This is a genomic window from Natrinema sp. LJW11 (genome assembly GCF_056135975.1).
The window spans coordinates 113,490-168,211 of record NZ_JBWBDM010000008.1 but is presented as its reverse complement, the minus strand read 5'-3'; the positions used below and the strand labels follow the sequence as shown (position 1 = coordinate 168,211).

Genomic DNA, 54,722 nt, shown 5'->3' with positions numbered 1-54,722 from the left:
TGTCGTGGAACCACTCGAGATCTTCATATTCTCGCTCGTACTCGCGCAGTTCGGCCGCCGAGGCGGGGAGCACGGCGGCCAACCGGTCGGCCCGCTCGCGGGTCTCCCGGCCGTAGTCGAGTCGCCGGCGCTCGAGGCCCAGTCGGGCCTTCCGAACGGCGTAGATCGCATCTCTGAGCGTGCTCGAGACCATTACCGGTAGCCCAGCGCCTCGAGTCGCGATTCGATCTCCGCACTCTCCCCGCCGTCCGCATCGTCCACACTGCTCGTCCCGCCCTCGCGGATTCCCTCGGGAAGTGCGGGATCGCAGGTCTCCCGGTCCCGCCCGTCGCGGACCACCCAGGGAACCCGTCGGAGCGCGGGGACCGGCGTCCCGGGCGGGTGCGACCAGACGCCGAACTCGCCGAGCCCGTTCCCGTGGTCGCTGGTCATCGCGACCCGCCCGTCGCAGTTCGCGAGCAGTCGAGCGACGTCGTCGAGGACCCACTCGAGGTTGTCCCGGTAGGCCGTCCAGACCGCCTCGAACGAAAAGTCGCCGTCGCGCAGGCGCATCCAGGGATCGTTCATCGAATCCGCCTCGTCGTCGCTCTCGGCCTCGGCTTCGGCGAGCGCCTCGAGGGCCTCGCGTTCCGCGGGCGAGAGCTCGTCGGGATCGAAGTCGTCGTCCGCCGCGGACGAGTCGCCGTCGGCGAACTGCCCCCAGTGCTCGATGTCGGCCGAGCCGAAGAACCACCCCGGCTCCGACCGGAAGGGCGCGTGGGGCTGCATGTAGTGGACGAGCACGCGGTCGATATCCAACTCCTCGCGGCGCCGCCAGATCGCGATCGCGGCGTCCGTGAGGGGGGCGGGCGGGATCGTCGAGATGTCGTCGTCGACCCACTCGTCGCGCCAGGCCTCGTGGAAGACGCCGAAATCGTCGGCGTCGAGCGGCAGGACGTCGCCGGACGTGACGAGAATGTGCTCGCAGGACTGCGACGAAAAGGGGTTGCCGGTGACGTAGGCGGTCCGGGCCATCTCCTCGCGGTACCGCGGCGCGAAGGTTCGGTCCATCCACTCCGCGGACTGGGAGCCGACCGACCACAGCGAGTCCACCGCCTCGGGGCCCGGAAGCGCGTCGTGGCCGGCCGCGGACAGTTCTCGCATGAGATCGAGACGGCAGCCGTCGAGCACGCAGCAGACGTCCCACTCGCGCTCCCAGATGGGGGTCGCGGGGACCAGTCGCGAGACCGCGTGGCCGATGCGACCGGTCGCGATTCGCTCGGAAACCGTCTCGAGATCCATCAACGCTGCACCTGTCTCTGCTCTGGATGCGGTTCTGTTAGTAGCTTTTGATCGGGAAACGGACCGTTCGCCTCGATTGGACGAAACCCCGACCCCGTCGCAACTATGGCATGCGGTAACAAGGCTTATTACATCCCTGTTCGTAGCCACGTCTGAGGACCACCGAAACAGGTCCCGTCTGACGATATGAGCTCCTCACCACCGGAAACCGAGACGTACGAAGTCACGCTCACCCGAGACGAGCAATGGGTCGCCCACTACGCCCTCTCGAAGCGCCTCGACGAGGCCCTCGAGATCGACGAGTTGCCCCCCGAGTGGACCCTCGAGCTACTCGAGACGCTCGAGGCCGACGGCGACACGGAGCGACTCACCGGCCCACAGGCCGACCGCCTCTACGATGAACTGGCGACGTACGTCGACCGCGAGGAGACGCCGGCCCGGGACGTGAGCGACGGCTCGACCGTCCTCGACCGGCTCGAGGTCGTCCGCGAAGCCGAGGTCTAAGCCCGTTCTTTTCTGTAGTCACGCGATTCGTCGTCGAACAGCCCACGGGCAGCCGTGCTCAGGGCCGCGTCGTCGCCCAGACGGCCGTAATCGCGAGCAAAATAGCGGGTGCCAGCGGGACGATCAACAGCGCGAAGCGGTAGCCCTCCGCCCCGGGCGGGACGAGGTAAATCGCAATCGGGGCGACGAGAAACGCGAAGACGATGACGGCGACGAGGGTCCAACCGCGCCAGTCGAACTCCCGGTCGGCCGTCGCGGGGTGGACCGGTTCGTGGTCCCGCCCGCTATCGGACGGTCCATCGGCTCCCCGTTCGCGGTCCGTATCGGCGTCGACCGCCGCCGGATCGTGGACGTAGCCGCCGTCGTCGCTCGAGCTCACTACCGATTCGTTGCGAGCGCGCAGTGAAAGCACTCACGGTTCCCCCGCCGCCGGTCTCCGAACGCGTTCGGTGTCGATTCGGCGGGCCTCGATCGCTCCCGGCTAGAGTTCGCTGTCCGGCCGGACGACGACCTTGCCGAACCCTTCGCGGTTCTCGATGATCTCGTGGGCGCGTGCGGTCTCGCTCATCGGCAGTTCCTCGCGGATGGCGGGCTCGAACGTGCCGTCCCAGACGAGTTCCAGCACGTCGTCGACCTGATCTGGCGTGGCCATCGTCGAGCCGATGATCTGCAGCTGGTTCCAGAAGATGCGCGGAATGTCCGTCTCGGGGTTGCCGCCGCCGGTGCCCCCGCAGGTGACGAGTCGCCCGCCCTTGGTCAGACTCTTGAGCGAGTTCTGCCAGGTGGGTGCGCCGACGTGCTCGACGACGACGTCGACGCCGCGACCGCCCGTCTCCTCGAGGACCCAGTCCGCGAAGTCATCCTCCTCGTAGTTACAGACGTGATCCGCGCCGTGTTCCTCGGCGTAGTCGAGCTTCTCCTCGGTGCTGCCGGTCGCGTACACCTCCGCGCCCGCGTAGTCGGCGATCTGAAGGGCAGCGTGGCCGACTCCGCCGCTGGCACCCAATACGAGCACCGACTCGCCGGCCTCGAGGTCGGCGCGCTCGATGAGCATCCGCCAGGCGGTCTGGAAGACCAGCGAGCTCGAGCCGGCGACCGCCCAGTCGACGTGGTCGGGGACGGGAATCAGGTTATCTTCGGGGATCGCGGCGTACTCGGAGTGGACGCCGGTGACGTGCTCGCCGATGATGTGAAAGCGCGGATCGAGCGTCGGATCGTCCATCCGCAGATCGCCGACGCCGGCCGAGAGCGCGACGTGATCGCCCGCCTCGAAGCGGGTCACGTCCTCGCCGACTTCGTCGACGACGCCTGCACCGTCGCTGCCCGGAATGTGTGGCATCTCGAGATCGATCCCTGGCATCCCCCGTCGCGTCCAGATGTCCAGATGGTTGAGCGCGGCCGCCTTGATGTCGACCAGCACCTCGTCCCGATCGACCTCGGGATCGGGATACTCGCCGTACTCGATGACGTCCCTGTCGCCGTGCTCCGCGAATTGGACTGCCTGCATGTACGGTGGGCAACGGAAACGCCGGCCATAACAGTTGGGCTACCAGCATGCCGTATTCGCCGCAATCGGTTCGTACTGAAAGCGACGTTGCACTATAAACCGTTATCTGTCAGGGGCGTGTCGAGATAACGGAAAACCGATGGCAACTGAAACGGAGGCGGCGTCCGAGATCGAACGGGAGGCGGGCGTGGGGTGGCGCGTCTGGCTCGAGCAGGCCGGCGCGTTCACCCGCCGGAATCTGCAGGAGGTGCGAAACAGCGGGATCATGCTGCTGTGGGTACTCGCATTCCCCGCGTTTATGTACTCGCTTCAGACGGTGCAGGGGGACGGAACGACTGCCACGGCCGATGCGAGCGCGTCCATCGGAATCGGTGTCCTCGGGTCGATGTTCGTCTGTCTCTTTATCTTCGGAAACCAGCTCGCGACCGACCTCGAGGACCGGCGCTACGTCGCCTATCGATCGATGCCCATCTCGCCGTCGGCCGAACTGACCGGCCGAATGACCGCCGGACTCGTCCTCGCGGCGGGCGCGTTCGCCGCGACGATCGTCGCCGGGCTGGCCACCGGCGCGTCCTACGGCCTCCGCGGCCCCGAATCGGTGCCGATCGTCCTGGTCGCCGGCGTGCTGAGCTGTCTGTTCTGGATGGTCGTCGCGATCCCGTTCGTGATCGCCGCGGGGAACAAACAGGTCGCGACGGTGGCGACCACGTTCGTCGCCGTCACGACGTTCATCCTGACCGGGATCAACGGTGCCGTTCCGGCGCAATCGGTGATCGACGGCCCGGTGTTGAACTATCTCCCGAACACGCTCCCGACTCGACTGCTTATCGCTCACCTCGTCCCGGCCGAGAGCTGGACGGGGCTCGGCATCGCACCGCCTGCGATGCCGATCGGGCCGAGATTCCTCGCGTTGCTGGCCATCTATGCGGTCCTCGCAGTCGTCGCCGGAACGGTGCTCGTGAATCGAATGCTCTACGACCAGGGGTGGTGGCCGTGACCGATCCGGTCGCGACCGTCGACGGCGTCCGCAAGTCCTTCGGCGAGGAGGGCGTCCTCGAGGACGTCGATCTCACGATCGAGGACAGCGAACTCCTCGTTCTGATGGGGCCGAACGGGGCCGGCAAATCGGTGTTACTCTCCTGTCTCGCCGGCAGCGAGCGTCCCTCCGCAGGCAGCGTCGACGTCTTCGGCGAGCCAGCGACGGCCCGCGCGGACACGACGAGTTTTCTCCTGCAGGACGCGCTCGCCCTCGAGAAGCTCACCGGTCGGGAAACCGTCCACTTCTATCGCCGGCTCCATCCGGCGTTCACGGACGACTGGCGCACGCACGTCGAACGGCTCGGGCTCGCCGGCGACCTCGACAAGACCGTCGTGGACTACTCCGGCGGAATGGTGCGGAAACTCGAGCTCGCCATCGCCGCCAGCATCGACGTCCCGCTGTACCTGTTCGACGAGCCGACCGCGGCACTCGATCTCGCGACGATCCCGGCGGTCCACGAGCTGTTCCGCGAGAAACAGGCCGCGGGAAAGACGATCGTCGTCGCCAGCCACCGACCGATGACCGCTGACATCGCCGACCGAATCGCCTTCCTCGCGGACGGTCGGATCGTCGCGACCGGAACGCCTGACGAACTGCTGGCGTCGGTGCCGCCCGTCCTCGAGACGGGTGCATCGAACGCGAGCGCGCTCGCGGCGGTCGTCGACGGCGAGCCGTTCGCGGTGGCCGGGAACATCCGCGGGTTCGTCCCATCACAGTACGAGGACGCGGTTGCAGATAATTCGGGAGAGGTACTCGACGAACTCGCGGCCACATCGGGGATCGATCGAACGGCGCTCGCGATCGCCGAACCGACCTACACCGACCTCTTCACGTACTACACGAACGGCCCGTCGACATCGACTACCGCCGATCACCGATGACCGGAGACGGACGTTTTTACCCGCCGGCTTTCGAAGACGCGGTATGAACGAGACGGACTCGGACGCCACCGAACCCGACGACGCGACGCTCTGTACCGGCGTCGTCACGATCGCCTCGGACCGCAGTCTCGAGGCCGACGCCGCCGGCGACGTCATCAGCGAGGCGCTCGAGGACGACGGCAGCGAGATCGCGGTGCGAGAACACGTCGGGACGGACTACGACACGGTGCAATCGATCGTCTCGCGGCTGATCGACCGCGACGACGTCGAGATTGTGATCACTGCCGGCGCGACCGGCGTCGAACCGGACGATATCACCATCGAGGCCGTCGATCCGCTCCTGGAGAAGGAACTGACCACGTTCAGCGAGCTATTCACCGTGTTGGCCTACGAGCGGACCGGCACGCAAGCCGTCACCGCACGGACTCTCGCCGGCATCGCCGAGGGGACCCCGGTCTTCTGTCTCCCCGGCCACCCCGACGCGGCCCGCCTCGCGCTCGAGGAGATCATCCTCTCGGAAGCGCCCAGGATCGTCGACCTCGCGCGCGAGGTCGAGCCGGATTCCGAGGCCGATACCGAGGGCGAGACGGACGCCGAGGATGATCCGGACACCGCGGACGAACCGGCGGAAACCGCTTCGCCGAGCGAAGCGACGAACGGGGGTGCCTGACGTGGCATCCGACGGTAACGGTGCCGGAGGCGACGCCATCGACAAGGCGTCCGTCCGCGAGCGGATCTGGGACGACCTCGAGGAGAGCGGCGAGGCGCGGTTTCCGTTCCCGCCCCACGGCCGAATTCCGAACTTCGCCGGGGCGAAGGAGGCCGCCGATCGGCTGGCCGAGCAACCGGAGTGGACCGAGGCGACGTCGATCAAGGCCAATCCCGACGCGCCGCAGTTGCCCGTCCGGCGGCGGGCGCTACGCGAGGGAAAGACGGTCTACATGGCCGTGCCGAGACTTCGGGACGAGGAGTGCTTCCTGAAACTCGATCCCGACGACCTCGAGGACTACGACGCGGCGACCACCGTCTCCGGGTCGTCGGAACACGGCGAGCAGGTCGGGCCGGAGGCGGTCGACCGCGTCGATCTGATCGTCTCCGGCAGCGTTGCTGTAACCGAGGAGGGTGGCCGAATCGGCAAAGGAGAGGGCTACAGCGACCTCGAGTACGCCGTCCTCCGAGAGCTCGGTCTGGTCGACGAGTCGACGCCGGTAGCGACGACGGTCCACGAACGGCAGGTGATCGACGACGCCGTCGCGATCGAGGCTCACGACGTCGCGATGGATCTCGTCGTCACGCCCGAGCGGGCGGTGCGTCCCGAGGGCGGGAGCGAGCAACCCGAGGGGATCGACTGGGCCCTGCTCCCGGACGAGCGGCTCGCGGAGATTCCGGTCCTCGAGTCGCTTCGAGGGCGATAACTGCGTCTCTCGGTGACGGGTGTGTCGTCTCAGTGCCGGTGTCAGCGTTCCTCGTCGCTACCGAGGACGAGAGCGACGGCGAACGGGTTCGGAAACGAGAGGGTCCATCCCCGGAGCGCGGCGACGAACGCCGCGCCCCGAGTGCCAGAATCGCAGGGTGTAACGCGAGCCGGTGGGTGGGCCCGCGTCAACGAGAATCGGTTGGCAGTGGTGGGGAAGGGTGCTGTGGTGGGGTTGCTGGAAGTCGCGGGTATAGGTGGTGGGTGCCATCGGTGGGGTCTGCCCGTCGACCTCCACTCGCCACTACTGGCGATTGCTACTTGAACGGGAGTGATGGTATACCACCCTTACGCCGAGTTCTCCCGAATTCAATGCGAATTTACACCGGCGAAACCCGCCTCGAGACGGTTTATACGGCGGCTGTAGCGAGGCGGAGTTCGCACGACGAAATTACCCGTCGATTCCCCCTCCGTAAGCGATTCGGCGGCGCGACTCGGAATCGGTCAGGAGTTCGATACGAAATCGATCGGGAGGACGGGGTGACGATGATCGCGGTCGGCGGGCACGGCGTTAGACGGTCTGGTGTACCGATGTACCGGCGCAACCGCAGGACGGTTCGCGGTTGCGCCGGAACTGACGGACAACGGTCCGTATCAGGCGACCAGTTCGTCGGCGACGATGCTCGCGTCCATCAGTTGCGGGTCGATCGCGAGATCGAGTTGGCCCCTAACGAACTCGGGGACGGAGTCGCGAGCGTAGACGACGGTTCGAAGCCCCTCGTTCAGGTCGCAGGCGATCGGGATCGTCGTCGCTTGCTCAGTGTCGGTCAGGACGTACAGATCGGCCGCGACGATACCGGCCTCCTCGAGGTGCGGACGGGAGATGACGCCGTTGAGTCGGGTGACGTCGACGCCCTCGCGCTCGAGCGCGTCGCCGATACCGTCGTCGTCGGGGCCGGCGACGATGGCGGTCGTAGGTTTGGTACTCATTCGTACTCGATTGTCGCGGGCGGCTTGTGGGTCACGTCGTAGACGACGCGAGCGACGTTATCGTTCTGCCCGGTGATCCGGGACTGGATGCGCTGGAGGGTCTCCCAGTCGATCTCCTGGGCCCGGGCGGTCATCCCGTCTCGCGAGTCGACCGAGCGCACGGAGACGACCCAGCCGTGAACTCTGTTGTCTCCCTTGACTCCCGTGGCCTTGCCGATGACGGCTGCGAGGGCTTGCCAGGGCTCGTACTCCTCGAGTTCCTCCTCGACGACGTGACACGAGTGACGGGCGACCTCGAGTTTCTCTTCGGTGACCTCGCCGATGACGCGCACGGCGAGTCCGGGACCGGGGAACGGCATCCGCTCGGCGACGATCTCGTCGAGGCCGAGGTGGCGGGCGACCTCGCGAACTTCGTCCTTGTAGAGGTCGCGGACCGGTTCGACGATGCCCTCGAAGTCGACGACCTCGGGGAGGCCGCCGACGTTGTGGTGGGACTTGATCCCGCCCTCGCTCTCGATGCGGTCGGGGTAGATCGTCCCCTGGACGAGGTAGTCGGCGTCGGTGTCCGTCGCCTCGCGCTCGAACTCCCGGATGAACTGCTCACCGATGACCTCGCGCTTTTCCTCGGGATCGGTGACGCCCGACAGGGCCTCGAGGAAGCGGTCTTTCGCGTCGACGATTCGCAGCGACTCCATGTAGTCGAACGTCTCGCGGAGCTGGTCGGTTTCACCCTTCCGCATCAGGCCGGTGTCGACGTAGACCGGTGTGAGTCGGTCGCCGATAGCCTCGTAGGCCAGCGCGGCGGCGACCGACGAGTCGACGCCGCCCGACAGGGCGATGACGGCGTTCGCATCGCCGATTTCGTCGCCGATCTCTGCAACTGCTTCTGGAACGAACGTCTCGGTGTCTACCATCAGTGGGTTACCTCGGTTTCGGCATCGGTGTCCGCGTCGTCGGGTTCGCTCTCCTCTTCGGCCGCATCGTCGGTCCGCTCGAGGACCGCCTCGACCAGTCCCAGAAACGGCGGGCTCGGCTGTCCGGGGCGGGACGTGTACTCGGGGTGGAACTGCGTCCCGACGAAGAACGGGTGGTCCTCGAGTTCGAGGATCTCCATCCGGTTGCCCGCGGTGCCCGAGAAGACCAGCGGTTCGTCCTCGAAGCGGTCGAAGTACTCGGGGTTGACCTCGTAGCGGTGGCGGTGCCGCTCGGAACAGGACGTGTCACCGTAGAGCTCGTAGGCCAGCGTCTGGGGTTCGATCACCGTCGTGTGCTCGCCCAGCCGCATCGTCCCGCCCATGTCCTCGACCTCGTATTGCTCGGGCAGAATGTCGATGACCGGATGGGGCGTGTCTTCTTCCATTTCGGCGGAGTGAGCGCCCTCGAGGCCCAGCACGTTCCGGGCGTACTCGACGACGGCCATCTGGAAGCCCAGACAGAGCCCGAGGAAGGGAACGCCGTTCTCGCGGGCGTACTGGACCGCGCGGATCTTCCCTTCGGAGCCCCGCATCCCGAACCCGCCGGGGACGATGACCCCGTCCATCCCCTCGAGTTGGCCGTCGTGGCCCTCGCTCAGTTCGTCGGCCGCGACCCAGTGGACGGTCACGTCGCTGCCGACCTCGAAGCCGGCGTGTTTCAGCGACTCGTGGATCGACATGTACGCGTCCTCGAGGTCGTACTTGCCGACCAGCGCGATATCGATCTCGCCCTCCTTCTCGGTGGTGACGATCTCGCGCCAGTCGTTAGTTCGCTCCTCGGGTGGCAGCGCCTCGTCGGCGAGGCCGAAGCGCTCGAGGACGTACTGGTCGAGCCCCTCGTCTTCGACCATCAGCGGGACGTGATAGACGTCCTCGACGTCGGGGTTCGAGAACACCGCCTCGGTGGGGATGTCGCAGAACAGCGCGATCTTCTCCTTGGTCTCCGGGTCGAGTCGGTCCTCGCAGCGGCCGACGATCACGTCGGGCTGGAGGCCGATCGAACGGACCTCCTTGACCGAGTGCTGGGTCGGCTTGGTCTTTTGCTCGCCGTTTTTCGAGTACGGCACGAGCGTGACGTGGGTGAAGAGGACGTTCTCCTCGGGTTCCTCGTGGGCGAACTGGCGTAAGGCCTCGAGGTAGGGCATCCCCTCGATGTCCCCGACGGTGCCGCCGACTTCGATGATGCAGACGTCGGTGCCTTCGGCGGCCTCCCGAATGCGCCGCTTGATGTCGTCGGTGATGTGGGGGATGATCTGGACCGTCTTGCCCAGGTAGTCGCCGGCGCGCTCCTTCTCGATGACGTGCTGGTAGGTCTTGCCCGTCGTGATGTTGTGGTCCGAGGTCATGTCGATGTCGAGGAACCGCTCGTAGTTCCCGAGATCGAGGTCGACCTCGCCGCCGTCCTCGAGGACGTAGACCTCCCCGTGCTGGTAGGGGTTCATCGTCCCCGCGTCGACGTTCAGGTACGGATCGATCTTGACCGCGGTGACGTCGAACCCGGCGTTTTTGAGGAGCCGGCCGGTGCTCGCGGCCGTAATCCCCTTGCCGAGCCCCGACATGACGCCGCCGGTGACGAAGATGAACTTGTTCCCCAGCGAGGGGTCATAATGAGTGTCCGATTCCGTCGGCATACCGAGTGTGCGCGCGACCGCTTGAAAACGATTTCGGGACCACACCGCCACCGACAGAGGTTGTCACCCCTTGGCCGGTGCGGTCGCCGCGCGATGCATCCGCCTCGAGTCCGCCTTCATCCCCGCGTTTGTCCGAAACGGGACGGCAGCGGGAAAATACGCTGCTTAGGGCTCGTCGTCCATGGACGCCTTCCCGTGGGGTTCGTCCTCCTTCGAAACCTTTCCCTCGGCCGGGTCCTCGACTTCCAGATCCTGCACTTCGACGATCTCGGCCTGCGGGATGTTCTCGATGCCACCGCCCATGCGCAACTGGATCGTCTGCCCGGGGAGGTCGGGATCGTCTTCCTCGGTCGGTTGCTTCGGGACGGAGACGGCGGTGACTCCATCGATCGTGAGCGAGCGGCGCTGGATCGGATCGCCCTCGTGTTCGACGGTATCCCACGTTTCGACGTCGAGATCCTCCATCTCTTCGCCGAAGTAGTCCTCCGCATCCGGGTTAACCGTGTCTTCGGTCTGGGACTCACCGGTCGTCCTGTTATCGTCGAACTGCACTTCCTCGTGTTTGTACTGACGAAGCTGTACGAGCATAGCGAACTCCACCACGAGCAGTGTGTTAATGCTTACAGGGCACCTGGCACGCTCCCCGTCTCGAGCCGACACCGAGTGTCTGAAGAGCAACACGACCGCGGTTATTTCATACGCCGAGACCGAAATCGCGAACACCGTGGCATCTCACGAGCGACACGCCTTCGTCGATGTCGGCGAACCCGATATCGGTTTTCAGGCCGGCTTCGGCTTCTACGTCGGGATCGTCCCACAAGGCCGGCCTCGTCGTCGACCGATCGTTCTGGAAGGGGCTCGTCCCGTGGGAGACGATCCTGAATCGGTCTACGAGGAACTCGAGCGCGCTCGCGGCCGGGCCGAACGTCGCGACTCGAGGACTGTCGAGGCCGCAAACTGAGACGCGACTCCCCTCGGTCGTCACCGAGAAGTACCCCTGCTTCGTGACGGGTTCGTATGAGCGAGCTCCGCGTTACCGTCGACGACCGTACCCTCGAGGCCGAGTGGACCGACGACGCACCCGAAACGAGGGCCGCGCTCGAGGACGCGCTCCCCGTCGCGGGCGAGGCGACGCGCTGGGGCGACGAACTCTATTTCGATCTCGAACTGGATGTGTCGCCGGAAAGCGCACGGGAAGCGGTGCCCGAGGGTGCGATTGCCTACTGGCCAGCGGGCGGGAAGCTGTGTCTGTTCTGGGGCCCGACCCCGGCCAGCGACGACGACGAGCCCCGCGCCGCCGCGCCCGTAACCGTCGTCGGGCGGGTTACTGATACGGGGCTGCTCACGGACCTCGAGGGCGGGGCACGGGTTCGGCTCGAGGCGCTGAACGACTGACGACATGTCGGCACCAGAAGAGCAGCGAAGCGCGGTTCGAACAGTCACAGTCGTCTTCTCATACGGACACGCGGGATCGTAAGCAGAGAGAACCGTTCTGCTATCGTGGCAACAGTGAATCGCCACGCCCTCCCCAGCCGATTCGCTCACTCACTGTGTTCGCTCACTCATCCCTCGCACAGTGTCGTCAGCTGGCCTCGCTAGCACTCAGCCAGCCGACAGCGCGCGCCACCGCAGCGGATCGAAGAATCGAGAGCGAGAACGCTATCTCTCGAGCCGACTCACTTGCCCCAGAACGGGTCCCGGCTGCGCTGCTTGTCGAGGTACATGTTCAGCGCCTCGAGTTCGTCGCCGGGGATATCGCTCGCGAGTTCCTGCTCTAAGATCTTCGCGTGTTTTTCCGGGATCTCGATCCAGAGTTCGTCGTCCTCCTCGATCTGGCGACCGACGGTGGGACCGTCGATGGCGACGGAGACGCGATTGCCCGCGCGGGCTTCGTCGACGTCCTCGCCTTGCTCCTGGATCCCTTTGACCTGGCCGACGCGGTCGGCCTCGTTGCCCTCGAACTTGACGACGTTCGCGTTGTTCTGGACCGTTCCGGAGTTCACCTCGACGCCGACGACCGCGGGGTCGTTCTGGCGGAAGGTGTGGTCCGGGAGGATCCGGAATCGGGCGGGGCGCGTGATGTTGTCGAGGATGGTGTCCTGCTGGGCCTTCTCGATCCCCTCGACGTACTCCTCGTACTCCTCGATGAGCTGGTAGATGACCTCGTCCGTGAAGATTTCGACGTCCTCGATCTCCGCGCGGTCCTCGGCGTCGTCGAGCACGTCGACGTTGAAGCCGAGGATGGCCTTCTGTTTCCCGTCCTCGGCCGTCGAGGCGACCGAGACATCCCGCGGCGCGACGTCGCCGACCTCCGCGCGGACGATCGGCACCTCCGCGTCGCCTAAGGCGTCGGCCATCGCCTCGAGGCTGCCGAGCGTGTCGGCTTTGACGACGACGCCTTCTTCGGCGGTGTCGACGGCGATGTCCGCGAGTTCGGCCTGGACTTCGGCGACGACTTCCTCGAGGTCGCGATCGCGGACGACCCGGACCGGCGCGCCGGCCATCGCGTCCGCGAGTTCGGGCGCGGCGACTTTGATCCCGGACGCGGCCGAGACCTCGTCGACTTTCTCGAACCGGCTCTCGGTTCGGATCTCGGCCAGCGGCCGCGGCTGGAGCAGCGCGCGCACCTCGGTGACGATCGGCTCGTTCTGGCCGCCGACGACGATCGTGTCGTCCGACCGGATCGTCCCGTCGTACAGCACCGTGTCGACCGTCGTCCCGAACCCTTTCTCCTCTTTGACCTCGAGGACGGTGCCGACGCCGGGGCCGGCGACGTCGATCTCCATCTCCTCTTTCATGTAGCGCTGGGAGAGGCCCATCATGACGGTCAGGAGGTCCGGAACGCCCTCGCCGGTCATCGCCGAGACGGGGACGACGCCGACGTTGCGCTGGAAGTTCTGGACCCGCCAGTAGAGGTCGGCCGAAAAGCCCTCGTCCGAGAGGTTCCCGATGATCTCGTAGAGGCTCTCGTCGAGGCGCTGGCGCACCCGCTCGGACTGGGACTCGTAGGTGTCGTTGATCGGCGAGTCCTCGTTGGGGTTCCAGCCGGGAACCGTGTCGATCTTGTTCGCCGCGACGATGAACGGCGTTTCGGAGCGCTTGAGGATATCGAGGGCCTCGAGCGTCTGGGGCTGGAAGCCGTCGTTGACGTCGACGACGAGGATGGCGATATCGGCCAGCGCGCCGCCGCGGGATCGCAGCGTGGTAAAGGAGTGGTGACCCGGCGTGTCGATGAAGAGGAGGCCGGGGAGGTCGAAGTCGTCCGGGTCGACGAGTTCGCCCGCGATCGTGGAGATGATGTCCAGCGGGACGGCGGTCGCGCCGATGTGCTGGGTGATCGCGCCTGCTTCGCCCTCGATGACCGCGGAGCCGCGGATCTTATCGAGGAGACTTGTCTTGCCGTGATCGACGTGTCCGAGGACGGCGACGATCGGCGTTCTGAGGGATGTGGGGTCGCGTGTATCCGTGTCCGACATGGTGAACCACCCGAGGAAGGTCTTGTCTAAATCGTCCGTATCGCCGCAGTTAAACCCATCGTCATCGGCGTTCCGGTGATCAGGGCTGCGATCGCAGCCTGTCCGACGACCGCGGACCGGTTCGACGGGTGGGTCAGGCCCCACCGTTCGCGTGCTCGCCCGTGCTCGAACGGGCCAGATCGCGTTCGAGCGGATCCGCTCGCGTCCGAACGGGTTCGATCGGGCGGGCGTTCCCTGTCTGCCCGGCGTCAGACGCCGAACCGCGTTCACCCCGTGGTTTTTAATACCGATTAGTAAGTACGGGTATGCATGAGCGATATACTCGCTGAAAACCTCTCGGGGAAGTCCGTCATGGGTTCCGACGGCACCGAGCTCGGATTGCTCTACAACATCACGATGGATCTCAAATCGGGGAAACTCAACGATCTCGTTATCGAGCCGGACGAGGAACTGTCCCGGCGCGCCGTCGATTTCGATCTCGACGACGCCGGCCACTTCCTCGTTCCCGTCAACCGCGTCCAAGCGGTAAAAGACTACATCGTCGTCCAGCGCTAACGGTATGTACGTTCTCGACTCCTCGGCTTTTATCCACGACTTCCACACGACAGAACAGACTGCAACTATCCCGCTCGTCCGCGAGGAACTGGAAGACGAGAGCGCCTATCGCTACGACGCGATGGAGGGATCGGGCATGCACATCCACATTCCCAACGACGACACCACCGAAAAGGTCGAGCGCGCGGCCCGGGAGTCCGGCGACCTCGAGGTCCTCTCCGACACCGACGTTCGCCTGGTCGCGGCGAGTTTCGAACTCGACGCCGTCCTCGTGACCGACGATTACGCGATGCAAAACGTCGCGGAGAAACTCAACGTCGACGTCGAAGTGATCGCCCGCGAGGGGATCGACGAACAGCGCCAGTGGCGCTACCAGTGTCAGGGCTGCGGTCGCGAGTTCGACGAAGAGAAAGAGCGGTGCCCGATCTGCGGGTCGGAACTGGCCAGAAAGAACCCCTCGTAGCGGGACGGGGCGCTGGACGCAGTTTAGCCGTAGAGGGAGTAGAGGTTCGCGAACAGCACGGCGTTATAGAGCCCGTGGACCAGCGCGGGGATCACGAGGTTCTCGGTTCGCTCGTAGATCGTCCCCAGGACGAGCGAGAGCCCGAAGACGGTGCCGAGACTGGCGATGACCGCGCCGAGACCGGCGGTGGCGTACGCGGAGACGTGGACGGCCGCGAAGATGACGCTCCCCGTGACGACGGCACCGGCCCGCGAGAACGTGTCGTAAAGCGATTTCTGGATGACGTTCCGGTACAGCAACTCCTCGAAGGGACCGATGATCAGGATCGCGATCGGGATCATCACGAGCATCAGTTCGGGACGCTCCTGGGCTTGCTGGGTCGTCGCGTGATCCGAGCCCTCGACGCCGACCGCCTGCATGACGAGATCGATCGCGAAGACGGCCCCGAAGAGGACGATCAGTCCGGCGACGGTCCAGCCGACCTCCCGCGCCGTGGGCAATCGGAGATCCAGAAAGGAGCGGTCGCGATCGGTCAGTCGGAGATAACCCACCACGATGATCGCCGTTCCCAGCGCCATGCCGAGATTGCCGACGACCTGACTGACCACGAGGAGTTCGGTCTCCGAGAGCGACTCGACGAAGGGGATGACCGGAATCACGAGTACGGGCGTCGTGACTTCGGGGGCGAAGAGACCCGCGAACCCGACGCCGGTAAGAACGGCCAGTTGCTGCGTCCGGCGTTTGAATCCGACGAGTCCGATGCCGAGGGACTCCGCGACGCCCACGCCGGCGGTCAGTCCAGCAGTGACGAAAGCGACGAAAACGAGCGGGATCGACAGCGAGACCGACGGCAGCGATGTCGATGCCGTAATCCCCTGGTTCAGGGCGTAGCCGGCGAGCAAGACGACCGCGACGCTCGAGACGGCGGCGATCGGCCCGGCGATCGTTCGCTCGATGCCGCCGTGGCGACGGACGAAAAACGCGAGGACGGCGACGAGGGCGAACCCCACTCCCGCCCAGACGGCGGGGTCGTCGATGCCCTGGCGGACGGGAACGAGCATGGCGACCATCGTAATCCCCGCGAGGGCCGTCCCGATCCCGGGAATCACGTCTGAGGCGATCGGGCCGGCGTCGTCGGCCCGTGCAGTCTCGGTCATACGTAGGTGTTCGTGCGAGGGCTGATAGGCGCACCGCAAACGGACGATGTGACGGGGAAGCTTTGGTCGCACTCCGCAACGGCACTGTGTCTACTCCCCCTCCGATTAGTATCGGAGAGCAACGTGTCACTCCTGACCGACCAGCCGGCTGCGGTGGCGCGCGCTTGCAGCCGACCGAACGAGAGTGAGGGCGGCTGACGACATTGCGCGAGGGATGAGCGAGCGCCGTTAGGCGTGAGCGAATCGGCTGGGGAGGGCGTGGCGATCCCCTGGTGTCACAATAGCAGGACGCTTCGTCTCCAATAATCCCATCAAAACCACCGTTTCAGTCACTACGAGGAGTGAGCGATGATTCACGCTGAAGGACTCGAGAACAGAATTTCAACGAGATGACTTTCAACGGCGCGACGAGGACGTGAACCAACGGTCGGCTACCGTTCGATCCGAAGCTCCGTTTTCTCCGCGACCGCCTCGGCCTCCGCGAAGTCGCCGCCGCCCAGCAGCCCGCGGGTCGCCTTCTTCGCCCACTCGACGGCCGGCTGCTCGAACGTGTTCACGCCGTAGAGTTCGCCCGCGAGCACGCAGGCGGCTTCCATGCCGTACAGCAACCCGCCGAGTTCGTACTCGTCGACGCGCTCGAGTTCGACGCGGACGTTCGGCCGGCCCGCGGCGGCGAGACTGGCCTCGGTGGCTTCGAACTCGGCCTCGAGCAGGTCGCCGAGCGTCGAGTCACCGAGATACGCCAACTCCTCGACGTCGGTGTCCGGGATCGGACGATCCGCGCTCTCCCGCGTAGTGACGAAGGTGACCAGCTTGTCCCGCGGACCCGCGCGGTAGAGCTGGAGTTGCGAGTGCTGGTCCGTCACCCCGAGCGCGCGCACGGGCGTCTGGCCGAGATCGTCCTTCCCGAGGCTCTCGGCCCACAGCTGTGCGAACCACTCCGCGGATGTCTCGAGGGACTCCGCGTAGGGCATGATCGCGTTGACCCCGGCACCGCGCCCGTCCAGCGCGTAGGTCGTCGCGCCGTAGGCGTAGGCCGGACAGTCGAAGAGCGACCCCGTCAGCGTCTCTCGCTCGGCGGCCGCGCCCGCGAGCAGCGCCTCGAGGTCGTGACCGCAGACCGCAGCGGCGACCAAGCCGACCGCCGACAGCGCGGAGAAGCGACCGGGGACGCCGTCGGGCACCTTCAGCGACGGCAGGTCGTGGCGGTTCGCGAGATCGCGAAGCGGCCCGGACTCGCCGGTGGTGACGATCGTCCGCTCGGTCCAGTCGACGCCCGCCGACTCGAAGGTTTCGCGGACGACGAGGAAGTTCGCCAGCGTCTCCGCCGTCGTCCCCGACCGCGAGACCACGTTGATCGCGGTGTTCTCGAGGGGGAGTCCCTCGAGGCGGCTCGAGATCCACTCGGGGTCGACGTTATCCAGAAAGACGGTTTCCGTCTCTGATTTGAGGGAGTTCGTGATCGTCGCCGCACCCAACGAGCTGCCGCCGATGCCGACGGTGAGCAGCGCCTCGGCGTCGGCGACGGGCTCGACCGCCGCCCGAATCTCGTCCGGGTCGGTCCGTTCGGGGAGGTTCAGCGCCTCGTAGCCGTGTTCCTCGTTCGCCATCCCGCGCTCGATGCGCTCGTGGGCGGCCGCCACCTGCTCGTCCAGGCGCTCGAGGGACTCCCTCGAGACGCCCGGCGACGCGACGGACGCGAGCGCGTTACCGATGTCGACGTTCATACGCGAGGAGGCGACCGCCGAGCCTAAAGTCGTTCCGTGATCGGTTCAGCCGCTCCGTGATCGGTTCGGCGGCGACGCTGTCGCCGAGCGCGCCGATCTGACCACGCGCCGCGGCGGACACCCACCACGTGTGTAGGGATCGGCCTTACGCGTCCGCATCTCGTAGTCGGTAGCGAGCACCATGACCAGCCACACGCCGAACGAGCCGATCGACATCCTGCTCGTCGAGGACAATCCGGGTGACGTTCGTCTGACCAGAGAAGCGTTCAAAACGGTCGACAGCGACATCGAATTCCACACCGTCACCGACGGGAAGGAGGCGACGACGTACTTCGACGTCTGCGAGACGGACACCGCGAGTACGGACCCCGATCTCGTCCTCCTGGATCTGAACCTCCCGCGGGTAGACGGGCTCACGATCCTGGAAACGCTCGAGAACGAACTGGACTACCCGCCGCCGCCGATCCTCGTCCTCTCGAGTTCGGAGGCGGAAGCGGACATCGTCGACAGCTACGATCGGGCCGCGAACGCGTACCTCACGAAGCCCGATAGTCCCGGCGAGTTCGACACGCTAGCGCAAGCGATCGAGGACTTCTGGATCGACTCGGCGCGGCATCCCCCCGCGCCGTCGTAGATCGGCGCTGGCGGGCACCGGACCCGGCCGATCGGTGTACGAAGGCGCCGCTCGAGCGATAGCCGAGCGGAAGGTTCTCTCCGGTGCGCTCCGGTGGCTCGCGGTCGGAAGCCGAAACCCCGAAACCGACGGTTCGCGTAGAGTCGACCATGAGCGAAAAGACGGGCACGTTCGTCGTCACGCACGCCGAAGACGAATCGGCGGTCGTTCGCGACGTCGACACCGCACAGGTCCACACCCTCGCGTCGAACCCCGGCCTCGAGCGCCACGACGTCCTCGAGGCCACCGTCGCACCGGAGCCGCCGCTGGACGTCGCCTGGGAGGTGATCGACGTCGAAGACCGACGCTCGATCGACCTGGTCGACAGCGACCTCGAGCCGACCCGACACGAAAAGGAGCTCGCGGCCGACGGCGAGGTCGGCGACCTCGTTCAGGAGGAGCGCGCCGGGACGGGCGAAATCCACGTGTTCCGCGTGCCCGAGGGGGAGGTCGAACCCGCAGCGCAGGACGTTCTCGCGGACGAAGAGACGATCTCGCGGGCGGCCCGGCTCGAGGCGGTCCGCGTGGAAGTTCGCCGCTCGGCCGACGACGGCGTGGTGAGCGTGCGATATCTGCCGGACTGATCGGTGGCGTCCGACGAAAGAGCCACTCGTCACTTGCTGCGTCCGACGAAGAGTTACTCAGACGGACTACGCTCCGTCAGTTTCGGCGCACCCGAGACCCGCCAGACGGGCGGGCCGGTACGTCGGTATAGCAGACCGTATCAGCACTGGCGACTTGCCCCGGTCCCGTGCTCGAGTCGACGCCTGGGGGCCGCGAGAGAGCGCTGGAATTGAGAAGGCTTACTTCGGGAGGGTACAAGTGGTCCGGTATATGGCGTATTTCGACGTACCGGAGATAGAGTATACCCGGTACAGCAACCGTCAGCTCGCGGCGGTTCCGCTCGCGGTCCTCGCGGTTGCACTGCTCGTCCTCAGCGGATCGTTTCTCGTGTACGGCACGCCGGTCCCGCTCGGGATGGACTTCGCCGGCGGGACGGAACTGACCGTCCAGACGACGACGCCGGCCGACGAGATTCCGTCGGCGTTCGACGAACAGCCGGAATCGGTGACCGGAACCGGGAGCGAAAACCAGTATATCGTGCAGTTCTCCTCGACCGACTCGCAGGCGCTGGGCGATCAGGCCGAGGCGGGACTCGATTCGGACGGCGACAGTGAGATCGTTCAGGCGGTCTCCTCGACGTCGGCGAGTTTCGGCCAACAGAGCCAGCAGACGGCCATGCTGGGGGTCGCCATCGCGTTCGTCGGGATGAGCGCCATCGTCTTCTTGCTCTTCCGGACGTTCGTCCCGTCGATCGCGGTCGTCCTCTCGGCGTTTTCCGACCTCGTGATCCCGCTGGCGTTCATGCGCCTGGCCGGGATCCCACTCTCGCTCGGGACGGTCGCCGGCCTGCTGATGTTGATCGGGTACTCGGTCGACTCGGATATCCTCTTGAACAACCACGTTCTGCGCCGTAGCGGAGGCTTCTACGAGAGCACGCACCGCGCGATGCGGACCGGCGTCACGATGACGATCACGTCGATGGCCGCGATGCTCGTCATGGCCATCTCCGCGTACATCTTCGGCATCGGCCTCCTGGCATCGATCGGCATCATCCTCTTCGTCGGCCTCGGGGCCGACCTGATGAACACCTACATGTTGAACCTGAGTCTGCTTCGCTGGTACAAGTTCGAGGGGATCCGCTCATGAACCCGATCGCTGCCGCCAAGTCCAACTGGCGGCTCCTCTTGCTCGTCCTGTTCGTCGCCTTCGCCGTCGTCGCCCTCTTCATCCCCGGCGGCATCGTGGCGGACAGCAGCTACGCCGAGAGCACCGTCGATAACGGCCCCACAAATCTCGAGTTCGGACTCGGCCTCGAGGGCGGGACCCGGATCAGGGTCCCGGTCACCGGGATGACCGCCGAAAACATCGCGCCCGACATGGCCGAGGGAGGCATCGACCGCCAAGAGCAACAGCGACTCGACGAGATCGAGTCGACGATGACCGACGAACTCGGCCTCGAGCCGGCGGACACCAGCGTCGACGTCCAAGACGACGGGACCGTCACCGCGGAGGTGTTCACCGACAACGTGACGCAAGCGGAGTTCGCCGCGGCGCTGCAGTCGGCGAACGTCGACGCCTCGGAGGACGACATCCGCGACGGCGTCACCCAGAAGACTCGCGACGACATGATCCAGACGATCCAGACGAAGGTCAACGCCGCGGGGCTGTCCGGTGGTTCTGCCTACGAGCAGACGACGCCGGGCGGCGAGCACTACATCGTCGTCGAGGTCCCGAACATGGACGCGAGCGAACTCCGCCAACTGCTCTCCGAGCGCGGGGTCGTCGAGGTGGTCGCATACTATCCCGACGATAGCGGGAACCAGTCGAGGCAACCGGTGCTGTCCGACGACGACATCGCCGACGTCGACCCGCCCCAGCAGCAGACGGATAGTCAGGGGCGAGAAACGTCGGGATACGTGGTCCCGGTGGAAGTCAGAGCTGAGACCGCACCCCAATTCCAGCAGCAGATGAACGACCTCGGCTTCACCGATCAGAACGAAGGAGTCGGGCGGTGCGGCCTCCGTGGCGACGACGGGACCATCAACTTCGACCAGGAGGGGGACCAGTACTGTCTCCTGACCGTCGTCGACGGAGAGGTCATCGATGCACACAGCATGGGGCCGGGCCTGGCCGAGTCGATGCGAAACGGCAACTGGGAGAACAACCCGACTTTCCAGATGGGCGCACCGAGTCAGCAAGACGCCCAGTCGCTCTCGGTCAACCTCCGAGCCGGTAGCCTGCGTGCGCCGCTGGACTTCGAAAACGATCAGGTCTACTCGATCGAGCCGGCCCACGCCACTCAGTTCAAAGAGTTCTCGCTGCTGATCGGGCTGCTCTCGGTGATCACCGTCAGCGGCGTCGTCTACACTCGATACACGGACACGCGGGTCGCGCTCCCGATGATCGTGACGGCGGTCGCGGAGGTGGTAATCTTGCTCGGATTCGCCGCGCTGATACGCATGCCGCTGGATCTCTCCCACGTCGCCGGGTTCATCGCCGTCGTGGGGACAGGGGTCGACGACCTCGTGATCATCGCCGACGAGGTGATGGACGAGGGTGACGTCAGCTCGGAGCGAGTCTTCCAGTCGCGATTCCGCAAAGCCTTCTGGGTCATCGGAGCCGCCGCGGCGACGACGGTCGTCGCCCTCTCGCCGCTCGCCGTGTTGAGCCTCGGCGACCTCCGCGGCTTCGCGATCATCACCATCCTCGGCGTGTTCATCGGGGTCCTCATCACCCGTCCCGCCTACGGTGACATCCTGCGACGCCTGCTCACGGATCGGTAGGCGTCTCGAGCCCTCACTACTCGGACGGCGTTTTGCGGTCGTTTCTCCGATCGGAAGAGAGCGCTAGCGTTCCCGACACCGCGGACACCAGTCGACGGTATCGCCGTCACCGTGGGCAGCGGCGAAATCGTACGAGACAGGATTGTTACAGGTAGTACAGTTCGGCATCACGATCACCAGAGCTACGCAGCAGTGCAACGAACAAGAACGACCAGCCTGCAGCTGCAGCCGCGCTCGAGGGCCGCAGTATCGTCCATATAGCAGCAGTTCGAAACGGGCGGTGAGCTGAGTTGAGGCGTGTTCTCGAGGGCGCCAACAGCACCTTGTAGCGATCGTCGGTGGAATTCGCCTCGAGAGCGGCGCTCGAGCAAGTAAATCGCGTCAGAAACGGTGAAACCGAACAAGCCTAGGCCGGGATTTGAACCCGGGCTCTCGTCCTTACCAAGGACGCGCTTTACCGCTAAGCTACCCAGGCACGCATCTGTTCGTTGACCGGAGTCGTCTTTATGGGTTTCGATTCGAGCGGGCCGTGCGGCGGGTTATCGCAGCCCCATCCCGCGATTGCGTTCGTCCGTCAGGGATCCGTCGCGGACGTCGCTCGATCGGTCGTGGGATCCTCGAGCGACAGCTCTCGAGCCCGCGTTTGGAGGTCGGTGAGACACTCCGCGGCCGGGGGAAACGAGGTTCCGACGCCGGCGGCGAACTCCGCGACGACGGCGTGCAGTCGGGGTGAGGGGGGTTCACCGACGGCGACGGCGCCGGTGCGGACGGCCAGTTCGAGCACGTCTCGCTCGAGGTTCGCATCGATCGATTCGGGATCGCCGCCGTCGGTGCCGACGGCGGTGCCGGCGCTGGATTCGGCTCCGGACTCGAGATCGTCGCGGCGGGTCTGGTCGCGACCGAACGACTGCACCGTTCGGACGGCTTTGTCGGCGGCGTCGGTACGCGCCAACAGGTAGAAGCCGCGGGCGACGAGGATGTCGGCTGCGAGGATCCCGAGATCGGCGTCGCTGGCGTCGGCGTCGGTCGCCGTCCAGGGTTCGTCGTGAGCGAGCGAACGCGTCAGTCGCAGTCCCTCGTAGATGAGTTGGACGCCGGCCGCGTGGGTCGTGATGCGAGTGGGCTCGCGGTCGGGGCCGGCGGCTCGCGTTCGGCGTTGGTCGGGTTCGGACTCGCCGTCGCAACACGGCTCGTCCGCGTCCTCATCCTCGAGAAGCCCCTCAGTGCGCATCGCCGCGGCGCTCTCGAGGGTGAGAACCGCGGGGACCATCGACGCTCGATCGAGGATAGAGTCGAGATACTCGTGCAGCCGTGGTGGTTCGACGTCCGCGACGGCCTCGAGGGCGGCACGCCGACAGCTGTCGGCCGTTTCCATTAGCGAGGGGTTACGAGGGCGGAGCCAAAGACCTTTGGAAACGCCCGGTCGACTGCTGCCATGCTCGACGTTGACACGAACGGATCGGTTCGCACCGTTACGATCGACCGCCCCGAGGCGCGCAACGCATTCTCCGCGGGCGGCCTCGAGGCCCTCGAGACGGCGATCGACGACGCCGACGAGCCGGTGATCTACCTCCGCGGTCGCGGTCCGGCCTTCTCCGCGGGAGCCGATCTGAACGAGGGCGCCGCACTCGAGGGGGACCGCGACCGCGCGGCCGACTTTGCCCGCCTGGGCCAGCGCGTCGCGCGAACGATCGAAGACGCTCCCGCAGTCGTCGTCGCCGGGATCGACGGGCCCGCACGCGGGGGCGGGCTCGAACTCGCGCTGGCCTGTGACGTTCGCGTGGGCACGCCCGAGTCGACCTACGGCGAACCGGGGGTCAGCTTCGGTCTGTTCGGTGCCTGGGGCGGGACCGTCAGGTTACCCCGAGTGCTGGGCGAGGGCGACGCGCTCGAGTTCGCGCTCTCCGGCCGCTCGATCGACGCCGAGGAAGCCCTGCGAATGGGGCTTATCTCGCGCGTCGAGGACGATCCCCGGTCGGTCGCCGAGGAGATCGCGGAAAACGCCGGCGACGCGCTGGCCGCGTTGAAACGCCGGATCCGAGACGACGGCGAGCGCGCGACGCAAGAGCGACGTGAGGCCCGGGCCTTCGGCGACCTCGTCGCCGCTCACGCCGACGATATCGACGCGTTGCTCGAGTAGGCGGCGTGACTCGAGCGGCGGAAGGCGGTTGACCAGAAGTGATTTATTCGCTTACACGAAGTGGACTGGTATGCCCGGACCGGTGTTTCTGGAGGGCGCCCGCGTCACGCTGCGCCCGATCGAGGAGGAGGATCTCGACTTTCTGCAAACGCAGATCAACGACCCGCGAATCTGGCGATCGATCGGGCGATCCAGACCGGTCACTCGCGAACAGGAGCGGGAGTTCTTCGAGAACCAGGTCTGTGGCGAGGACACTGTAGACCTGCTGATCGTCGCCGATTCGACGCCGGTCGGAACGATCGGTCTCTTCGAGATCGACTGGGAATCCCAGGCGGCCGAGATCGGATACTGGCTCGCTCCCGAGCACCACGAACGGGGCTACGGCACCGAGGCGGTGGAGCGCGTCGTCCGGTACGCCTTCGACCAGCTCGGTCTCCACCGGATCGCCGCCCGCGTGTTCGAGTTCAACGAGCCGTCGCGACGGCTGCTCGAGTCCGTCGGCTTCACGCAGGAGGGCGTCCACCGCGACGCCGAATTCGTCGACGGCGAGTATCACGACGTGTACTGGTACGGATTACTCGAGGACGAGCGGTCCGTGGAACGCGATTGAGGGGAGCGCACTCGCTCACTCGAGGGGTTCCGGGGCCGGCGGCGCGTTGCGCTTGTGTTCGCTGCGCTCGTACATGCCGCGGACTCGTTCGACCGTTTCCTCGTCGACCTCGAGCAGCCGGGCGGTCGCGGCGACGGAGAGCGGACCGTCGATATGGGTCGCGAGGACGTCGTCGAGCGTCTCGTAGCTGATCCCGAGCTCGTCCTCGTCGGTCTGGTCGGCCCACAGCTCCGCGGTGGCGGTCTTCGCGGCCAGTTCCTCGGGGACGCCGACGTGACGAGCGAGCTGGCGGACCTGTCCCTTGTAGAGGTTCCCGATCGGGTGGCAGTCGACGGCCCCGTCGCCGTACTTGGTGAAGTAGCCTACCGCGGCCTCGCTGCGGTTCCCGGTCCCCAAGACCAGCCGACTCTCGTGGTTGGCGACGAGATAGTTCATGACCGCCCGGACGCGGGCGCGAGCGTTGCCCACGGCTTCGCGGTCGCCCTCGGCTTCGGGGTAGGTGGCCAGGATCGCGTCGACGATCGGTTCGATCTCGATCACGTCGTAGCCGATCTCGAGGTCCCGTGCGACCAACTCGGCGTCGCTCATGTTCCCCTCGCTGCTGACGGTCGCCGGCAGGACGAGTCCGTGGACGTTCTCGGCCCCGAGCGCCTCGACGGCGAGATAGCCGGTCAGCGTGCTGTCGATCCCCCCGGAGAGGCCGAGGACGGCGCCGTCGGCTCCCGCGGCGTCGACCCGCTCGCGAATGAACGCCGTGATGTGGTCGCGTTGCCGTTCCAGTTCCCCGTCCGAAAAGCGAAGGTCGATCATGCGGGCTCCTATGCCGGCCGCGACCTAATAGGCTGCCCTCTCCGGGAAAAAGTGCCCGAACGGTCGATTTCGACGGAGCGGCACGACTCGAGACAAAATCCGTCACGGCGACCGAACGAGAGGTCCGGGTGCGAGAATTGAACTGCGCGTCTCAGCCGGACGGGCTGAAGGATGGCCACTACCCCAACCCGGACACGTCGCGTCTTTCGACATCACTCGCTACCACGGCGGACACGTAATACGTACTGATAGTCCGCAGCGATTGCAACTCGAGGACGGGTTTTTGTCGTCGGGGGCATACGGGCCGATTCGAGAGCGCTACGTTCAAGTGCGACCGGAAGGTACCCTTTGGTGACGCAGCGCGCCGATGGGATGATGGACGAAGCCCATCGCATTGGGACGCCCAAGCGGATGCAATGCGCCGGTGGTGAGCAGTTCCTCTGGAACTGCGATCCTCGGCGCGCAAGCGAACGAAGTGAGCGCAGTGCGCCGGTGGTCCAGTGGTAGGACTCGAGCTTCCCAAGCTCGCGGCCCGGGTTCAATTCCCGGCCGGCGCATTCCTCGAGCGATCGACGATCCGATAGTGTCCGCTGCGCTGACCGCGAGTATGAGAGTCGCGTCTGTTCGTGAACAGCCCCGCGTACACGCCAGTCTGCGGTGGCTCCGTGGACACGGTCTCCAGACGGATTTTGCAGCCGCAATGACAGCAAAAACGATTTCAGAAGCCGGCTTACTCGTGGATGCCCATCGCTTCGATCTGCTCCTGATATCGGTTCCGGATCGTCACTTCGGTCACCTGCGCGACGTCGGACACCTCGCGTTGGGTCTTCTTCTCGTTACACAGCAGTGACGCGGCGTAGATCGCGGCGGCGGCGTAGCCCGTGGGCGATTTGCCCGACAGCAGCCCCTTCTCGGTCGTCGTATCGATGATCTCGTTGGCTTTCACCTGTACCTCTTCGGAGAGTTCGAGTTCCGAGCAAAAGCGCGGGACGTACTTCTTGGGGTTGACCGGCTCCATCTCGAGGCCGAGTTCCTGGGCGACGTACCGATAGGTGCGGCCGATCTCCTTGCGCTCGACCCGGGAGACGGCGGCGACTTCCTCGAGCGAGCGCGGGATGCCCTCCATGCGGCAGGCGGCGTAGAGGGTGCTGGTCGCGACGCCCTCGATCGAGCGCCCGCGGATGAGGTCCTCGTCGAGCGCGCGCCGGTACATGACGCAGGCGACCTCGCGGACCGAGCGGGGAATCCCCAGCGAAGAGGCCATCCGATCGGTCTCCGAGAGCGCGAACTGGAGGTTGCGCTCGCCGGCGTCTTTGGTACGAATTCGTTCCTGCCACTTGCGCAGGCGGCGCATCTGGTTGCGCTTGTCCGAAGAAATCGAGCGGCCGTAGGCGTCCTGATTCTTCCAGTCGATCGAGGTCGTCAACCCCTTGTCGTGCATCGTCTGGGTCGTCGGCGCGCCGACGCGGGACTTGTTCTGCCGTTCCGAGTGGTTGAACGCGCGCCACTCCGGTCCGTGATCGATGTTCGTTCCTTCGACGATCAGACCGCACTGGTCGCAGACGAGTTCCCCCTGATCCTCGCTCTTGACGAGTGTACCCCCGTTACACTCGTCACACACCCGCTCACGCTCCGGTTCCTGTTCTTTTTCTGTCGTTTCAGGTTCTCGTTCGCGTTGGCGGGGTGGGCTAGCCATTTCGTGTAGATAACGATGTTGCAACGACTTAAGGACTCGCCACCATAGAGTCAGCCACGAAGGGGGTCGATCAGGGACCGTTTCGGCGGTAAATCGATATTACGTGGCGTTTCAGCGGCGGTTTCGGCTTGGAATGATTCGTTTCCGAAAGGCGAGGGCGGTTACAGGTAGCCGAACAGCGTTCCGACCAGTACCAGCAGCCACATCGCGGTGCCGACCAGCAGCATGTCGTTGAACTTCGAGTCGCGAGCCGCGCGTTTGGCCGCGCCGCCGGCGATCAGGCCGAGCGCGACGACGACGAGCATGCGCTGGAGGACGACCTCGAGGGAGAGCGCGTCGACGCCGAGCATGCCGTAATCGAGCCAGACCGCGACCGCGAGCGAGCCCGCGGCGACGACGGCGGCGTCGAGTCGGCGTGTGAGTCCGCGTGCGATCAGATAGGTGGCCACCGGGATGCCGACGCTGATCACCGGGTAGAGTAACGCGGCGATCTGGTGGGGCGTGAGGAACTCGGCGCGGTGCTCGAGGAAGATGCCGCCCGCCCGGACGCCGAGGTACAGCGCGACGATGGCGACGACGAGGAGGAGGTGGCCGACCTCGACGCGGTCGTAGGCGGCGGCGATCCGCCGCCGGTCGACGTCGGTCAGGTGATCGTCGATGGCGTCGGGCGTCCGCTGGTGGACCCGTTCGGCGGACCGGCCGGCGTCGCTCGCAGCGTCGCCGTTGCGCCTGCCGGACCGGATACCGACCAGCGTGGGGATGACGAGCAATCCGGCGAGTTCGACCAGGGTAGCCCAGCCGTCTGCGTCGGAGGAGTTGCCGTTATCGAGGTAGATGCGGCTGACGTCGTCCTGAACGTCCACTTGCGGGTGAGCCATGAAGTTGGACTCGACCTTTCGCTGGGCGGACTGGGACCCGTGAACGCGGTGTTGCAACGTAAACCAGTCGAAGTGTTCGGAGTGCGTCTGCATGGCGACCCAGTCGTCGTCCTCGTTGGGGCTCTCGTAGAGCCGGATGTGATATCGCTGTCCGTAGTAATCGCCGTCCTCGAGCTGGAGCGTCTCGGTCGTCCAGTAGCCGCTCTCGTTCGAGCCGGGGTCGACGTAGGCGTAACGGACGCCGCCGTCGGCCTCACCCCAGTTGAGAGAGGGGATTCGTCCGCGTCGTTCCTCCGCCGGCGGTTCGTCTGCGGTCGTATTGTTGGCGGCCGAATCGTTCGTCGCGTTGACGGCCGAATCGTTCGTCGCATTGGCGGTCGAATCGTTCGGTACTGTCTCGTTCTCGGAGACGTTTTCATCACCGGTCAGCGCGTACGTGTCCGGCACCGCCGCTTCCTCGGATTCGTTGATTTCCGACCAGTCGCCGCCGCCAGATTCGGTCAGTATTCGTTCGATATCGTCGACGTCACCGCGGACGACCACGTTGATCGGACTTCGCTTCTGGAACCCCTCTCGCGGACTGAGATACTCCCAGAATCCGCTCTCGGAGTCATCGAACGAGACGACGTCGGGAGTCGGCTTCTTCGGGGCTGGATCCTCGGCCGTAAACTGGCCGGTCGACAGCGACAGCAACATCGAGGGGCCGCCGACGAGCACGAAGGCGAGGACGAGTAATACGGCCGCGATCACGAGGGATCGGCGCATTTCGTGGGTACTAGCCACGGAACCCATATCAAACCGTATGTAATCGATCCGATGGGGTTCTGGGGAAGCGACCGTTCCAGTCGAATCAGCGGTGCTCGGCAGCCACGGCGGACCGCACACGGGACGCCGCGTCCGGAGCTGATACCTGCGTAGGAGAGCGGATCCCCGCGTCGGAAACCGTAGCAGTCGAATTGCAACCCGTGATCAGTCGTCGACGGCGGGACCAACGGTGGTAACGGGGACGGGAGCCTCGCGGACGACGCGCTGTGAGACGCTCCCGACGACGTTCTGTTCGTACTCGTCGCCGCTGGTTCCCATCACGATCAGATCGACGTCGGTGGCCGCGGCGTAGTCGACGATGCACTCAGCCGGATTGCCCGTATCGACCGCCGTCTCCGTCTCGACGTCGCTCGCCGCGGCCCGCGTCACGGCGTCGTCGATCGCCTCGCGGGCCGTCGCCTCGAGGTCGTCGCGGACGTTCGCGACGCGCTCGTCGTCGAGGACGAGAAAGGCGCGGTCGTCGACGATCGAGAGGACGTGTAGGGTCGCGTTTCTCGTGGCCGCGACGTCGATCGCGTGCGCCGCAACGGTCGCCGCGTGGTCGCTGCCGTCGGTGGGGAACAGAATCGTCTCGTACATCGATCTCTGCGCTACCCTCTCGCGCGGACGGAAAAAGGGGTTTCCCTCCCTCCTCGATGGCGAGAACGATCGGGCTAGACGCCGGGGATACCGAGCACGTCGGGGGTGACGAAACCGACTACCGCGAACAGGTAGACGATTCCGACCGCGACGATCCAGGCGACGAAGCCGATCGCGACGGCGGAACCCCAGCCGCCTGGGTAGCGCCAGTTGATGACGCCGACCCAGACGATCAATAGCAACAGGATACCCAGGAGGGGGACCCAGCCGACGAAGAAGCTCGTGACGGCCCACGCGACCGCGCCGATCAGCGCCGTCACCGCCGCGTTCACGAAGCTCGCGTCCCGGTCTAACACCAGCCGTGCGCCCGCGAGGATACCGATCGTTCCCACGAGCAGGCTCAGCACGAAGATCAGGATTGAGTCCGCGGCAGCCATGTTAGGGTTTCCAGCTGAGTTCGATCTCGACCGTCTCACGATTCCCTCGGAGCATCGACGATCGTTCGACCACTTCGACCGAGAGGTCGATGTTCTGTGGTGGGTCGAGCGACACGTTCTTGTTCCCGACGGGGACGGTGACCTCCTCGTCGCCCCGCTCGAACTCCGCTGCGAGGTCTTTGAAGTACGCGGCGAGCTCCTCCCGCGGCAGTGTTTCGTCGGCGGTCGTCCGTTGCGCCATGCGCCAATATGGCGGTCGTGCCCGCAAAAGTATGGGCAGCGAACGGCGTCCTAATTCGCTGTTACCGGCTCGGTCGCCGCTGTAACGGGTTACTGATAGCGCTGCGACAACCCGGCACCGATAGCACCGCGGGAAACCGGCACCGAATCGGCCGCTAAAACAGGTTCGCCTGCTGATAGACCGAGATCCCCTCGCTCGTAATCTCGTACGGCTTCTTCTCCCGGGAATGATTCGCATCTCGGATCTTCTGAATCTCGATCGCCAGCCGCGTCTCGCGGAAATCGTCCGGGCGGATGTACTGCAGGACGAAGACGGCGTCCGTGAGATACTCGACGATCCCGTACCGCGAGGCGTAGGCGGTCTCCGAGGACGCCTCGCTGGTCAACAGCGCGGTGACTCCCGCCCCTTTCAAACTTCGAGCGAAATCGTAGATTTCGTTGCGGCGTTTCGCCCGATCTTCGTACATCATCTCGAGGAGGGAGACCGAATCCAGGACGAGCCGCGAGGCGCCGAACTCCTCGACGAGCGCGGGGAGTTCGTTGCGGATCGATGCCAGGCTGTTAGCCATCTCGATGGGATCGACGTCGACGACGGCGAGTTGGCCGTCGGCGACGTACTCGTCGAAGGCGTACCCCTTCTCGGTCGCGCTGTTGATGACCCGATCGCGGCTCTCCTCCAACGTGATGAAGACGGCCCGTTCGTCCCGCTCGAGGGCGTGGTTGACAAACTGGAGCCCGAAGGTCGTCTTGCCGGTCCCGGCACCGCCCATCGCGACGAGGAGCGAGCGCTCGGGGACGCCGCCCTGAATCATTTGATCGAGCCCCTCGATACCGAGGTCGATTCGGGGGAGTTCCGAATCGAGTTCCTCGTCGAAGTCCGGTTCGTCGCTTCCCAGGACGAAGTCAAGGTCGTCGAATCCCTCGAGATCGGCCGCCGCGTCGTCGCCGACGGCAGCCGGCGCCGACGCCTCGATGTCCTGTAACGCCGAGCCGAAGTCCTCCTCGAACAGGGAGTCGCCGTCCGTCGCGTCGTCCGGATCCGGCGTTCGGTTCCGGGTCGAATCGTCGTCGGTGGGGCTCCGCAGCCCGTCCGCGACGGAGGGGGCGTCGCCCTGCGAGCCGCGCTGGTCGTCTTTCGGCCACGCTCGGTCACCGTCGCCCGATGCGAGCGACTCGTTTCCGCCGTCGCCGTCGGCCCCCTCGGTGTCGCCGACCCGATCGGCTTCGTCGTCCTCGAGTTCGGCGGCGTCGGACTCCGACTCGGATTCGTCGTCGTCCTCGAGTGCCCGGTCGAACCAGTCGGTGGCGTCGTCACTCACGGCGACCACCTGCGGGCCGTCGCCGGATCCGGCAGGGGCGGCCGACGTGGATCGCAAACTGGTCGACCGGTGGGATCGACGGCGACGCGACGGGGGGTACTCGAGTAGACAGCTGCCATACTGGACACTGCGACGTGGTCGTCGCGGGCGTTCACGTGTCCGGAGTCGTTCCACCCCGATTAAACTTGTTGCCGTCGGCGGGACAAGCGTGGCTTTTTGACGACGGGGGGGCTAGCCGCGGACGATGGACGTCGACGTCGGAATCGTCGCCCAACGCGACAACGAGCGTGCACAGGAACTCGCCGCGAACCTCGTCGACGCCCTCGAGGGGACGGGCGCGACCGCCGTCGTCGACGAGGCGACCGGCGGGGCGGTCGCGGCGACCGCTGTTCCGGTCGACGCGATGACGAGTCGCGATCTCGTCGTGAGCATCGGCGGCGACGGAACGTTGCTGTTCGTCGCGCGCGAGGTCAGTCCCGCGCCGATCATCGGGGTCAACCTCGGCGAAGTCGGCTTTCTCAACGCCGTCGCCCCCGCCGACGCGCTCGCGGTCGTCACCGCGCTCGTCACCGAACTCGAGGAGACGGGCACCGTCGAGGGCCGCGAACTGGCGCGACTGCAGGCGACCGGCGCCGACGAGGACTGGACGCTCGAACCCGCGCTCAACGAGGTCGTCGTTCACGGCCCGCGACGGGGCCACGGCGGCGGGGCGACCGTCGAGATCGCCGTCGACGGCCAGCGCTACGCCGAGAGCCACGCGGACGGCGTCCTCGTGGCCACGCCGACGGGATCGACCGCCTACAACCTCAGCGAGGGCGGCCCGCTGGTTCACCCGTCGGCCGACGCGCTCGTCGTCGCGCAGATGGCCGCGACCGAATCGATGCCGCCGCTAGTCGTCGAACCGGGCACCGAAATAACGCTCACCGTCTCCGGACCCGAGACGGCCTACGCGATCAGCGACGGGCGCAACCGACGGCGACTCGAGCCGCCCGCGACGGTCTCCGTCTCGCTCGCGGACGAATCCGTCACGCTCGCCGGCCCGCAGGCGAACTTCTTCGACGGGCTCGACAAGCTCGAGTAGCGCTACTGCTCGTCCTCGACGAGCCGCTCCAAGTGTTCCGGCGGCACCGAGCCGCGGGCGGCGCGGCCGTCCGAGACGAACGTCGGCACGCCGGTGATTCCTCGTTGTTGTGCCTCGGTGAACCGGTCCTCGAGCTCCGCCTGAAGACTCTCGTCTGCGACGGCGTCGCGAATCTCGTCGGCCGGCAGGTCGACGGCCGCCGCGAGGTCGGCCAGAACGTCGACGTCGCCGATGTCGCGGCCGTCCTGCCACAGCGCCGCGTAGATCGATTCGTCGAACGCCGCCCACTGTCCGGGATACTCCCGTTTGACGTACCACGAGGCGACCTGCGCATCGAACGAGTCCACGTCGGTCGCGATCTCCTGGGCCATTTCGACGCCGTACTCCTCTTGCAGTCGGCGGACGTTCTGTTTCGCCTGCTCGAAGTACTCGTCGTCCTTGCCGTCGTCTACGTCCTGATCGATCGAACCGTCCGGATTTCGCTTCCCGCGTCGCAGATCGAATGGATGCCACTCGACGGTCAGCGGCTCGTCGCGGCCCTCCCGGTACTGGTCGAGCGAGCGGGTCCCCAGATAACAGAACGGACAGACGTAGTCGGCGTAGATCGTGATTCGATCCGCGGTCTCCGTCGTCGTTCCGGTGTCAGCGTCAGCCATACCGGTGCTAGGCAGTCACCACGGAAAAGTCGCGGGTCACCGGCAGTCGGCTGCGAGCGGCTCGAGACTGGGTGACGACGGTCCAGTGAAAGGTGGCTGCGGCGTCGCGCCGGTCGGAGTTGATAGCCCAGCCCGTTAGCTCTCCGATCCGGAGGCGGCCGCGTCAGCGGCGTTCGTCTCCGCATCCCTCGCGTCCGGTAGGTTGGGGTCTCGATACGGGTTGCGACCGTAGGCCGGCAGCTCCTCTTCGAGTTGCGACTTCAGCACGCGGCGGAGGCGGTTCAGACTCGTCGTGTCCAGCCCGTAGTCGGCCGCGAGGCGCTTGAACGACTCCTCGTCGGTGATATCGTGGGCCCGGTACCGGGCGAACAGCTCCTCCATCCGATCGGCGGAAAGCGTCTGGGCGTCGATCTCGTCCAGTCCGAAGTACTGCTGGCGGTCGACGTCGACGACGTGGCGGATCGCCACCAGCGCGACCTTCTCGATCGCGCGCTGGCTGCCGAACTCGGTGAGGTCGATCTCGTCCATGACGCCGAGCGCCAGATCGCGCTGCCACGGCGTTACCTCGAGAGCGTTACACAACGCCTGGGTCGTTCGCAGCCGATCGAGGTGGTGGGCGCGCTCGCCGTAGCCCGGCGTCGCCGCGTGCTGTTCGTCGTGGAGGCGTCGCACGCTCTCGGAGAGGTCGGCGTCGGGGGAATCGGCGCGGCCGATGACCGTCGCGCTCGGCGTGACGACGCCCCACTGGCGGACCGTCGAGTCGCGCTGGACGTCCGCTCGGGAGAGCGACCCGGACCCGGGACGGGTCTCGAGGCGGCGCTCGGGGTCGGGTTCGGGCTCGACGCCGTCCGCGACCGCCGCGGCTCGCTCGGAATCTGGACCAGGGTCGGCACCGTCGTCTTGCATCGTCTGTCGCTCGGAGAGGGAGAGTGAAAAAGGCTCGCTCCGTTCAGTGCTCCGTCACACTGGACAGACAGGCTTTCTAACAGGTATCAGGCGTATCGGTGGCGCTCGAGCGATATCGATCGCTGCCGCTTCGCTCTCGAGCGAGTCGATCCGCGAAAAGCCCTTCGTAGCTCTACCTTGTGACCAGAAGTACGTAAAGAACGAGCGCTCGAGCTGTGTGCTGTTCGAGAACGAATTCCTCGACAGAACCGGGGCGTCTCTCCCGTCGTATCTTCAGCTTGTGACCAGAGGCACTTAAACGAACGCGAGGTCGGGGCGCGGCTCGAGCTACCGGACGGCCGCGATAATCTCGTCGATGAACCCGTTCAGCCGTTCGGTATCGGGGCCGTCGCGTGCGTGAACGGCGGGATCGATCGCTTTCGGCGGGTGGGCGAACTCGCGACCCACGGCGTCGCCGATATCGGTCTCCCCGTCGCCCGCTCGTTTCCGCTCGAGCAACTCGCGAGCGCGGTCGATTCGGTCCGCGTCGAAGACTGCGGGTGCCTGCTCGCGGAGGAAGGTCTCGAACTCGAGGGCCGGCAGCTCGTGTTCGCCCCGCTCGCCGGTCTCTTTGAGGTAGTACGCGGACATGGCCGCCCGACAGATCGTCAGGTTTCGCTTGACGGTCGGTTTCGTCCGGGTTTCGGTGAATCGCTCGTCGTCCGCCGAGATCGTCGTCGTTCCGTCGTCGGTTTCGACGGTGTACTCGTCGCCGTCCGCGCCGTCCACGTCGACGATCGGGAAGATTTCGTCGTCACTCCGGACCAGATGATGCGAGATGTATTTGCGATAGTTGCTCGTCGCGATCCCGCGCCACGCGTGATAGAGGTCGATCGGGTTGTACGTCCGCTCGAGATACGCGGTGAGGTCGGCGGGATCGGACGCGAGGCGGTAGCGAATCGGACTCCGCAGCAGGTCGATCGCCCCCTCGTTCGAGTCGGCGAGCAAGCGCGCGAACGTCCGCACGTCCCAGCCCTGATACTCGAACTCGCCGCGGTCCGCGACGACGGTCTCGGGAGCGCCCTCGAGGTGAGCGTACCGGCGCAGATCCGTCGGCACGAAGACGAAGCCCGCGTCGTAATCGCTGTCGGGACTCGCCGCACCCCAGGCGTGGCTTCCGCGGGCGACCGCCAGCGCGACCGCGATATCGTGCTCGCGTTCGATCGCCGTCAGGTGGTCGTCGACGGTCTCGCGGACGCGTGCCGGGACGGTAGTCATAGCTGTGGCTCGAGTACGCGGGAACGAAACCCGAGAAGGCCGGGTGACGAATGCCCTTCGTAGCTTCACCTTGTGACCAGAGGTACTTAAACAAAAAGCGCGGACGGAAACTCGGATACCGGACCGGAACTTGCGGTGAGGCAGCCGATTATCCGGTAATCGCGCTCTGGAAGCCGCGTCGAACCGTCATGGCGTGTGCGTAATCGGATTGGGAGAGCACACCGACGGGCTCTCCGTTGTCCTCGACCAGTGCGTTCACGCTTCCGGACTGGTTCAACACGGCCAACGTATCGAAGGCGTCGTCGGTCGCCTCGACGCGGGAGACCGCTCGCACGACCTCCTCGACGCGGGTCGTTCCACGGTCCGCGCCTCGAGCCTTTTGCACGTCATCGAGCGTGATAACGCCGAGGGCCGCCCCGGTATCATCCGTGACGAGGTAGAGGTGGTGTCGTTCGCGAAGCATCCGGTCGCCGAACTCCTCGAGCGTCGTGTCCGCCGAGACCGTTGCGGGATCGCGGGTCATGATGTCGCCGACCGTGATGCCCTCGAGCAGTTCGTCGAGGAGGACGGACCGCGATTCCGTCGTCGCGGCACCGTAGATGAAGAATGCGAGGAGGAGGAGGATGAGCTGGAAGGTGAGGACGCCGACGATAGCGAACAGAAACGCGAAGAGGACCCCGACTCGTGCCGCGATCCGCGTCGCGGTCCCGTACGGACGAGAGCGAGCAAGGAGCGCGCGGAAGATGCGCCCGCCGTCCATCGGAAACGCGGGGAGGAGGTTGAATCCCGCCAGTATCAGGTTCGTGATGGCCAGATAGCCGACGATGAACCGCGACACCTGGAGGGAGTTCGGCGCGACGAGAACGCCCGCGTAACAGACGGCGGCGACGAGGACGCTCGTGAGCGGACCGGCGATAGCGATCCAGAATTCGCGGTCCCACTCCTTCGGGAACGTCTTCAGCGACGCGATGCCGCCGAGGATCCACAGGGTGATCGAGTCGATCTCGATACCGTACCGCAACGCGGCCCACGAGTGGCCGAGTTCGTGCAGCGTGACGCTCACGAACAGCCCGAGCGCCGCCGCGATACCGATAAGCCACGGCGTCGTCCCCGCACGGAGCTGGGAGAGGTCGAATGCGGTGCCGGTGACCCCCTCGATGAATCCGGCGTACAGTTCGATCTGCTGGCCGCTCCCGATGAGCCACGCGAGGATCGGGAGAAAGATCAATAATGACGTGTTGATTCGAATCGGGATATCCCAGATCTCGGTGACGGTGTAACTTCGCACACTCGCTGCTGTCACTCCGGGGTCTTAGTTGACCGGAAAACGGTTCCAACGGGTTCGTCGGAGTCCAGTCCGTTGCGACTGGATAATGAAACGCGCGGTCGAACTATCGAGCACCAGAACGTCGCAACTGTCGAATCTGAGCCTCGGAGAACGGCGGTCTTCCCGTCATGGCTCTATCTCGTGACCAGAGATACGTAAAGAACGAATGCGGTCGGTGTCGGCGACCGGGCGTACGGACGGCGATCGCTCGAGGATCAGCGATCGGTCTGACGAGTTCGTTTGCAAATGGACCAGTCGACGCTGGGTCCGCGCTCACGATCGTCGTACTCGCGACAGCCACGCGCAGCGTTGCACCGCGGTTTGCGATGCTCCCTGCACACAGCCGTTCGCCGTTCGCTTTCCGAGGCGCTCGGTTCACTCGCCCCTCGCTTTCGTTCACCGCGCCGCAGCGCTCGCTACCGCACGCGGATCGGTTGCCGAAGTGAGACGCATTTCGACGACGTGTATTCGTCGTTCCGCTGCCGCGACTCACTTCTCTCTCCCCAGGCCTATATACGATCCCGTCAATCGGTGAGATGATGTCTGCCCTCCGAACCGTCCTGTTCGAGTGGGACCTGAACCGTATTGCGAGGATACTCGTCGCCGGGTTGGCCGTCTTCCTCGCACTTCGTGTCACGGACGGGTTTCTCACCGGGCTGGGCGCGACGCTGCTCTTCCTGTTCGTGCTTACCCTTCCGTGGGAAATGGCGAATAGACTCTCCGATCGCTTGCGCGACTCGTGAACCCGTGGTTACCCGGACTGTTTCTCGTTTCATCAATCGAACGCGGAGACCGAAAACAGAGCGCCGTGGCTATCGGATATGAGCCACCGGACTGCAAAACGACCGTCCCCCTATCATAGCTCTACCTTGTGACCAGTGGTACTTAAAGAGTCGACGGCTCGCTCGAGTCGTACCGAGCGTTCCGCACCCATCGAGTCCCTATCGAGCCAGTTACTGCGGTTCCGAAAGGTTGAATCGCCCGCTCCCCTGAATGCGGCCAATGAGTCATCAGTTGCCGGACGTGCAGGCGACGTCGCCCGACGTGACCGTCGGCCTGAGTCAGGTCGGCGTCACCGGCGTCGACAAACTCGTGAAGATCGCCCGCGAGGACAAGCGCCCGATCGTCCTCACCGCCGAGTTCGAAGTCTTCGTCGACCTCCCCGGCTGGCGAAAGGGGGCGGACATGAGCCGGAACATGGAGGTCATCGACGAGATCTTGGAGGACGCAACCCGCGAGGAAGCGTATCAGGTCGAAGAGGTCTGCGGCGAGGCCGCCGAACGACTGCTCGAGCGACACGACTACACCTCGAGGGCGGAGGTCTCGATGGAGGCCGAGTTTATGCGCCGCGAGCGGACGCCGGCGAGCGATCGCGAGACCCAGCACACGGTGGATATCGTGGCCTCGGCGACCGCCACCGAGGACGGAACCCGCGAGGAGATCGGCGCGAACGTCACTGGGATGACCGTCTGTCCCTGCTCGCAGGGGATGTCCACCGCCCGCGCGAAGCAGACCCTCGAGGATCTCGGCGTCGAGGAGGAGACGATCACGCAGTTCCTGGACGAGGTGCCACAGCCAGGCCACTCCCAGCGGGGCCACGCGACGCTGACCGTCGAGGCCAACGGCGATCCGGCGGTCGATCTGAACGACATCATCGACATCGCGCGCGATTCGATGAGCGCGCGGATTTACAACCTCGCGAAGCGCCCCGACGAGGATCACATGACCTACGAGGCCCACGCCGACGCGAAGTTCGTCGAGGACTGCGTCCGCGCGTTGGCCGAAGGCGTCGTCGACGAGTTCGACCACCTGCCCGACGACGCGGTGATCACGATGAGTCAGTCCAACGACGAGTCGATTCACCAGCACAACGCCCACGCCGAGCGCGTAGTCGAGATGGGGACGCTGCGCGACGAGGTTTCGGACTGAAATTCGAGTCGCTAATTAAAACTCGAGCGGCTCCGCTTCCTCCCACCGCGGGACGAACTCCTCGTGGACGTTCGCGGCGAACTCGGGGTCTTTGAGATCGATCATGGCGAAGGCCTCGCCCGAGGAGAGCGGATTCGGTACCTGAATGCAGACCTCGACCCCGTCGATGATGTTGAACGAGCCCGTGATGTCGTCGTGGGTTCGGACGTCGAAATCGTCGCGTTGCTGCAAGGTCTCCCGATACCGCCGGCCCACTTCCTCCGACATCGAGGCGACCATCTCGCGAGTCATCAACAGATCGACCGAGGCGCCCCGATCGAGGGCGTCCTCGAGTTGGGCGTTTATCTCCTCGCTGACCGCCTGCATGTCCCACTGAGGGGAGGGATGCGACGACACCATTACGATATTGCGGTCGGCGGCCGCGAGGCGCTCTAAGAGGAGATCGATCGTCTCATCGGGACCGACGGCGGCGGTCCAGAACTGTTCCTCGACGGGTTCGGCCGCGTCGAGTTCGTCGGCGAGATCGTCGACGATCGACTCGTATTGGTCCGCCTTCTCGTCGAGTTCGCGTTTCTTGTCCTCGAGCAGCCGATCGAGCGCCGTCGACGGCTCGACGGCGACGTACTTCTTCGGTCGGCTGGCGGTCTGGCTGCGGACTAGGTTGTACTGTTCGATGCTGTTGAGCACGTCGTAGATTCGCCCCATCGGCACGTCGCTCGCCCGTGACAACTCCTTGGCCGTTGTGGGGCCGGTGGTGAGGAGCGATCGGTAGGCTCGAGCTTCGTACTCGGAGAGCCCGAGATCCCTGAGACTGGCCATGTCGGACGAAGCCCCCGAAGAAACATAAACACTGTGGTAGTTTGACGAGAGGGTGGACTCGGGCCAGAGGAGGCCGAACGTCAGTCCAGAAGGCGCTGGACCCGCTCGCTCAACTCGGCGGGAGTTTCGGCGCGATCGGAGATGCGATCGCCCAGTTCGGCTCGCGCCGTTCCCGCCTCGAGGGCGTCGGCGTCGGGGACGACGACCTTCTCGTGGTCCGCCAGCCGAAGCGCCGCGCGATGTAGATCGGAGCCGGGCCCGCCGGCGACCCTGATCACCAACGGCCCCTCGAGCAGTCTGGAAACCGCGGTCGCGTAGCGAGCGATCTGGACCCCGAAGCGGTCGCTCGCGCCGGCGAAGGCCTCGAGCGTCTCCCGTGCGATGTCGCGATAGCGCTCCGCACCGGTGAGGGCCGCCAGCTCGAGGAGCGCGTCCGCGAACGCCACGTTCGAGTCCAGCGGCCGGAGCGGCCGGTCGCACAGGCCGACGCCCGCGGCGGGGCCGTCGACGAACGAATCTTCGTCGCGAAGGTGATCGATCGTCGCGTCGGCGATCGCCGTCGCGTCCGCGAGCACGGACGGATCGATCGTGCTCGCGGCCGTCGTCAACGCGCCGAGGACTCGCGCCTGATCGGTGAGCAGCGGGGCGAGGTCGCCGTCGTCACGCTCGTCGTCCTCGAGTGCGTGCGTGACGACGCCGTCGTCGAGCAGGTCCTCGCGGAGGGTCTCGAGCGCCCGTTCGGCGTACCGGCGGGCGCGCTCGTCGTCGGTGTAGGCGTAGTAGGTGAGCAACCCCTCGATCGCCAGCGCGTTGGATCCGGCGAAGACCCCCTCGTCGACCGGCGGCTCCGCGGCGGCCGCCCGATCGGTCGCGTCGAGGCTGTAGGCGTCGTCCTCGCCGGGAGCCTGACTGTTCGCGAATGCGTCGGCCTCGCCGTTCCACAGCGTGGCCGTCAGATACTCGATCGTCCGCTCGGCGGGGTCGCGGTACTCGTCCGCGCCGGTCAGCAGGTAGGCGTTGGCGAACGCCCGCACTAACGCCCCGTTGGAATCGAGCAGCTTCTCGCGCTGGAGCCCCGACCAGTCGGGCTCGGTCGCGAAGCGGTAGAAGCCGCCCCCGAACTCGTCGAACAGGTTCGCGCCGACCGCGTCGTAGGATCGCAACGCCATCTCCCGGTCGCGTTTGAGTGCGAACTCGAGCGCGTCGGGCAGCGGGAATTTCGGTTGCTGGCCCCAGCCGCCGGCGGTTTCGTCGTACGTGTCGGTGAGGTGGCCGAGCATTCCCTGTTCGATATCGGCCGTCAACTCGCCGGCGGGCGGGTTGTCCTCGCGGAGCGGACGGGGAACGCGCGCCGCGCCGGTCCCTTTCGTCTGCCACATCGTTCGGACGCTGTCGAGGACCTGTCGCATCCCGTCGGGGCCGAGATAGCCGGCGCCGGTCAGGACCTCCCCGTTCGGGGCGAGGAAGACCGTCGACGGGAAGCCGCCCATGTTGTATCGATCGCGAACGCGGGGGTGCCGGTCCACGTCGACTCGCACGGGCACGAAACTGTCGTTGACGTTGGCCGCGATTCGAGGGTCCGCGTAGGTCTCCGCGTCCATCTCGTGGCAGTGATCGCACCACGTCGCAGTCAGCGAGAGCAAGACGGGAACGTCGTCCGCCGAAGCCTCGTCGAAGGCCTCCCCTCCCCACTCGCGCCACTCGACGCGCGTCGTCTCGTTCATACCGCATCGACGTGAGTCGCCGGCGTAAGCCCTTCGTTCGCTCCCGGTACCGGATGGGTCTCGAGCGGAGAGAGATGCTTCCGTCGCTGGAACGAGAGTAAAAGATTTTCACCGTTCGGCGACTAGATCGACGTATGCTCCGGTGGATCCTCGCGCTGTTGCTCATCCCGTTTCTCGACGCCGTGTTACTCGCGGTCATCGTCACCCAGTTCGGGTTCGTCAACTGGGTCGGGATGGTGCTGCTCGTCGTCCTGACGGGACTGGTCGGCATGCTACTCGTTCGGGCCGAAGGGCGGCGAACGATCCGGAAGATGCAACGCTCGATGGCGCAGGGGAAGCCGCCGACGAACGAACTGCTCGACGGCGGCTTGCTGATCGCCGCCGGGGCGTTCCTGCTGACTCCCGGACTGGTGACGGACCTCATCGGCTTCCTGCTCGCCGTTCCGCTGACGCGGATCCCGATCCGCGCCGCGCTCAAGCGCTTCGTGATCGTTCCGTACGCGGACAAGAAGACCGGCGGCTTCGCCAGCGGCGGGGTCTGGACGTTCGGCTTCCCGGACGACGGGGCGACTCGAGACCAAAGCGAATCAGCCGATGACGGGACGTACGACCTCGGCGACGATGCGTATACCGTCGACGGTGATGGCACCGAGGACTCGTATACGATCGAGTTCGGCGACGACCGCACTGACGACGGAGACGAGCGAGACGACGATCCCCTCGCTCGGTAGCGAATCCCACGGGTCGGGGAGAAAGAAACGCTTAAACGTCCCACCGGGCAACTACCGAGTGCGAGGGAGACGGCGCGGGCCAATAGCTCAATTAGGTTGAGCGCCACTCTGATAAGGTGGAGGCTCTCGGTTCAAATCCGAGTTGGCCCATACTTTTTCGACGAGCAAATCCGCGAGTCGCAAATATGGAATCCTACTCGGATTTGAACTACGCGAGTCGCAGCCCGGGAGCGAGCGAAGTGAACGACCCGGAACGTCTTCCGGTGGTTCAAATTCGAGTTTGCCCATTTCTGCTGTGAACAATGCAAACGGAGTGAGCCATGAGAAGCGGCAATACAACTACCTAGAATTTGAAAATCGCACGTTTCCGAGCAAAGCGAGTGAGACCGTCTTCTTTCGGTTCACATTCGAGGCTCCCTTCTCACGGCGAACCGCTTCGCGAACCAGCGACCCATACCGGACGACTCGAGCCACCGAGGCTCCCTGAACTCGCGTAACCGTTCTGATCGACGGATCGTCGCGACGGTCGACTCGGTTACGGAACGATCGGGGCCAGTAACGGCTCGCGTGAGACGAGCAAAACGACGTTGTTGCTCGCGAAGAGAGCGTACATGCCGACGATCGTCGCGACGAAGGCGATGTCCAGCGGCGTCGAGAGAACGTAGCCGATCAGGAGTACGAAACCGGCGTAGATGAGGGCGGCGAAAACGACGCCGGCGATTCCGAAGAGGTCGTGAAGAAAGACCGTCACGGGATTTATCTCGTAGGCGTACGGGACGGTGAAGAACAGTACCGTTGCGACGAGATCGACGAACCACACGCTAAAGAACGCGGCCCGAAGTCTGGTGGTCCCCGGTCGCTTCAGCTCGATCCCGAATGAGGCCGTGTTCACCATCGTATTGAAGACAACGCTTTTCCAAGCAATACGCATTGTACTTGCTGATTCCGGCCGTGTGATAGGTTCACTTGCTGCGGGAAAGAGACGGCGCTGGAAGCGGACGGCCGACGAGGAACTGAACGCGGCGCTGGAAGCGGACGGCGGGCCACACGGGGCGTCGTTTCAGACGATCCGCTGTCACTGTATCCCGGCTCATCCGCGTCCCGCGATGCGGGCGCGCCGGGACTGACTGACAGGAGTCCGTCTCAGGAATCCGACGACAGTCGCTCGAAATCGGGATCGGGACAGCCGTTCGGTTTCGACGGAAGGCGTCGGAAGGCGTGTAATTCGCCGTCGGTAGCAGCGCTCAGCAGGATGTCTTCCGGTGCGATCTCGTCGAACCGATCGACCGAGAGCACGAGTTGATCGACGACGGCCTCGCCGTCCTCGAGCAGGAGGACGACGTGTTCTCCGTCGACGATTCGGTCGACGACGCCGATGTAGAGATCGGTTCCGTCGAGGACGTCGCCGATCGCGACGTCGGCCGAGGGAGAATCGCGGAACGGCGATCGCAGTCCCCGGGGATTCGATGGGTGATTCGGTCGGTCAGGCGTTCCACCGGTGCTCGCACCCGCGGTCGTCGCTGTGGCGATCGTCCCCGCAGTGAGCGCACCGAGCGTTCGAAGGACTGTTCGTCGTGATCGTCGGGGTTGGTCCGACATGCCCCTGTTGGCCGCGGATTGTCTGATAAACCCTCGGTCGAGTCGGGGTGTCTCGCTCGTCCGGCCACTCGAAACCGTCGGTCAACGATGTGCGCCGTTCGCAGAATTATAGAAAAAATACTATTTCGACGAAATAGTATGGTACATATCATATAGGCCGTTTTGGTTCGATCAGCCACGGTACCTGGCTGAGACGTACGAAAACACGTATTTTCGGCACTTCCTGGATTTCGAGAACGAGGCCGAATCGCGAGCGACCGATGTACGTATGATCCGAGAGGACGCGGATAGTAACGCTGAATGAGCTGCGAAAGGCGTCTCAGCGAACTCAGGCATACGAGTAGGGCCGACAACTGTGTATTGAGATTGTAATATTTTAGTATATGATAGGTGCTCGAAAGGGATTCGAAGCTGACTCGAGCGAAACCGAAAGGAAACGGGGAGCGCGGCAAAACCCATAACAAGAGTACGATTGTTATGGTTTCCGAACGATCACCGACTCGCGGGGACGCCCTACTGATCGTCACACTCGCAGGCACCCGTTTCGAGCAGCGTGGCGACGTCGTACTGTCGGCCACACTCCTCACAGAGGACCTGCAGGTCGGCGAGAACGCGGTACGAACCGAGTTGCAAACGGTCGGTATCCCGCAGTCGAGCGAGTTTGCTTTCGGTCACGGCGACCGTCCGCTGTCGGAGGCCCTCGATCGTTCGGGACTCCGCCGCTCGAGCGTCCTCGTCGGTCTCCGGAAGCGACGCGTCCCGGTGACCCGTGAGATACGATCGGATCGCGCCGTAGGAGACGAACTCCGCTCGCACCGTCTCGACGTCGACCCCCGCTCGCTCGAGGCGGCGTCTGGCCGCGGTTTGCTCGCCGCGACTCCCCTCGGCTCCGTCGAGAAGGGCGTACAGGCGGCTGACATCGTCGGTGATCGTCTCGACGTCGGCCTCGTCGAGCGCGGCCCGGAGGACTCGTTCGTTGAACGAATCGGCGAGCGCTCGCAGACTCGTTCGGTTCTCGGGATGGGTCCACCGCGCCTCGAGTTCGTCGCCGACGCCCTCGAGGTCGTATTTCCGGATGAGACGGAGAACTTTCGGATCCGGTCCGGGACCCGTCGGCTGATCGTTCATCGATTGAACTGTTCCGGAAGACGACGAAAGTCGTTTCGGTGGCGAACGGCCTTCGTTTCGGATTGCGGAACGGGCCGGTTGGCTATCGAAGTATCCGTTCCGTGGACCGGGAGAGACGATACGTCCCTGTCGACGGCCGATCTCCGGTTTCGCACCGTCCGATCGGCGTTTCGCCGAGTGAAATACCGGCGCTGATTGAGAGTCGAGTCTGTCGGTCGCGTCGTCGGTCGGCGGATCGCGGCGGCCGTCAGCCGTACGCGAGCGTGATTCTGATCTCGCCCGCTTTGTCCCGAAGCCGGGTCGGGAGCTCGTCGTGAACGTAGTCGTCCGTGAATCGGCTGGTCGGTCCGAAAACGGCCAGCGACCCGAGGAACTCGTCGTCGGGCGTGTAGACGGGGACGGAGACGCCGCGGAGTCCGGCCATGTGTTCCTGGTTGTTCACCGCGTACTCTCGGTCACGGATCCGCTCGAGTTCGTCGAACAGCGCGTCGGGATCGGTGATCGTGTTCGACGTGATCGACTCGAGTCCCACCTCCTCGACGTAGCGGTCGACCGCGGCGTCGTCCCACTCCGCGAGAATGACCTTGCCCGAAGCCATCGAGTGGAGCGGTCGCCGGTGGCCGATCATCGTGTTCGAGAGGCTGCCGTAGCGGTGGACGTAGACGGCCTCGTCGTCCTCTTCGACGATGAACACCGCTCGTTCGTCGGTCTCCTGACCGAGTTCGAACACCGCTCGTTTGGCGGCCGTGTAACCCACTTTCCGGGACCGGGCCTGCTCACCGAGTTCGACGAAGCGGAAGCCGACGTAATACTTCCCGTCGCGCTCGATCACGTACCCCAGATCGGTGAGCGTCTGCAGGTGTCGGTAGACGGTGCTCTTGGGGAGGTCGGTCCGCTGCGTGAGATCCGCGATCGTGACCCCCTCCTCGGCTTTGAGCGCCTCGAGGAGTTCGAACGTCTTCCGCGTCGTCGAGACGCCGACGGTCTCGGTCTCGTCCCGATCCGTGTTCATACGCGATGCTGTTCGCACGCCGCAATCAATGTTCCGGATACTGGGACAAGAATGTTGACGGGCGGGACGGTCATCCCCGAATCCGGACCCGGGTTGGAGAGTATCGACGTAGCGGTCGACTCGGCGCGGTCACGAGCAGCGAGTCGAGCTCGAGTCGGAGAGAAAAAGCGGAGTGCGAATCGTCGGCTCGCGTCGCTACTGGTAGGCGGGGATACCGGTGAACTCCTCGCCGAGGACGAGCGTGTGGATGTCGTGGGTTCCCTCGTAGGTGTAGACCGTCTCCATGTTGGCCATGTGGCGCATCGGCGAGTAGTCCGTCGTGATGCCGTTGCCGCCGAGCATCTCGCGGGCGATGCGGGACTGGTCGCGGGCCGTGCGCACGTTGTTCCGCTTGGCCATCGAGACGTGCTGGGGTCGCATCTCGCCGCGCTCTTTGAGTTCGGCGAGCCGGTGGGCCAGCAACTGGGCCAACGTGATCTGGGTGCCCATCTCCGCCAGCTTGCGCTGTTGGAGCTGGAACCGGCCGATCGGACCGCCGAACTGGTCGCGGTCTTTGGCGTACTGGCGGGCCTCCTCGAAGGAGTCTCGAGCGGCGCCGATCGCGCCCCAGGCGATGCCGTAGCGGGCCTGCGTGAGACAGGACAGCGGCCCCTTCATGCCCGAGACGCCGGGCAGAACGTTCGCTTCGGGGACGTAGACGTCGTTCAGACCGATCTCGCCCGTGATCGAGGCGCGCAGCGAGAGCTTCTCGGTGATCTTGTTCGTCGTGATACCGTCGCGGTCGGTCTCAACGAGGAAGCCGCGGACGGGGTCGTCCTCGGCCGACTTGTCACGCGCCCAGACGATGGCGACGTCGGCGATCGGCGAGTTCGTGATCCACGTCTTCGAGCCGTTCAGGACGTAGCCGTCGCCGTCGGCCTCCGCGCGGGTCTCCATCGCCGTCGGGTTCGAACCGTGCTCGGGTTCGGTGAGGCCGAAACAGCCGATCGCCTCGCCCTGCCCCATGGCCGGTAGCCACTCCTCCTTTTGCTCCTCGCTCCCGTAGGCGCGGATGGGGTACATGACCAGCGCGCCCTGGACCGACGCCATCGAGCGCAGCCCCGAATCGCCGGCCTCGAGTTCCTGCATCAAGAGCCCGTAGGCCGTCTCGGAGACGTTCGGCGAGCCGTAGCCCTCGAGATTGGGGGCGTAGAAGCCGAGTTCGCCCATCTTGGGAATGAGCTCCTTCGGGAACGTCCCGTTCTCGAAGTGCTCGCCGATGTCGGGTTTGACGTGCTCTTCGACGAACTCCCGGGCCGTGTCCCGGATCATCCGCTCTTCCTGGTCGAGATCCTCCTCGAGCTGAACGAAATCCAGCATACAGTACACCTATGGGAATGGCGCAATAGGTATTGCGATACGGGGTGTCACATGAGCGGCCGCCGAGACGGAAGGAGACGGCGGTTTGCGAACGCTCGCTGACGGTTTCCCGAAACGAGGGTATCGCTCGGACCGATCGCTCCGAGTCGTTTCTCTCGACCGGTCATGTTTGATGGTTGTACAATCGACCGTAATTCCGGCAGATTGCGGAAGGATTATAATAGGTAACTATGAAGACCTTTGGCATGGCGAAGAGAGACAAGTCCACGGACAGACGTACCACTCGACGATCGGTTCTCGCGACAACAGGCGTCGGTTCCCTCGCGGCGATCGCCGGTTGTATCGGCGGCGAGACGAGCGGCGGCAGCAGCGGCCCCCTCGAGACCCTATCGGATATCAACGAAGACACGGCAGTGTCGCCGACCCCGAGCGGCTCCGGGACGGCGCCGGCACTCGAGCGAGCGCTCGATCACGCGACCGACGGCTACGACCGCGTGAGTACGAGCTACGGCGAACAGGGCAACGCGATCAACGAGAACCAGCTCGACGTCGGCGTCGGGACGCTGATGAACTTCTCGATCACGCCCAGCTGGCTCCAGCAGACCGCGAGTACGGTCGACAATCTCACCGTCCTCGACGTGAGCGACGAGACCGAACAGGCCTGGAACGAGGACGACCGGCTCCTGATCCAGTCGGCGGAGACGGGCAAAATCGACAACGTCGACGCCCCCGACGAGGTTCCCGCGCCGACCTTCGCGTACAACTTCGTCTCCCGGGCCGACCTCGAGTACGACACGGTCTACACGTTCCTCGAGACGCTGTACGAGCAAAAGGACGAGCTGGCGGAGTACGCCGGCCTGCTGGCGACCTTCGAAGAAGACGACTTCTGGGTGAAGAACATGTACGACGGCGTTCCCTTCCACGACGCCGCGGCGGACTTCTACGAGGAGATCGGCGTCTGGAACGACGAGTTCGAGCGCGCCGGCGGCAGCACGAGCGGCGGCGCGACCGGCGACACGGACCTCCGGATGCGGACGTCGACGTCGACGACGACGGCCTATACCGCCAACCAGGGGATGGCCAGCGCCGTCAACGATGCGACCAGCGACATATTCGTCGAAGCCCAGACGAGCGAGGGGACCGAGGCGAACCTCGGTGCGCTCAATCAGGAGGACGCCGAGATGGTGTATATTCAGAACTGGTCGGCTCAGGAGGTCGAAAACGGTGCCGGTGCCTACAGTGAACTCGACTTCGATATGGCGCAGATCGTCCACTTCTACGATCTGCCGTGGTTCTTCATCGCCGACGGCGGTAACTAACGGAACCGATGTCCGAAACATATTCCGACCGAGGTCTCCCCGAGTTGATCCTCGGGTTCCTCGTGTACGTATTGGGGTTCGCCCTGACGGGGTACACCGTCCTGTACGCCGTGTCCCTCGTCGGCGGCTGGCCCCTTACCGGCCTCGTCGAAGAACCACGTTGGGTAGTCCGTGACAAACGGTACATGATCCTCTTTTTCGGCATGGGGATCTCGCTGTACTACCTCGACTACGTCTACCAACAGCTCACCGACGAGAACGCCGGCGTCGGCGTCGACGCCGAGGCAGCGACGTCACCGGCCGGCGAAAACGGCGACGGTGCGCTCGAGCGAGCGCGACGCGTCTGGAAGCGGATCGATCCGTACATCGCCATCGCGCTCGCGCTCGCGGCGCTGTACACGATGTACCACGTCTACACGAACTTCACCCGACTCGACGGGGACGCGTACATCCTCGGCTACACCACTACCGACCACGTCGTCGGCGTACTGTTGATTACGATGGCGGTCGACACGACCCGCCGGGCGTTCGGTACCACGATCGCGGCCGTTGCGGTCGCGGCGATCGCGTACGCCCACACCGCGGTCGGCCCGCGACTGTTCGGCGTTTTCGAGCACTCGGGTCAGAGCTGGGAGCAGATCGCCGAGAACGGCGCGATCGGTCTCAGTGGCGTCTACGACGGCACGATGATGGGGATCGGATCGACGTGGGTCGCGATCTTCATCATGTTCGCCGGGATCGCGAAAGCCTTCGGACTGATGGATTTCGTCCGCGAGATCGGGACGGAACTCGGACGGAGCCTCCGGACCGGCGTCGTCCAGATCGCCGTCATCTCGAGCATGATTATGGGCTCGATCACCGGCAGTGCGGCGGCCAACACGGCGACGACCGGCAGCTTCACGATCCCGATGATCAAGGATCAAGGCGTCGACAGCGACGTCGCCGCCTCGATCGAGGCGGTCGCCTCCGCGGGCGGCCAGATGCTACCCCCGGTGATGGGCGTCGCCGCGTTCCTGATGGCGGACATCATCCAGGTCCCGTATCTGGACATCGTGCAGGCCGGCGTCATTCCGGCGGCGCTGTTCTACTTCAGCGTCTGTCTTGGCGTCCACTTCACGATCCTCAAGTTCGGTTGGATCTCGAACGACCTCTCGTCGTTCAGGTGGCGGCTCCTGCTCAACGGGCTCCACTTCGCGGTCCCGATGGGCGTCCTCTTGTATACGCTCATTTACCTCCGGTACACGCCGCTGTCGTCGGGTATGAACACGATCTTCGCGATCATCGGCGTGATGTTCGTCCGGAACTTCGTGGTCGGCGTCTTCGACGTCGGCTCCGACGAAGTCACGGCCGAGTTCCTCTGGTGGGACATCCGCGGCGACGATCCGCTCTCGAACCTCTTCGCGACGGTCAAGCAGACCGTCGACGGGTTCAAACAGGGCGGGACCGACATGGCACCGCTCGTCGGCGTCCTCGCGGCAATGGGCGTGATCGTCGAACTGCTCGAGGGAACGGGGCTGACGGCCCGCGTCGCGACGTCGATCGTCAGCCTCGGCGACGTGAGCATCCTCGGACTCGGCGGGGGGCTGTTCGTCGTGTTGTTCCTTGCGATGATCGCCAGCATCCTGTTCGGGCTGGGAATGCCGACGCCCGCGGCGTACATCCTCGTGGCCATCCTGGTCGCGAAGCCGATCACCGAACTGGGGACCCCCGACATCGCGACGCACATGTTCGTGTTCTACTTCGCGATGCTGTCGGCGATCACGCCGCCGGTCGCGATCTCGGTCGCGATCGGGGCGCGGATCGCGGGCGCGGGCTTCCTCCAGTCGGCCAAGCAGGCGCTCCGACTCGGCGCGCCCGGGTTCGTCATCCCTTACGCGTTCATCGCGAACGATAGCCTGATCTACTGGTCGAGCGAGACGTTGCTCGCGTTCCCCACGGTACTCGCCGGTACCGTCGCCCTGATCGTCGCGACGATCGGGTTCGACGGGGCGCGGGATCTCTCCGCGCCGGTCCGGGCGGTCTTCATCGTCGCCGCCGTCGGCGCGATGTTCGGCTCGATCGTCCACGTCGCGATCCAACTGATCGCCGCGGCGGCCATCGTCGCCGCGTTGCTCCACGCCCGCTTCGTCGTCGGCTACGACTTGCCGAGTAACACCGGCACCGAGTCCGGTGCCGACCCGTCGACGCTCGACTGATCGGGCCCCGACGGGGCGATCGAGTCCCGTTTTCGGGAACAACCGAAATAAATCCGAGCGACGAGTAACAACCCTTTTGCGACCCGGGTAACCACACACAGGGTATGACGAATCTCGTGACGGACGTCGCCGAGACCGTCGAGGAACATCCGGACTCGGCCGCGATCGCGTATGAGGGGACGGAACTGACCTACGAGGAGTTCTGGGAGCGAGCCGGCCGGTTCGCGCAGGCCCTCGAGGACCGCGGGATCGGCGAGGGCGACCGCGTCGGGATCTACCTCCCGAACCTGCCCCAGTTCGTCACGGCCTTCTACGGCACCCTGCGCGCCGGCGGGATCATCGTCCCGATGAATCCCCAGTACAAGGCTCGAGAGATCAGTCACATGCTGGGCGACAGCGGGGCCAAAGCGGTCGTCGCGCTGGCCGATCTCGTCCCGAACGTTCTGGAGGTGCGGGATGACACCGACGTCGAACGAGTGATCAGCGTGGGTGCGGACGTCGAGGGAGCCACCGAGTTCGACGAGTTCCTCGCGGACGACGCCGCCGGGATCGTCGACCGCGCGGACGACGACGTCGCGGTCCAGCCCTACACGTCGGGGACGACCGGCACGCCGAAGGGCGTTCTGCTGACCCATCACAACCTGGCCTTTACGACGCGAGCGAACGCCGGGGTCCCGCCGGGTGGCTTCCAGGCCTCCGACCGACTCATCGGCACGCTTCCGCTGTTTCACATCTACGGCATGTCCGTCGTGATGAACGGCGCGATGTACAGCGGCGGCACCTACTACCCCGTCCCCGAGTGGGACGCGCCGACGGTGATGGAGCAACTCGAGGACGACGAGATCACGATCATGTTCGCCGTCCCCGCGATGTTCAACGACATGATCAACCAGCCCGACGCCGAGAGCTACGAGTTCGAAGCGCTGCGCTTCGCGAACTCCGGGGGCTCGAGCCTCCCGCTCGAGGTTCTGAGCCGGTTCGAGGAGCTCTGGGGCGTCCAGCTCAACGAGGGCTACGGCCTGACCGAGACGAGCCCGGTCACGCACGCGAACACGAACGAGAACCGCCGGAAGGGCAGCATCGGCCAGCCCCTCGAGGGCGTCGAGGCGAAGATCGTCACCGCGGAGTTCGACGAAGTGGCGCGCGTCGAAGAGGGGCCGATCGACGAGGACGAGGCGTCGATCCACGAGATCACGGGCGAACTCGTTATTCACGGCCCCAACGTGATGAAAGAGTACTACGGGCTGCCGGAAGCCAACGAGGAGGCGTTTACCGACAAGGACGGCAAGCGCTGGTTCCACACCGGCGACATCGGCTACTGGGACGAGGACGACTTCTTCTACGTCGTCGACCGGGAGAAGCACATGATCGTTACCGGCGGCTACAACGTCTACCCGCGCGAAGTCGAGGAGTTGCTCTTCGAACACGAGGACGTCGCCGACGCGGCCGTCGTCGGGGTTCCGGACGACCGCCGCGGCGAGACCGTCGAGGCGTTCATCGTGCCGACGCCCGACGCCGAGGCCACGCCCGAGGACATCAAGGAGTACTGTCTGACCACCCTCGCGGAGTACAAACACCCCCGCGAGGTCGAGTTCGTCGAGACGCTGCCGCGGACGACGACCGGCAAGGTCCAGAAGTTCGAACTCCGCGACGAGTCGTAGCCGGCTCGCAAGCGGCCCGCGGGCGGTTCGCGACGGAGCCTGCCATTCCGCTCGAGCCGAGCGGAGGCTCGACGTTTCCTTAACAACGTTAGAACACAATCGGAGAAATCTTGCAACTGTTGAATATATCGAAGCTATTTTGGTACCAGCACACGATCGGTGACGTATGGCATTCACGCTGTCCGACGAACACGATGCGATTCGCGAGGCCGTCCGCGAGTTCGGCGAAAACGAGTTGGCACCGGTCGCCGAGGAACACGACCAGGAAGGGAAGTACCCCGAGGACCTCCGCCGGAAGGCCGCCGAGTACGACTTCGTCGCGCCGAGTATCCCGCTCGAGTACGGCGGTGCCGGCATGGACAAGATCGCCTCGACGATCGTCACCGAGGAGCTCTGGCGTGCCGACCCGGGAATCGGTTCGGCCATCGGGAGCGCCGGCTTCGGCTCGAACATGATCATCGAGTTCGGCGACGAGTGGATGAAAGAGGAGTGGCTGCCCAAGATCGCAAACGGCGAGGTCGCGTCGGTGTCGATGATCTCCGAGCCCGCTCACGGCTCGAACGTCGCCGGGATGGAGACCGTCGCCGAGAAGGACGGCGACGAGTACGTCGCTAACGGCAACAAGATGTGGATCACCAACGGGACCGTCGCCGACGTCGGCGTCCTCATGGCCAAGACGAACCCCGGCGAGGGCCACCGCGGCATCACCGCCTTCCTCGTCGACATGGACTGGGACGGCATCAAGACCGAGAAGATCGACAACAAACTCGGTATCCGCGCGTCGGACCTCGCCGAAGTCATCATCGACGACGTCCGCATTCCCGAGGAGAACGTCATCGGCGAAGTCGACAAAGGATTCTACCAGCTGATGGAGTTCTTCGCCGCCGGCCGGACTAACGTCGCCGCCCAGGCGGTCGGCGCCGCCCAGGGTGCGCTCGACGCCGCCATCGAGTACGCCAACGAGCGCGAGCAGTTCGACCAGAAGATCTCCGAGTTCCAGGCCATCCAGCACAAGATCGCCGAGATGGCGACCAAGGTCGAGGCCGCCCGCTCCCTGACCTACCGCGCCGCCTCGCAGGTCGAGCAGGAGAACCAGGACATCGCCGCGCAGTACTCGAGCATGGCGAAGTACTTCGCGAGCGAGATCTCGGTCGAAGTCGCCGACGAGGGCATTCAGGTCCACGGCGGCTCGGGCTACGTGACGGACTACCCCGCCGAACGCTACTACCGCGACGCCCGCATCACGAAGATCTACGAGGGCACCAGCGAGATCCAGAAGAACATCATCGCCGACCAGATCCTCTAATCGGGCGCCGCTCGAGGACGGATTCGGGACGCGAATATCTCGGTATTTTTGCAGTCGGCTACCGGATAGCTTGCACGATTCTCCAGGGCTACTGAGGCCCATTTCGGCCGTTGAATGTGTACTCGAGGACGAATTTGGATTCTGCAGAGAACGCGGTCAGAAGGGGGACGCGACGGGACTCGAGGCCCCGGTCCATCGCGTGGATCCGAGCCGCGAGCGGGGTCTACTCGAGCCGACTCTACCGCTCCGGCACGCGGAGTTCGACGGCCGCCCCCTGCCACGTCCACCGTTTGTCTCGTCGCTTGCGCTCACGGTCGTTCCTCCCGTTCGCAACCCGCAGTTCTCGCTCACTTCGTTCGCTCCGAACTGCGCTCTCCTCCCTCGCAAAATCTGGACCAAAAAGGCTAGTTCGATCGCCTCAGTCGACGTTGAACTCGATGGCCGCCCCCTGACCGTAGCCGACGCACATCGTCGAGAGCCCGAGGCCGCCGCCTCGGCGCTGGAGTTCGTGGATCAGCGTGACCGGCAAGCGGGCACCCGACGCGCCGAGCGGGTGGCCGATGGCGATCGCGCCGCCGTTGACGTTGAACCGGTCGTCGTCGAAGCCGAGTTCGTCCCGGCAGTAGATCGTCTGGCTCGCGAAGGCCTCGTTGAGTTCCACGAGGTCGTAGTCGTCGGCCGACCGACCGTTGCGTTCCCAGATTCCCTCCACCGCGGGCACCGGGCCGATCCCCATCACCGTGGGGTCGACGCCGGCGACGTTGTGATCCTCGATTTCGGCCAGGATCTCGAGGCCCCGCTCCTCGGCGAACTCTCTGCTCGTGATCAGAACCCCGGCAGCGCCGTCGGAGACCTGCGAGGCGTTTGCGGCGGTGACTGTGCCCTCTTCCTCGAAGGCGGGCGGCAGGCCGGCGATCTTTTCGGTCGTGGTGCCGGGGCGAAGGCCCTCGTCCTCGGCGACGGTCCCGTCGTCCGTTTCGATGGGGACGATTTCGTCGTCGAACGCGCCGGCTTCGGTGGCCTCGCAGGCTCGTTGCTGACTCCGAGCACCGTACTCGTCCTGTTCTTCCCTGCCGATATCGTACTCTCGAGCGACCTTCTCGGCGGTCTGGCCCATCGCGAGCCCGGCCGCGTCGTACTGTTCCGCGATGCCGGCGTAGGAGTCGATCCCCTTTCGGCGCTCGTTTCGGGACATGTTCTCGACGCCACCCGCGACGATGACCTCGCGCTGGCCCGCCCGAATCGCGTCGCTGGCGCTCATGATCGCCTCCGCCGAGGAGGCACAGAGCCTGTCGATGGTGGTGCCCGGTACCGACTCGCCGAGTTCGGAGAGGAGAGCGATGACGCGTGCGATATTGTTGCTCTGCTCGTTGACCTGCTTGGCACACCCCCACCGGATATCGTCGACGACCTCGCCCGAGAGACCCGTTCGCTCGAGCATCTCGTTTACTAACGGCACCGAGAGCGCTTCGCTGCCGGTCTCGGCGTAGACGCCGCCGTGTTTTCCCTGCGGAGTTCTGACCGCCTGCACGATAACTGGCTGGCTGCCGCTCATTGGTA

Annotated in this window: 55 protein-coding genes and 3 tRNA genes (1 of these 58 only partly in view); 26 read left to right on the top strand and 32 right to left on the bottom strand. The window is 65.3% G+C overall.

Features of this window, described 5'->3' with window-relative positions:
• Positions 1-193 carry the 5' portion of a class I SAM-dependent methyltransferase gene (locus tag AC0QDI_RS20125; protein WP_474671206.1) on the bottom strand. 554 nt of this gene lie to the left of the window's left edge, so the window shows 193 of its 747 coding nt (coding positions 1-193); it begins with the start codon at positions 191-193; its stop codon lies off the left edge, out of view.
• On the bottom strand, positions 193-1,281 hold the full coding sequence (locus AC0QDI_RS20120) for a hypothetical protein (RefSeq protein WP_474671204.1): 1,089 nt from the start codon (positions 1,279-1,281) through the stop codon (positions 193-195). The genes AC0QDI_RS20125 and AC0QDI_RS20120 overlap by 1 nt, the downstream gene beginning before the upstream one ends.
• A gap of 186 nt (positions 1,282-1,467) precedes the next feature.
• Between AC0QDI_RS20120 and AC0QDI_RS20115 the strand changes: the two genes are divergently transcribed.
• A complete protein-coding gene (locus AC0QDI_RS20115; RefSeq protein ID WP_474671202.1) occupies positions 1,468-1,785 on the top strand; it encodes a DUF7853 family protein in 318 nt (105 codons plus the stop codon).
• Positions 1,786-1,843: 58 nt separating this feature from the next.
• On the opposite strand, the gene AC0QDI_RS20110 is transcribed toward AC0QDI_RS20115, so the two are convergent.
• Together AC0QDI_RS20110 and AC0QDI_RS20105 are read right to left on the bottom strand one after the other, a co-directional pair.
• Positions 1,844-2,164, bottom strand: coding sequence for a DUF7977 family protein (locus AC0QDI_RS20110; protein WP_474671200.1), 321 nt, complete (start codon positions 2,162-2,164; stop codon positions 1,844-1,846).
• Between the two features lie 102 nt (positions 2,165-2,266).
• Positions 2,267-3,292, bottom strand: coding sequence for a zinc-binding dehydrogenase (locus tag AC0QDI_RS20105; protein WP_474671198.1), 1,026 nt, complete (start codon positions 3,290-3,292; stop codon positions 2,267-2,269).
• A 139-nt stretch (positions 3,293-3,431) separates the two neighbouring features.
• Here AC0QDI_RS20105 and AC0QDI_RS20100 point away from each other — a divergent pair, with 139 nt between their 5' ends.
• From AC0QDI_RS20100 to AC0QDI_RS20085, 4 genes are read left to right on the top strand one after another with little or no spacing between them, the layout of a single operon-like run.
• Positions 3,432-4,289 carry an ABC transporter permease gene (locus tag AC0QDI_RS20100; RefSeq protein ID WP_474671196.1) on the top strand — a complete coding sequence of 286 codons (858 nt, stop codon included), beginning with the start codon at positions 3,432-3,434 and terminating at the stop codon, positions 4,287-4,289.
• Entirely contained in the window at positions 4,286-5,212 is a 927-nt protein-coding gene (locus AC0QDI_RS20095) for an ABC transporter ATP-binding protein (protein WP_474671194.1), read from the top strand. The genes AC0QDI_RS20100 and AC0QDI_RS20095 overlap by 4 nt, the downstream gene beginning before the upstream one ends.
• 43 nt (positions 5,213-5,255) lie before the next feature.
• Complete coding sequence (locus AC0QDI_RS20090) at positions 5,256-5,882, top strand: MogA/MoaB family molybdenum cofactor biosynthesis protein (protein WP_474671192.1); 627 nt, start codon at positions 5,256-5,258, stop codon at positions 5,880-5,882.
• Complete coding sequence (locus tag AC0QDI_RS20085; RefSeq protein WP_474671190.1) at positions 5,812-6,627, top strand: 5-formyltetrahydrofolate cyclo-ligase; 816 nt, start codon at positions 5,812-5,814, stop codon at positions 6,625-6,627. The genes AC0QDI_RS20090 and AC0QDI_RS20085 overlap by 71 nt, the downstream gene beginning before the upstream one ends.
• Before the next feature lie 653 nt (positions 6,628-7,280).
• On the opposite strand, the gene AC0QDI_RS20080 is transcribed toward AC0QDI_RS20085, so the two are convergent.
• From AC0QDI_RS20080 to AC0QDI_RS20065, 4 genes are all read right to left on the bottom strand, one after another.
• Positions 7,281-7,616 carry a DUF7126 family protein gene (locus AC0QDI_RS20080; protein ID WP_474671188.1) on the bottom strand — a complete coding sequence of 112 codons (336 nt, stop codon included), beginning with the start codon at positions 7,614-7,616 and terminating at the stop codon, positions 7,281-7,283.
• On the bottom strand, positions 7,613-8,530 hold the full coding sequence (guaA, locus tag AC0QDI_RS20075) for a glutamine-hydrolyzing GMP synthase (protein ID WP_474671186.1): 918 nt from the start codon (positions 8,528-8,530) through the stop codon (positions 7,613-7,615). The genes AC0QDI_RS20080 and guaA overlap by 4 nt, the downstream gene beginning before the upstream one ends.
• Positions 8,530-10,221, bottom strand: a complete 1,692-nt coding sequence (pyrG, locus tag AC0QDI_RS20070) for a glutamine hydrolyzing CTP synthase (protein WP_474671184.1) — start codon at positions 10,219-10,221, stop codon at positions 8,530-8,532. Before pyrG ends, guaA begins: the two co-directional genes overlap by 1 nt.
• A gap of 165 nt (positions 10,222-10,386) precedes the next feature.
• Entirely contained in the window at positions 10,387-10,809 is a 423-nt protein-coding gene (locus tag AC0QDI_RS20065) for a hypothetical protein (protein WP_474671182.1), read from the bottom strand.
• Positions 10,810-10,945: 136 nt separating this feature from the next.
• Between AC0QDI_RS20065 and AC0QDI_RS20060 the strand changes: the two genes are divergently transcribed.
• Together AC0QDI_RS20060 and AC0QDI_RS20055 are read left to right on the top strand one after the other, a co-directional pair.
• Positions 10,946-11,182 (top strand): hypothetical protein, encoded by a 237-nt coding sequence (locus AC0QDI_RS20060; RefSeq protein ID WP_474671180.1) that lies wholly within the window; start codon positions 10,946-10,948, stop codon positions 11,180-11,182.
• Between the two features lie 56 nt (positions 11,183-11,238).
• A complete protein-coding gene (locus AC0QDI_RS20055) occupies positions 11,239-11,616 on the top strand; it encodes a cyclophilin-like fold protein (RefSeq protein WP_474671178.1) in 378 nt (125 codons plus the stop codon).
• Between the two features lie 281 nt (positions 11,617-11,897).
• Here the strand turns inward: AC0QDI_RS20055 and infB are convergent, their stop codons facing one another.
• Positions 11,898-13,697 (bottom strand): translation initiation factor IF-2, encoded by a 1,800-nt coding sequence (gene infB / locus AC0QDI_RS20050; protein ID WP_474671176.1) that lies wholly within the window; start codon positions 13,695-13,697, stop codon positions 11,898-11,900.
• Positions 13,698-14,006: 309 nt separating this feature from the next.
• Between infB and AC0QDI_RS20045 the strand changes: the two genes are divergently transcribed.
• Together AC0QDI_RS20045 and AC0QDI_RS20040 are read left to right on the top strand one after the other, a co-directional pair.
• Positions 14,007-14,252 (top strand): PRC-barrel domain-containing protein, encoded by a 246-nt coding sequence (locus AC0QDI_RS20045; protein ID WP_098724692.1) that lies wholly within the window; start codon positions 14,007-14,009, stop codon positions 14,250-14,252.
• Positions 14,253-14,256: 4 nt separating this feature from the next.
• Positions 14,257-14,715 (top strand): NOB1 family endonuclease, encoded by a 459-nt coding sequence (locus AC0QDI_RS20040; protein WP_474671174.1) that lies wholly within the window; start codon positions 14,257-14,259, stop codon positions 14,713-14,715.
• Between the two features lie 23 nt (positions 14,716-14,738).
• On the opposite strand, the gene AC0QDI_RS20035 is transcribed toward AC0QDI_RS20040, so the two are convergent.
• Positions 14,739-15,872 (bottom strand): lysostaphin resistance A-like protein, encoded by a 1,134-nt coding sequence (locus AC0QDI_RS20035; RefSeq protein WP_474671172.1) that lies wholly within the window; start codon positions 15,870-15,872, stop codon positions 14,739-14,741.
• 431 nt (positions 15,873-16,303) lie between these two features.
• Positions 16,304-17,599, bottom strand: coding sequence for a glucose-6-phosphate isomerase (locus AC0QDI_RS20030; protein ID WP_474671170.1), 1,296 nt, complete (start codon positions 17,597-17,599; stop codon positions 16,304-16,306).
• Positions 17,600-17,780: 181 nt separating this feature from the next.
• Here AC0QDI_RS20030 and AC0QDI_RS20025 point away from each other — a divergent pair, with 181 nt between their 5' ends.
• From AC0QDI_RS20025 to AC0QDI_RS20010, 4 genes are all read left to right on the top strand, one after another.
• Positions 17,781-18,233 (top strand): response regulator, encoded by a 453-nt coding sequence (locus AC0QDI_RS20025; RefSeq protein WP_474671168.1) that lies wholly within the window; start codon positions 17,781-17,783, stop codon positions 18,231-18,233.
• Positions 18,234-18,382: 149 nt separating this feature from the next.
• A complete protein-coding gene (locus AC0QDI_RS20020) occupies positions 18,383-18,856 on the top strand; it encodes a DUF5812 family protein (protein WP_474671166.1) in 474 nt (157 codons plus the stop codon).
• Positions 18,857-19,106: 250 nt separating this feature from the next.
• Complete coding sequence (gene secF / locus AC0QDI_RS20015; protein ID WP_474671164.1) at positions 19,107-19,982, top strand: protein translocase subunit SecF; 876 nt, start codon at positions 19,107-19,109, stop codon at positions 19,980-19,982.
• The gene (locus AC0QDI_RS20010) at positions 19,979-21,619 is read left to right on the top strand and encodes a preprotein translocase subunit SecD (protein WP_474671162.1); all 1,641 of its coding nucleotides are present in this window, start codon (positions 19,979-19,981) and stop codon (positions 21,617-21,619) included. Before secF ends, AC0QDI_RS20010 begins: the two co-directional genes overlap by 4 nt.
• A gap of 403 nt (positions 21,620-22,022) precedes the next feature.
• Here the strand turns inward: AC0QDI_RS20010 and AC0QDI_RS20005 are convergent.
• Both AC0QDI_RS20005 and AC0QDI_RS20000 read right to left on the bottom strand, forming a co-directional pair.
• Positions 22,023-22,094, bottom strand: a tRNA-Thr gene (locus AC0QDI_RS20005).
• A gap of 99 nt (positions 22,095-22,193) precedes the next feature.
• Positions 22,194-22,994: a DUF7114 family protein gene (locus AC0QDI_RS20000; RefSeq protein WP_474671160.1), complete on the bottom strand. Its 801-nt coding sequence runs from the start codon at positions 22,992-22,994 to the stop codon at positions 22,194-22,196.
• A 60-nt stretch (positions 22,995-23,054) separates the two neighbouring features.
• Between AC0QDI_RS20000 and AC0QDI_RS19995 the strand changes: the two genes are divergently transcribed.
• Positions 23,055-23,759 carry an enoyl-CoA hydratase/isomerase family protein gene (locus AC0QDI_RS19995; protein ID WP_474671158.1) on the top strand — a complete coding sequence of 235 codons (705 nt, stop codon included), beginning with the start codon at positions 23,055-23,057 and terminating at the stop codon, positions 23,757-23,759.
• A 70-nt stretch (positions 23,760-23,829) separates the two neighbouring features.
• On the top strand, positions 23,830-24,369 hold the full coding sequence (locus tag AC0QDI_RS19990) for a GNAT family N-acetyltransferase (protein WP_474671156.1): 540 nt from the start codon (positions 23,830-23,832) through the stop codon (positions 24,367-24,369).
• Between the two features lie 15 nt (positions 24,370-24,384).
• On the opposite strand, the gene AC0QDI_RS19985 is transcribed toward AC0QDI_RS19990, so the two are convergent.
• Entirely contained in the window at positions 24,385-25,179 is a 795-nt protein-coding gene (locus AC0QDI_RS19985; protein ID WP_474671154.1) for an NAD+ synthase, read from the bottom strand.
• Positions 25,180-25,665: 486 nt separating this feature from the next.
• On the opposite strand from AC0QDI_RS19985, the gene AC0QDI_RS19980 reads away from it, so the two are divergent.
• Positions 25,666-25,736: transfer RNA gene (locus tag AC0QDI_RS19980), tRNA-Gly, on the top strand.
• A gap of 173 nt (positions 25,737-25,909) precedes the next feature.
• On the opposite strand, the gene AC0QDI_RS19975 is transcribed toward AC0QDI_RS19980, so the two are convergent.
• The 6 genes from AC0QDI_RS19975 to AC0QDI_RS19950 all read right to left on the bottom strand — a co-directional run bounded on the left by AC0QDI_RS19975 (position 25,910) and on the right by AC0QDI_RS19950 (position 31,162).
• A complete protein-coding gene (locus AC0QDI_RS19975) occupies positions 25,910-26,875 on the bottom strand; it encodes a transcription initiation factor IIB (protein WP_098724717.1) in 966 nt (321 codons plus the stop codon).
• Between the two features lie 161 nt (positions 26,876-27,036).
• A complete protein-coding gene (locus AC0QDI_RS19970) occupies positions 27,037-28,518 on the bottom strand; it encodes a hypothetical protein (RefSeq protein WP_474671152.1) in 1,482 nt (493 codons plus the stop codon).
• 204 nt (positions 28,519-28,722) lie between these two features.
• Positions 28,723-29,157, bottom strand: coding sequence for a universal stress protein (locus AC0QDI_RS19965; protein WP_474671150.1), 435 nt, complete (start codon positions 29,155-29,157; stop codon positions 28,723-28,725).
• 74 nt (positions 29,158-29,231) lie between these two features.
• Positions 29,232-29,594, bottom strand: a complete 363-nt coding sequence (locus AC0QDI_RS19960) for a hypothetical protein (RefSeq protein WP_474671148.1) — start codon at positions 29,592-29,594, stop codon at positions 29,232-29,234.
• 1 nt (position 29,595) lies between these two features.
• Complete coding sequence (locus tag AC0QDI_RS19955) at positions 29,596-29,835, bottom strand: amphi-Trp domain-containing protein (protein WP_474671146.1); 240 nt, start codon at positions 29,833-29,835, stop codon at positions 29,596-29,598.
• A 154-nt stretch (positions 29,836-29,989) separates the two neighbouring features.
• Positions 29,990-31,162, bottom strand: a complete 1,173-nt coding sequence (locus AC0QDI_RS19950; RefSeq protein ID WP_474671410.1) for a KaiC domain-containing protein — start codon at positions 31,160-31,162, stop codon at positions 29,990-29,992.
• 235 nt (positions 31,163-31,397) lie between these two features.
• Here AC0QDI_RS19950 and AC0QDI_RS19945 point away from each other — a divergent pair, with 235 nt between their 5' ends.
• Positions 31,398-32,234 (top strand): NAD(+)/NADH kinase, encoded by an 837-nt coding sequence (locus AC0QDI_RS19945; protein WP_474671144.1) that lies wholly within the window; start codon positions 31,398-31,400, stop codon positions 32,232-32,234.
• A 2-nt stretch (positions 32,235-32,236) separates the two neighbouring features.
• Here AC0QDI_RS19945 and AC0QDI_RS19940 read toward each other — a convergent pair whose 3' ends face one another.
• The 4 genes from AC0QDI_RS19940 to AC0QDI_RS19925 form a co-directional block, all read right to left on the bottom strand.
• Positions 32,237-32,890: a DsbA family oxidoreductase gene (locus tag AC0QDI_RS19940; RefSeq protein ID WP_474671142.1), complete on the bottom strand. Its 654-nt coding sequence runs from the start codon at positions 32,888-32,890 to the stop codon at positions 32,237-32,239.
• A 135-nt stretch (positions 32,891-33,025) separates the two neighbouring features.
• Positions 33,026-33,796 carry a DNA-directed RNA polymerase subunit epsilon gene (locus AC0QDI_RS19935; protein WP_474671140.1) on the bottom strand — a complete coding sequence of 257 codons (771 nt, stop codon included), beginning with the start codon at positions 33,794-33,796 and terminating at the stop codon, positions 33,026-33,028.
• Between the two features lie 327 nt (positions 33,797-34,123).
• On the bottom strand, positions 34,124-35,053 hold the full coding sequence (locus AC0QDI_RS19930) for a nucleotidyltransferase domain-containing protein (protein WP_474671138.1): 930 nt from the start codon (positions 35,051-35,053) through the stop codon (positions 34,124-34,126).
• 148 nt (positions 35,054-35,201) lie between these two features.
• Positions 35,202-36,341 (bottom strand): site-2 protease family protein, encoded by a 1,140-nt coding sequence (locus AC0QDI_RS19925; protein ID WP_474671136.1) that lies wholly within the window; start codon positions 36,339-36,341, stop codon positions 35,202-35,204.
• A 578-nt stretch (positions 36,342-36,919) separates the two neighbouring features.
• On the opposite strand from AC0QDI_RS19925, the gene AC0QDI_RS19920 reads away from it, so the two are divergent.
• Together AC0QDI_RS19920 and mptA are read left to right on the top strand one after the other, a co-directional pair.
• Positions 36,920-37,123, top strand: a complete 204-nt coding sequence (locus AC0QDI_RS19920) for a hypothetical protein (protein WP_474671134.1) — start codon at positions 36,920-36,922, stop codon at positions 37,121-37,123.
• A gap of 259 nt (positions 37,124-37,382) precedes the next feature.
• On the top strand, positions 37,383-38,309 hold the full coding sequence (gene mptA / locus AC0QDI_RS19915; RefSeq protein WP_474671132.1) for a GTP cyclohydrolase MptA: 927 nt from the start codon (positions 37,383-37,385) through the stop codon (positions 38,307-38,309).
• Between the two features lie 15 nt (positions 38,310-38,324).
• On the opposite strand, the gene AC0QDI_RS19910 is transcribed toward mptA, so the two are convergent.
• Together AC0QDI_RS19910 and AC0QDI_RS19905 are read right to left on the bottom strand one after the other, a co-directional pair.
• Positions 38,325-39,128 (bottom strand): TrmB family transcriptional regulator, encoded by an 804-nt coding sequence (locus AC0QDI_RS19910; protein ID WP_474671130.1) that lies wholly within the window; start codon positions 39,126-39,128, stop codon positions 38,325-38,327.
• Positions 39,129-39,208: 80 nt separating this feature from the next.
• A complete protein-coding gene (locus AC0QDI_RS19905; RefSeq protein WP_474671128.1) occupies positions 39,209-40,852 on the bottom strand; it encodes a DUF255 domain-containing protein in 1,644 nt (547 codons plus the stop codon).
• Positions 40,853-40,986: 134 nt separating this feature from the next.
• On the opposite strand from AC0QDI_RS19905, the gene AC0QDI_RS19900 reads away from it, so the two are divergent.
• Both AC0QDI_RS19900 and AC0QDI_RS19895 read left to right on the top strand, forming a co-directional pair.
• Complete coding sequence (locus tag AC0QDI_RS19900; protein ID WP_474671126.1) at positions 40,987-41,583, top strand: FxsA family protein; 597 nt, start codon at positions 40,987-40,989, stop codon at positions 41,581-41,583.
• Between the two features lie 76 nt (positions 41,584-41,659).
• A tRNA-Ile gene (locus tag AC0QDI_RS19895) sits at positions 41,660-41,733 on the top strand.
• A 385-nt stretch (positions 41,734-42,118) separates the two neighbouring features.
• On the opposite strand, the gene AC0QDI_RS19890 is transcribed toward AC0QDI_RS19895, so the two are convergent.
• Positions 42,119-42,478, bottom strand: coding sequence for a hypothetical protein (locus tag AC0QDI_RS19890; protein WP_098724730.1), 360 nt, complete (start codon positions 42,476-42,478; stop codon positions 42,119-42,121).
• Between the two features lie 58 nt (positions 42,479-42,536).
• Between AC0QDI_RS19890 and AC0QDI_RS19885 the strand changes: the two genes are divergently transcribed.
• The gene (locus tag AC0QDI_RS19885) at positions 42,537-42,710 is read left to right on the top strand and encodes a hypothetical protein (RefSeq protein WP_474671124.1); all 174 of its coding nucleotides are present in this window, start codon (positions 42,537-42,539) and stop codon (positions 42,708-42,710) included.
• A 16-nt stretch (positions 42,711-42,726) separates the two neighbouring features.
• On the opposite strand, the gene AC0QDI_RS19880 is transcribed toward AC0QDI_RS19885, so the two are convergent.
• From AC0QDI_RS19880 to AC0QDI_RS19865, 4 genes are all read right to left on the bottom strand, one after another.
• Positions 42,727-43,182, bottom strand: a complete 456-nt coding sequence (locus AC0QDI_RS19880) for a hypothetical protein (protein WP_474671122.1) — start codon at positions 43,180-43,182, stop codon at positions 42,727-42,729.
• Positions 43,183-43,695: 513 nt separating this feature from the next.
• Positions 43,696-44,310 carry a rod-determining factor RdfA gene (gene rdfA / locus AC0QDI_RS19875; protein ID WP_474671120.1) on the bottom strand — a complete coding sequence of 205 codons (615 nt, stop codon included), beginning with the start codon at positions 44,308-44,310 and terminating at the stop codon, positions 43,696-43,698.
• A 247-nt stretch (positions 44,311-44,557) separates the two neighbouring features.
• Positions 44,558-45,322 (bottom strand): IclR family transcriptional regulator, encoded by a 765-nt coding sequence (locus AC0QDI_RS19870; protein WP_474671118.1) that lies wholly within the window; start codon positions 45,320-45,322, stop codon positions 44,558-44,560.
• A 195-nt stretch (positions 45,323-45,517) separates the two neighbouring features.
• Positions 45,518-46,681 (bottom strand): acyl-CoA dehydrogenase family protein, encoded by a 1,164-nt coding sequence (locus tag AC0QDI_RS19865; protein WP_474671116.1) that lies wholly within the window; start codon positions 46,679-46,681, stop codon positions 45,518-45,520.
• 245 nt (positions 46,682-46,926) lie between these two features.
• Here AC0QDI_RS19865 and AC0QDI_RS19860 point away from each other — a divergent pair, with 245 nt between their 5' ends.
• The 4 genes from AC0QDI_RS19860 to AC0QDI_RS19845 all read left to right on the top strand — a co-directional run bounded on the left by AC0QDI_RS19860 (position 46,927) and on the right by AC0QDI_RS19845 (position 53,162).
• On the top strand, positions 46,927-48,000 hold the full coding sequence (locus AC0QDI_RS19860; protein WP_474671114.1) for a TAXI family TRAP transporter solute-binding subunit: 1,074 nt from the start codon (positions 46,927-46,929) through the stop codon (positions 47,998-48,000).
• 8 nt (positions 48,001-48,008) lie between these two features.
• Positions 48,009-50,195, top strand: coding sequence for a TRAP transporter permease (locus AC0QDI_RS19855; protein ID WP_474671112.1), 2,187 nt, complete (start codon positions 48,009-48,011; stop codon positions 50,193-50,195).
• A gap of 104 nt (positions 50,196-50,299) precedes the next feature.
• On the top strand, positions 50,300-51,856 hold the full coding sequence (locus AC0QDI_RS19850) for a long-chain-fatty-acid--CoA ligase (protein WP_474671110.1): 1,557 nt from the start codon (positions 50,300-50,302) through the stop codon (positions 51,854-51,856).
• Between the two features lie 166 nt (positions 51,857-52,022).
• The gene (locus AC0QDI_RS19845; protein WP_474671108.1) at positions 52,023-53,162 is read left to right on the top strand and encodes an acyl-CoA dehydrogenase family protein; all 1,140 of its coding nucleotides are present in this window, start codon (positions 52,023-52,025) and stop codon (positions 53,160-53,162) included.
• A gap of 418 nt (positions 53,163-53,580) precedes the next feature.
• On the opposite strand, the gene AC0QDI_RS19840 is transcribed toward AC0QDI_RS19845, so the two are convergent.
• Complete coding sequence (locus tag AC0QDI_RS19840; RefSeq protein ID WP_474671106.1) at positions 53,581-54,717, bottom strand: thiolase family protein; 1,137 nt, start codon at positions 54,715-54,717, stop codon at positions 53,581-53,583.
• Positions 54,718-54,722 lie beyond the last annotated feature (5 nt).

Coding starts and splice junctions, on each gene's coding strand:
- mptA (WP_474671132.1), top strand. CDS start 37,383: ATGAGTCATCAGTTGCCGGACGTGCAGGCGACGTCGCCCGACGTGACC.
- infB (WP_474671176.1), bottom strand. CDS start 13,697: ATGTCGGACACGGATACACGCGACCCCACATCCCTCAGAACGCCGATC.
- AC0QDI_RS20045 (WP_098724692.1), top strand. CDS start 14,007: ATGAGCGATATACTCGCTGAAAACCTCTCGGGGAAGTCCGTCATGGGT.
- AC0QDI_RS20085 (WP_474671190.1), top strand. CDS start 5,812: ATGATCCGGACACCGCGGACGAACCGGCGGAAACCGCTTCGCCGAGCG.
- AC0QDI_RS19855 (WP_474671112.1), top strand. CDS start 48,009: ATGTCCGAAACATATTCCGACCGAGGTCTCCCCGAGTTGATCCTCGGG.
- AC0QDI_RS19945 (WP_474671144.1), top strand. CDS start 31,398: ATGGACGTCGACGTCGGAATCGTCGCCCAACGCGACAACGAGCGTGCA.
- AC0QDI_RS19840 (WP_474671106.1), bottom strand. CDS start 54,717: ATGAGCGGCAGCCAGCCAGTTATCGTGCAGGCGGTCAGAACTCCGCAG.
- guaA (WP_474671186.1), bottom strand. CDS start 8,530: ATGGTAGACACCGAGACGTTCGTTCCAGAAGCAGTTGCAGAGATCGGC.
- AC0QDI_RS19850 (WP_474671110.1), top strand. CDS start 50,300: ATGACGAATCTCGTGACGGACGTCGCCGAGACCGTCGAGGAACATCCG.
- AC0QDI_RS19910 (WP_474671130.1), bottom strand. CDS start 39,128: ATGGCCAGTCTCAGGGATCTCGGGCTCTCCGAGTACGAAGCTCGAGCC.
- AC0QDI_RS19930 (WP_474671138.1), bottom strand. CDS start 35,053: ATGACTACCGTCCCGGCACGCGTCCGCGAGACCGTCGACGACCACCTG.
- AC0QDI_RS19905 (WP_474671128.1), bottom strand. CDS start 40,852: ATGAACGAGACGACGCGCGTCGAGTGGCGCGAGTGGGGAGGGGAGGCC.
- AC0QDI_RS19955 (WP_474671146.1), bottom strand. CDS start 29,835: ATGGCGCAACGGACGACCGCCGACGAAACACTGCCGCGGGAGGAGCTC.
- AC0QDI_RS19880 (WP_474671122.1), bottom strand. CDS start 43,182: ATGTCGGACCAACCCCGACGATCACGACGAACAGTCCTTCGAACGCTC.
- AC0QDI_RS20000 (WP_474671160.1), bottom strand. CDS start 22,994: ATGGAAACGGCCGACAGCTGTCGGCGTGCCGCCCTCGAGGCCGTCGCG.
- AC0QDI_RS19920 (WP_474671134.1), top strand. CDS start 36,920: ATGTCTGCCCTCCGAACCGTCCTGTTCGAGTGGGACCTGAACCGTATT.
- AC0QDI_RS20020 (WP_474671166.1), top strand. CDS start 18,383: ATGAGCGAAAAGACGGGCACGTTCGTCGTCACGCACGCCGAAGACGAA.
- pyrG (WP_474671184.1), bottom strand. CDS start 10,221: ATGCCGACGGAATCGGACACTCATTATGACCCCTCGCTGGGGAACAAG.
- AC0QDI_RS19900 (WP_474671126.1), top strand. CDS start 40,987: ATGCTCCGGTGGATCCTCGCGCTGTTGCTCATCCCGTTTCTCGACGCC.
- AC0QDI_RS20035 (WP_474671172.1), bottom strand. CDS start 15,872: ATGACCGAGACTGCACGGGCCGACGACGCCGGCCCGATCGCCTCAGAC.
- AC0QDI_RS20105 (WP_474671198.1), bottom strand. CDS start 3,292: ATGCAGGCAGTCCAATTCGCGGAGCACGGCGACAGGGACGTCATCGAG.
- AC0QDI_RS19990 (WP_474671156.1), top strand. CDS start 23,830: ATGCCCGGACCGGTGTTTCTGGAGGGCGCCCGCGTCACGCTGCGCCCG.
- AC0QDI_RS19860 (WP_474671114.1), top strand. CDS start 46,927: ATGGCGAAGAGAGACAAGTCCACGGACAGACGTACCACTCGACGATCG.
- AC0QDI_RS19890 (WP_098724730.1), bottom strand. CDS start 42,478: ATGGTGAACACGGCCTCATTCGGGATCGAGCTGAAGCGACCGGGGACC.
- AC0QDI_RS20055 (WP_474671178.1), top strand. CDS start 11,239: ATGAGCGAGCTCCGCGTTACCGTCGACGACCGTACCCTCGAGGCCGAG.
- AC0QDI_RS20030 (WP_474671170.1), bottom strand. CDS start 17,599: ATGAACGTCGACATCGGTAACGCGCTCGCGTCCGTCGCGTCGCCGGGC.
- AC0QDI_RS20090 (WP_474671192.1), top strand. CDS start 5,256: ATGAACGAGACGGACTCGGACGCCACCGAACCCGACGACGCGACGCTC.
- AC0QDI_RS19940 (WP_474671142.1), bottom strand. CDS start 32,890: ATGGCTGACGCTGACACCGGAACGACGACGGAGACCGCGGATCGAATC.
- AC0QDI_RS20065 (WP_474671182.1), bottom strand. CDS start 10,809: ATGCTCGTACAGCTTCGTCAGTACAAACACGAGGAAGTGCAGTTCGAC.
- AC0QDI_RS19995 (WP_474671158.1), top strand. CDS start 23,055: ATGCTCGACGTTGACACGAACGGATCGGTTCGCACCGTTACGATCGAC.
- AC0QDI_RS20100 (WP_474671196.1), top strand. CDS start 3,432: ATGGCAACTGAAACGGAGGCGGCGTCCGAGATCGAACGGGAGGCGGGC.
- AC0QDI_RS20115 (WP_474671202.1), top strand. CDS start 1,468: ATGAGCTCCTCACCACCGGAAACCGAGACGTACGAAGTCACGCTCACC.
- AC0QDI_RS19960 (WP_474671148.1), bottom strand. CDS start 29,594: ATGGCTGCCGCGGACTCAATCCTGATCTTCGTGCTGAGCCTGCTCGTG.
- AC0QDI_RS19970 (WP_474671152.1), bottom strand. CDS start 28,518: ATGCGCCGATCCCTCGTGATCGCGGCCGTATTACTCGTCCTCGCCTTC.
- AC0QDI_RS20040 (WP_474671174.1), top strand. CDS start 14,257: ATGTACGTTCTCGACTCCTCGGCTTTTATCCACGACTTCCACACGACA.
- AC0QDI_RS19975 (WP_098724717.1), bottom strand. CDS start 26,875: ATGGCTAGCCCACCCCGCCAACGCGAACGAGAACCTGAAACGACAGAA.
- AC0QDI_RS19865 (WP_474671116.1), bottom strand. CDS start 46,681: ATGCTGGATTTCGTTCAGCTCGAGGAGGATCTCGACCAGGAAGAGCGG.
- AC0QDI_RS20120 (WP_474671204.1), bottom strand. CDS start 1,281: ATGGATCTCGAGACGGTTTCCGAGCGAATCGCGACCGGTCGCATCGGC.
- AC0QDI_RS19985 (WP_474671154.1), bottom strand. CDS start 25,179: ATGATCGACCTTCGCTTTTCGGACGGGGAACTGGAACGGCAACGCGAC.
- AC0QDI_RS20080 (WP_474671188.1), bottom strand. CDS start 7,616: ATGAGTACCAAACCTACGACCGCCATCGTCGCCGGCCCCGACGACGAC.
- AC0QDI_RS19935 (WP_474671140.1), bottom strand. CDS start 33,796: ATGCAAGACGACGGTGCCGACCCTGGTCCAGATTCCGAGCGAGCCGCG.
- AC0QDI_RS20010 (WP_474671162.1), top strand. CDS start 19,979: ATGAACCCGATCGCTGCCGCCAAGTCCAACTGGCGGCTCCTCTTGCTC.
- secF (WP_474671164.1), top strand. CDS start 19,107: ATGGCGTATTTCGACGTACCGGAGATAGAGTATACCCGGTACAGCAAC.
- AC0QDI_RS19870 (WP_474671118.1), bottom strand. CDS start 45,322: ATGAACACGGATCGGGACGAGACCGAGACCGTCGGCGTCTCGACGACG.
- AC0QDI_RS19965 (WP_474671150.1), bottom strand. CDS start 29,157: ATGTACGAGACGATTCTGTTCCCCACCGACGGCAGCGACCACGCGGCG.
- AC0QDI_RS19845 (WP_474671108.1), top strand. CDS start 52,023: ATGGCATTCACGCTGTCCGACGAACACGATGCGATTCGCGAGGCCGTC.
- AC0QDI_RS20025 (WP_474671168.1), top strand. CDS start 17,781: ATGACCAGCCACACGCCGAACGAGCCGATCGACATCCTGCTCGTCGAG.
- rdfA (WP_474671120.1), bottom strand. CDS start 44,310: ATGAACGATCAGCCGACGGGTCCCGGACCGGATCCGAAAGTTCTCCGT.